This is a genomic window from Variovorax durovernensis, from assembly GCF_977011995.1.
The window spans coordinates 3,343,995-3,399,924 of sequence record NZ_CDRNCW010000001.1 but is presented as its reverse complement, the minus strand read 5'-3'; the positions used below and the strand labels follow the sequence as shown (position 1 = coordinate 3,399,924).

Below are 55,930 nucleotides of genomic sequence, written 5' to 3'. Positions count from 1 at the left end.
AGATAGAGGCCGACACCGGCTCCGACCGTACCGGCCACGTTGCCGCCCCGGACGTAGCGCTCGAACAGCCGGTTGATATCGCGCTCCGGGATGCCCAACCCTTGGTCTTCCACCATCACCGACACGCTTTCGGCATCGCCTTGCACATGCACGCTGACCAGTGCCCCCGGCGGCGAGTATTTGATGGCATTGCCGATCAGGTTGCTGAACGCCTGGAAAAGCAGCTTGGCATCGCCATAAAAGGTGTCGGACGCGCTGGTTTCCACGTGCTCTTCGATGCGGGCACCCGGCGTGCTGTCCCGGTGCATCTCGCAGACCTCGTGCAGCAGCATCGAGAGCGGAAAATCCGTGCACCGTACCGCCGCAAGCGTCGTGTTATCGAGCCATTGCGACGAGTCGAGCAGGTGATCCATCAGATGCGTCATCCGCTGCACCGCCGCGCGGATCTTGCCGCAGCGCTCATCAAGCACTTCTGGTGGCAGCGCCTCGCGCATGCGCATCAGCCGCTGCGCGTGGCCATCGATCACACCCAGCGGCGTGCGGAATTCGTGCGAGGCCATGGAGACGAAGTTGCGTTGCAACTCGGCCAAGCGGCGCTCCTTGTCCAGCATGTCCTGCAATACCGCAGCCTGCTCGATCAGCGCATCCTTGCTGCGGCCGAGTTCGATGGTGTTGTCGCGAAAGCGCGCCACCGCCTGGGCGATATCGCCGATCTCATCACGCCGCTCCAGACTTGGGATATCGACGTGCGTATCGTTGTTGGCAATGTGGTGCATGCGATCGACCAGAACGGCAATCGGGCGAGAGACCGCGTAGGCAAGGTAGGCCACCGCGGTCACGACCAGACAGGCTGCCACCACAATGGCACCAATGATGAGCTGCCGCGCGTCACGGTAGGCCTGCGCCTCGCGCTTGGTTTCTGCAGCCGCACCAGCCACGTTGCGCTCAGTCAGGATGTTCAGCGTGTCGTTGGCGCGATCATAGGCGTGCCACGACTCGCCGTGATAGAGCTGCGTCGCCCCGCGAACGTCTCCTGCCTTGGCCGTCGCGATCACACGCTTGGTCAGGTCGCGGTAGGTATTCCATTGGTCGACGAATTGCCGGTAGAGCGCACGTTCGGCCCCGTCGTGCTCGATCTTTTCGAATCGGGATTGCGATCGCTGGATCATCTCGTCGAGCTTGACGATCTGCTCATCCGCGTCAAACCAACCCGCGCGCGAAGTCGAGATCAGGTACTCCGCTTCCCCATACCGATAATCGGAAATGTAGTTGTTGAGGTCGCCGAGAATGCGGCTGTTTTGCAGCCATCGGTCGCTGATCTGCGACGACACGCTGTGAAAGCTGGCAAGCTGATCGATGCTGAAAGCACCCAAGCCAACGACCAGCAGCAGAAACGTCACGAAGACTAGCGTGAGCCGAACCCGGACGGGTCGCAGCGCTGATAGCGGGCGGAATCCGGGCATGCGTGCGTTGGCCGGCGCTGGAACTGGGCTATGCATGGGGCTTACTGGACGCTTTTTCGGGTGGAGCGGACTGCTTGGCAATGCATTGAACTGCAGCGCAAGCGTTCGACAGATAATGCCATGTGATGGCACGGCCAAGGCATCGATTCCCGCCATGGCATTGGCCGCGGGTCACCTCATCTTCATGCAGAACCACCATGAGCGAATCTGATCGAAAAATCCTCTGTATCGAGGACGACCGCGAAACTGCTGAATTGATTGCCGAGGAATTGATCGAGCGCGGGTTCTCGGTCAGCCAGGCGCACGATGGCGAGCAAGGTCTGGCCGCCATTCTCCATGAGGTGCCGGACCTCGTGCTATGCGACGTCGGCATGCCCGGCATGACGGGTTTCGAGTTGCTGGAGAGAGTCGGCGCGCTGGCGCCGTGCTTTTCCGAGATCCCCTTCGTTTTTCTCACGGCGTTTGCGCAGCGCGAATATGAACTCAAGGGCCGCCGCCTGGGTGCCGACGACTACGTGACCAAGCCGGTCGACTTTGACATCCTGTGCAGCATCATCGAGACACGGCTGGCCAGGAGCGCGCGCACACGCAAGCCACAGCCGCCGGTCAACCTGAGTGAGCGCGAGGTGGAAGCGCTGGCTTGGTCGGCACGCGGCAAAACCTCCGGCGAGATTGCCGCCATCCTTGGGCTGTCCAAGCGCACCGTGGACTTCCATATCGACAACGCACGGCAGAAACTGGGCGTGGCCACGCGCATCGAAGCGGTAGTTAAGGCGTCTTCCACCGGCATCATCAAGCTCGATTGAGTCAATGGCATCGTCCCCTCGCAGGCGGGGACGATGCTGACATCAAACCGGGGCGGCCTCTTCAGGCGACGGCGCATCGGGCGGGGGCTCCTTGCCGAGGAACACCATCCGCAGCGCCGGCACGATCACCAGCAGCATCAGTGGTCCGATCAGCATGCCGCCCACCACCACGGTCGCCAGCGGACGCTGCACCTGGCTGCCAATGCCGGTGGAGATGGCCGCCGGAAACAGGCCGATACAGGCGGAGAGCGCGGTCATCAGCATCGGCCGCATCCGTTGCTGCGCGGCGTGGAACATCGCCTCGGTCGGCTGCATGCCCTTCTCGCGGCGCAGATCGTTGTAGTACGTGATCATCAGGATGCCGTCCATGACGGACACCCCGAACAGCGACACAAAGCCGATCGCCGCCGAGATGCTGAAATCCAGCCCCGTCAAGAACAGCGCCAGCACCCCACCGGTAATGGCGAACGGAATGCCAGCCAGCGCCATCAGGCTGTCGCGTGCCGAGTTGAACAGGCCGTACAGCAACACCAGGATCAGCAGCATGCTGACGGGCACGGCAAACTCCAGGCGCTTCTTGGCCTGCTCCAGGTCTTCGAACTCGCCCGCCCACACGATGCGATAGCCCTCGGGCAGCTTGACGTGCTTGGCGATGCGTTCCTGTGCCTCTTCCACCGTGCCGCCCAGATCGCGCCCGCGCACGCTGAACTTGATCGGGATATAGCGCTCGTTGCGTTCGTGATAGATGTAGGACGCCCCCGTATCGAGCGAGATGTCGGCCAGCTCGCGCAAGGGGATATACCCCGTGGTGCTGTTCGACGCGGTGTAGGGCACCCGGATGTTGCGGACCGCTTCGATGTCGTTGCGGTATTCCGGTGCGAAACGCACCAGCATCTGGAACTGGCGGTCGCCTTCCACCACCTGGGTCGCCACCGAGCCGCCCAGCGCCGCTTGCACGATGTTGTTCACGTCGCCGGTGTTGAGCCCGTAGCGCGCGGCCGCCTCGCGGTTGATGCGGATGTTCAGGTTGGGCTGGCCGAGCACGCGGAACACGCCAAGGTCGGCGATGCCCTTGACCTGGTTCATTTCTGCGTAGACCTGGTCGGCAAGCGTCTCCAGCGTCTTCAGGTCGCGCCCGATGATCTTGACCGAGTTCGCGCCCTTCACGCCGGACAGGCCTTCCTCGACGTTGTCCTGGATGTATTGCGAGAAGTTCATGGCCACGCCCGGCAGCTCGTCCGAGAACTCCTTCTGCAGCTGCGCCACGATCTTTTCCTTGGTCATGCCCCCTGGCCATTCGCTGGAGGGCTTGAACGGGACGTAGAACTCCGCGTTGTAGAAGCCTGCGGCGTCGCTGCCGTCGTCGGGACGGCCATGCATGGACACGACCGTCCTGATTTCCGGGTGGCGCAGCAGAATCTGCCGGATTTTCGTCACCGACGGCGCGCCTGCCTCAAGCGAGACCGTCTGCGGCAGCGTGGCGCGCAGCCACAGGTTGCCTTCTTCGAGCGCAGGCAGGAACTCGGTACCCAGGCGCGGGATCAGCAGGCCCGTGATCAGCAGCGCCAAGGCGCCGATGGTCACCGAGATCTTCTTGTTGGACAGCGACCACTTCAGCGCCGGCGCATAGATGCGATGCAGCCCGCGCACCAGCAGCGTTTCCTTTTCTTCGATGTGCTTGGGCAGCAGGTACGACGACAGGACCGGCGTGACGGTGAAGGTGGAGATCAGCGCGCCCATCAAGGCATAGGCGTAGGTGCGCGCCATCGGCCCGAAGATCTGGCCTTCCACGCCCTGCATCGTAAAGAGGGGCACGAAGGCGGCCAGCGTGATTGCGGCCGAGAAGAACACCGCCTTGTCCACCTGCAGCGCGCTGACAAAGATCATGCGGATGCGTTCTGGAACGCGCATGCCAAGCACCTTGGCATCGCGGCTGGCCAGAATGCGTGCCTGCTCAGCCGCAGGCATCTGGAAATTTCGGAAGATGTTCTCCACCAGAATCACCGACGCATCGACGATGATCCCGAAGTCGACCGCGCCCACCGAGAGCAGGTTGGCCGATTCCCCCATCAGCACCAGGATGATGATGCTGAAGAACAGGGCGAACGGAATGTTGACGCCGACGATGATCGCACTACGCAGATCGCCCAGAAAGACCCACTGGATGAAGAACACCAGCAGAAAACCGAAGACCAGCGCATGCAGCACGGTGTGCGTGGTGGTGGTCACCAGTTCGGAGCGGTCATAGAACAGTTCGACCTTGACACCCGGTGGCAGCGTGCCGTCCGCGTTGAGCTTCTGGATCTCGGCCTTGACGCGGGCCACCACGTCGCTCGTCTTCTGCGTGCGGTTCATCACGACGGTGCCCAGGGCCACGTCGTCCTCGTTGTCGCGCCCCGCAATGCCAAGCCGAGGCACGAAGCCGAGCTTCACCGTCGCAACGTCCTTGACCTGCACCGGCACGCCGTTGTTTTGCGTCAGAACGACCTTTTCGATGTCCTTGAGGTTGCTGACCAGACCGACGCCCCGGATGTTGATCGACTGCTGTCCGAAGTTGAGCGTGCGACCGCCGACGTTGATATTGGCGTTGCCCAGCGCCGTCATCATCTGCGGCAGGGTCACGTTGTACGTCTCGAGCTTGCGCGGGTCCACCGAGACTTCATAGCTCTTGGTGGGGCCACCCCAGGCCACCACCTGTGCCACCCCCGGCACCGTCAGCAGCCGCCGTTGCAGCACCCAGTCCTGGATGGCACGCAGGTTCGTCAGGCCGAAATGCGGCGGGCCCTTGACCTGATAGCGCAAAACTTCGCCCACCAGGCTGGAGGCCTGGATCTGGGCCTGCACGTTGTTCGGCAGGTTGACGTTCTGCTGCAGGCTCAACGCGGCTTGCGAATAGGCGAAGTAATAGTCGATGCCGTAATTGAAGGTGACCCGCACGAAGGACAGGCCGTAGAACGAGGTGGAGCGGATACTCGCCACGCCCGGCGTGGCCGCCAGGCCCACTTCCATCGGCACGGTGTAGTAACGCTCCATCTCCTCGGCAGACATCCCGGCTTGCTGCGCGGTGATTTCCAGGATGACAGGCGCGGGGTTCGGATACGCCTCGATATTGAGCTTGGAATAGGCGTACAGACCCGCTGCGATGAATACCAGCAGGAACAGCAGAATGAGTGGTCGGCGCGTGAGCGACAACCTGAGAATGGCCCTCAGCACGGTCTACCTCTTAGTGAGCGCTTGATTGATCAGGTCAGGAAGAAGAGCCGGTGGTCACTGGCCGGTGGTTGCCGCGACACTGCTCAGGAAGAGTGCCCCGTCGCTGGCCACCATTTCACCGGGCTTGAGTCCGTCGACGATCTGGACCAGCCCGTCCTGTTCCTGTCCGAGCTTGACTGTGCGCGGCGCAAATTGCTTGCGATCGGTGGTCACCCATACCGTCATGGTGCCGTCGCCTTCGCGCGCGATCCCGTTGGGCGGGATGGCAGGAGAGCGGGTCGGTTCACCCGTGCGGATCGTGAACGAGGTGAACATGCCCGGACGGAGTTCATGCTTCGGGTCCTGGATTTCCGAACGTACCAACACGCGGTGCGTATTCGCATCCACCGTCGAGCCAACCGTTGTCACAACACCGGCGAACGAGCGGTTCGGGAACGCATTCACCTTGATCTGGACCTTCTGGCCCACATGCAGCAGCGGGCTGTCCGTTTCAGGCACGAACGCCTGCATCCACATGCTGGAGAGGTCGGACACCGTAAACGGTGCCGTGCCGCTGCCGGGCTGCAGCAACAGGCCTGGCTGCGCACTGCGTGCGGTGATACGGCCCGCAATCGGGCTGGTGACCGTCAGAATGGGTTCGATCCGGCGTTGTTCGACAATGCGATCCATGTCCGCGGCGCTCTTGCCAAAGATGGCAACTGCATCGCGGGCAGCCTTGTAGGCCGCTTCGGCGGCTTGTTGGTCGGACGTCGCCTGATCCAGATCCTTTTGCGCAAGGCCCTGAATCTCGAAGAGCTGGTGTGCACGCTCCAGGGCCCGCGTTGTCAGCTTGCGTGTGCCGGCGGTCGAGATGAGCGTGGATTCGGCCTGCACCAGGTCGGGGCTGTCAATGTCGAACAGCGGCTTGCCCTTGGGCACGTCGTCGCCGATCTTGGCGAATACGTTGCGGATCTTGCCTTGATAGGACGTGAAGACCTGCACCGAGCGGTCTTCATTGAAGTCAATGTTGCCGATCGCCTCGCGCTGGTTGGCAAACTCGTGCGCCTCGACCGCAGCCACCTTGACATGCTCACTCTGCGATGAGTTCAGCGTGACGCCTTGCCTTGGCTTGCGCGGTGCCGCATCCGTGGCGGCCTTGGCGCCCGCCTTACTGGATTCAGCCTGTTCGTACGTAGACGCGGATTGTGTCCGCCCCGAGAACGCGAACATCAGGCCGGCGACGGCAACAGCGGCGGCGGCGCCCCCCACGGCGGCGGATTTTGCATCGAAACGCACGACAACCCCCAAGATTACAAAAATTGCCCGCATGATGGGTGCGTGAAGCAGTCCGGTCTACTGTGATCAATCACAGTACGCGGTTGATCTGCTGCCGAATAGAATCGCGGCCATTCCACCGCTGACAAGAATCGGGCGAACCATGTCGCGAACCACGTCGCCTCCGGGCCACAAACTCAATGCAGTTCTGAAAGCTATTCCCTCGCGCACTCGTGTCGCAGCGATTGCTGCTTGCATGCTGGTATCGGCCTGCGCGGTCGGCCCCGATTTCAAGACGCCGGAAGCACCCAAGGTGACCGGCTATACGCCGCAGCCGCTGCCGGAGCAGACGTCATCCGCTGCCACACAGGGCGGTGAGGCGCAGCGCTTTGTCTCGGGCATGAAGGTGTCCGACGAATGGTGGAAAGCATTCCAGTCGGACAAGCTGAACAAAGTGATTACCGATGCCTTTGCTGCCAGCCCCACGCTGGCCGCCGCACAGGCGGCGCTGCGGGTGGCGCACCAGCAAGTGCGAGCGCAGCAGGGTGCATTCTTCCCGCTGGTGCAGGGCTCGTATCAGGGTGCCCACAAGCGCGATGCGGTGGGCACCATCGCGCCGTCGCTCACATCGAATGCCGAGATCTACAGTCTGCACACGGCGCAAGTCACGGTCAGCTACGCACCTGATGTGTTCGGATTGAACCGGCGTCAGGTCGAATCGCTCCGGGCGACGGAAGACGCGCAGTACTTCCAGATGGAAGCTGCATATCTGACGCTGGCCACCAACATCGTGGCGGCGGCGGTGCAGGAAGCGTCGCTGCGCGCGCAGATCGATGCGCAGCAGCGCATCGTTGACATCAACACGCAACTGGTCGACAACCTGCGCAAGCAGTTCACGCTGGGGGCTGTCACCGGACTAGACGTTGCCGCTGCGCAGACGGCACTGGCACAGGCCGAACAGGCGCTGCCCAACCTGCAGAAGCAGTTGGCAGTGCAGCGCGATCTGCTGGCCGCGCTGGCGGGCAAGCTGCCGAGCGAGGGCATTCCCGAGACCTTCACGTTTGCCGATTTCAAGCTGCCGCAAGAGCTGCCTGTGTCGTTGCCGTCCGATCTGGTGCGGCAACGCCCCGACGTGCGAGCTGCAGAGGAACAACTGCACGCCGCCACGGCGCAGGTAGGTGTGGCGATTGCAAACATGCTGCCGCAACTCACCCTTTCCGCCACGCGGGGCGGCACAGCTTCCCAGTTCAGCCAGATGTTCCAGCAGGGCAACGTCTTCTGGAGCCTGGTGGGCGGGGTGGCGCAAACTTTCTTCGACGGCGGCACGTTGCTGGCCAAGAAGCGCGCCGCCGACGCGGGCATCGACCAGGCCGAGGCGCAGTATCGCGGTACCGTCGTGACCGCCTTCCAGAACGTGGCCGACACCCTACATGCGCTGGATGCCGATGCCGACGTGCTGAAGGCCGCGCTCAAGTCCGAGCAGGCTGCCAGCACGACGCTCGATATCACCACCAAGCAACGCGCAATCGGTCAGGTCAACATCCTCGCCGTGCTCAATGCGGAACAGGCTTATCAGACCGCGACACAGGCCACGATTGGCGCGCGTGCCAACCGCTTTACCGACACGGCGGCGCTGTTCCAGGCGGTGGGCGGCGGATGGTGGAATCGCAAGGGCGGCGACATCGCTGAGCGCTGAAAATTCGAGAGCCATTTTGGATTCACGGTGATTCGGACCAGTCGTGCTCCGCTGGCAACGGACAAACGCTGCGCAGATACGACCACCCACCCTAGGTGGGTTGGCGCCCCGGAACGGAACACTCGCGCCCTCTCTTTCGCGCTCCAGCCTACTTCGCTATTTTTTCTAACTTTCTTCGCTATGCCGACAGAAGCCCAGCCGCTGGGCCGACTTCACAAAGCGCACCCGTGTCACGTCCGCCGCGCCATAGCGGCGAATGCTGCCATAGGGCTTGTCCGGCTCGGGCAACAAGCCCTTGCGCTGATAGAACCGGATGGTCTCCACGTTGACGCCGGCTGCCTTGGCAAAAACGCCAATGGTCAGGTTCTCCAAATTATTTTCCATACCGCTTGACTCCGTACATGAGTACGGAAGTAAGGTTACGCTATCCAATTCAAATTCGAAAGGACAAGCCGAGGAAGGTAGCGGACGACTCATTGGGGTACAGGCAGTGGCCCCGGAAGCGGGCGAGCTGATCCAGACGGCGGTGCTCGCGATCCGTAACCGCATGACCGTACAGGAACTGGCTGACCAGTTGTTCCCCTACCTGACGATGGTCGAGGGGCTGAAGCTCGCGGAGCAGACCTTCACCAAGGATGTCAAACAATTGTCCTGCTGCGCAGGATGAAAGGAGATGGAACCATGAAGCTCGCCCCATATATTTTAGAACGTCTCACTTCGGTCAATCGTACCAATGGTACTGCGGATCTCTTGGTCCCGCTACTGCGGGAACTCGCCAAGGGGCGTCCGGTTTCACGAACGACACTTGCCGGGATTCTCGACTGGCCCGCTGAGCGAGTGGCCGCCGTACTCGAACAGGCCACCAGTACCGAATATGACAAAGATGGGAACATCATCGGCTACGGCCTCACCTTGCGCGAGACTTCGTATGTCTTTGAAATTGACGACCGCCGTCTGTATGCCTGGTGCGCGCTGGACACCTTGATATTTCCGGCGCTGATCGGCCGTACAGCTCGCGTCTCATCGCATTGCGCTGCAACCGGAGCACCCGTTTCACTCACGGTTTCACCCAGCGAGATACAGGCTGTCGAACCTGCCGGCATGGCGGTGTCCTTGGTATTGCCGCAGGAAGCAGCCGACGTTCGTCAGTCCTTCTGTTGCCATGTACATTTCTTTGCATCTGTCCCGACGGCGGAAGACTGGGCCTCCAAGCATCAAGGATTGGAAGGATTGGCGATCGTCAGTGTCCACGAGGCTTTCGGCTTGGGCCAGGAGTTTAATCGACATCTGTTGCAGACCATGTCATCTAGGACACCGTGATCGGATATCGACCCAATGTTCTACGGCACCGGCATCGGATTCGCAGCGCGCGGATTGAACTCGGCGAAACGGTATATGCATTGCCGTGAACCGACCAAAAGGAGGTGTTCGATGAACGCCTACACGGTGTCCCGGCTGGCCCTTGATGCCGGGGTGAGCGTGCATATCGTGCGCGACTACCTGCTGCGCGGATTGCTGCGGCCAGTCGCCTGCACCACGGGTGGCTACGGCCTGTTCGATGACGCCGCCTTGCAGCGACTGTGCTTCGTGCGGGCCGCCTTCGAGGCGGGCATCGGCCTCGGCGCATTGGCGCGGCTGTGCCGGGCGCTGGATGCGGCGAACTGCGATGAAACTGCCGCGCAGCTTGCTGTGCTGCGTCAGTTCGTCGAACGCCGGCGCGAAGCGTTGGCCAATCTGGAAGTGCAGTTGGCCGCCATGCCGACCGCGCCGGCACAGCATGCGGAGAGTTTGCCATGAACAGCCCCGAGCGCATGCCGGCCGAGACGCACAAACCGTTCACCGGCTACCTGTGGGGCACGCTGGCCGTGCTGACTTGCCCCTGCCACCTGTCCATCCTCGCTGCCGTGCTGGCCGGCACAACCGCCGGTGCATTCCTTGTCGAGTATTGGGTCATCACGGCGCTCGGTTTGACCGGCCTGTTTCTTCTGTCACTGGCGCGGGCGTTGCGGGCATTCAGGGAAAGATCATGAGCGCTTCCCGGCCGGATGGATGGACTACGGCGGAGGGCCCAAGCGTTCGAGCGCGGGCAAGGCTTTCTGTTCGCAAAGCCGATGCCGGCGGCGGCATTCGCCGTCTTCGTCAGTCAATGGAGGGGTGCCACCATGAATGCAAATGATCCGACCGCCACCAGTTGCTGCGTGTGCTGCAAGGAAATTCCGCTCGATGCCGCCTTCACACCGGAAGGCGCGGAGTACGTCGAGCACTTCTGCGGGCTGGAGTGTTATCAACGTTTCCAGGCGCGGGCCAGCACTGCGACCGAAACGAGCGGCGAACCGAACGCTTGCGGTTCGCCGCCGTCAAATTGAGACAAACCACGCTTTCGCTACGTCGCCTCATGTCGGCATCAAATTCGGCTGAGTAGCTTCTCGCCATCTGGACGTAGCTCGCCCTTGGGTGAAATATGCCGATACAGGGTCTGCCGCGTGATGCCAAGTTCCTGGCACAGGTCGCCGACCTTGGTCTCTGACTGCCCCATTGCCGCCATCGCCAGCCGCAGCTTGGCGGCGGTCATCTTGAACGGCCGGCCGCCTTTCCGGCCGCGTGCCCGTGCTGAGGCCAGGCCCGCCACGGTGCGCTCGGCGATCAACTCGCGCTCGAACTCGGCCAGCGCGGCGAAGATACCGAAGACCAGCTTGCCGGCGGCGGTCGTGGTGTCAATGGCCGCGCCGTGCCCGGTCAGCACCTTGAGGCCGATGCCGCGTCCGGTCAGGTCATGGACGGTATTGATCAGATGGCGCAGGTCGCGCCCGAGCCGATCCAGTTTCCAAACGACCAACGTGTCGCCTGGCCGTAGTGCCTTCAGACAGCTCGCCAGACCGGGACGATCCTCGCGTTTTCCGGACGCTTGGTCTTCATAGAGATGCGCCGGATCAACACCGGCCGCGACCAGCGCATCGCGCTGCAAGTCCGTCGCCTGGGAGCCATCCGCCTTCGATACTCGCATGTAGCCAATCAGCATCTTGTACCTGTCACATATACGTTCGATTATGTGACAGTTTGCATCGGGAAGCTCTGCACGTCAAAATTTGTCACTTAACCCGTCATTCTGTCTAAGGCATGCAAAGGGTAGGCTAGGCTCATAATGTGACAGAAATTCCGGGGGGATGCCTTCCTTCGCGAAGGTGGCGCGCAACTGTTCCAAGGAAGCGGGGTCGCGCCGACCATAGGAAGCCAACGCGAACAGCGAGCGTGCCGTCTCGGGGTTGTGTCGTGCTTCAATGATGGCCTCATCAATGGCCTGGATTGCACGCTGCCAGTGATCGACGGGTTCGGGCTTCGGCGCTTTCGCCGGCAGGCCACTGGTGAACCCGGTTTGGGGCTCGGACCAGAATAGCTTTGCGTGCTCGCCTGGCGGGCTTATATCCCTCACCTCAATCAAGCTGATTGCCGTTGCCGCCGCCTCCAGCATCTGCAACCGTACTGCCGGGTTCAGGGTTTCATACGGTCGCCACAGACTTTGCCCAGCACGCAGCGGATGCCCGCAGCATTCCCAGATTTGGCGGAGATACCCCGCGTAGGTGCCGCACGTCGAAAGCGGGGTGTTCAGCTCATCGAGCAGCGTGCGTAGCAGCCTAAACCACAATCCGGCGTGGATGCGTCGGCGCGGCAACTCCACGTGGCCGGTCGTCAGTGCCTGCCAGGTACGCTGGTCCATCGCCGCAATCGCGTCGCTGGCAGTGCGCGGTTCGGCGTCGGCGTTCTCCCAGCCGAGAAACCGCCCTGGCACGCCCCAATAGGATTCCAGCCAGCAGCCATGCAGTGGGCAGCTCAGCATCAGGGGCAGCTTCCACGCGAGCAGTACGGCTTGGTTCTCCGGATCGTTCAGGCAGAGCGGACAGGCGCGGTGTATCGGTTGGGTGGGCAGCCAGGCACGCCAGCTCGTGATGGATCGCGTCTTACGGCGGAGTCTCGGCAGCAGTACCGAGAGCTGGAACGCATAGGTTTCCAATGCGGCTGGAATCTGATCATCAAGGCTGTCCAGTAGCCAAGGCACCCAGCCGGCGAAACTCATGCAGCGCAGCCGATCCAGCTCGATACCGCTCCGCTGGGAGAGCATCGCCAGCAGCGCCAGTGGTGGCGCGGTGTCCAGGTCATCAACCTGGCCGTGACCAAGATCGTGCTCCAGCAGCTCGGACACTTCCATGTGATAGCAAAGGGCCACGCGGTTGAGCCACGAAGACAGGGCTTCGGCTTCCCTGGGTGCCGGATGCAGTGGCCAGCGTGGCGCTGGCTTCACATCAGTTCCCGCTCGAATTGCCGACGCCGCTCGCTTGGGCCGGTGTAATCGGCCATGCTGAGCGTGCGGTGGTTGATCGCTTCCTCGCCGCTCTCCACGGCGACGAGGGCCGCCGCCATCAGCAAGTGCGCCAGTTCGCCGATGGTGCCCTCGCTGCGTGTGAGCAGGTAGCGGGCCATGTCCAGCGTGGCAATCGACGAGGGTCGCCGCAATGGAAGCGAAGCGGCGAAGCTGGCCAGCAGTGAGCAGCAATCGTCGTTGGCCTCCCACACCGGCAGCATCATGGGCTCGAAGCGGTTTTCCAATTGGTCATCCGAGCGGATGGCCAGGTAGGCGTCGCGCGTGCCGACCCCGACCAATGGGATGCGCAGCTCATTGCCGAGGAAGCGCAGCAGGTTGAGAAATTCCCGCCGGTTGACGCTGTTGCCGGCCAAGACGTTGTGCAGCTCGTCGATCACCAGCATGCGCACGCCGACCTTGCGCAGCAGTGCCAGCGCCAGTTGCTCCATTTCCGGCAGCCGTGGGCGCGGGCGCAATGGTGCCCCCATCGCGGCAAGTAGCGCGACGTAGAAGCGGATCACCGACGGTTCGGACGGCATCTGCACGACCAGCACCGGCATGTGTTCCTGGTCCGCGTCGGAGCTGGCCGGATGCGTGCGCCGGAATTTCTCGATGATCATCGACTTGCCGTTGTTGGTCGGGCCAACCAGCAGCAGGTTGGGCATGCGTTGCTTGTTTGGCCACGCATACAGGGTTTCCAGCCGGTTCAGCGCCTCGACCGCGCGCGGGTAGCCGATCCAGCGGTCGGCGCGAAGGCGCTGGATGCGCTCGTCCGCCGGCAGCCGAGCCAGCCCCTGTGCCGCTGGCAGCAGGTGTGACAAGTCGATGATGGGATATTCGTCCACGGCTACCACTCCTCGATCTGGTCGAACGGTTTGGCCGGAGGCAGGTTGTCTGCCTGCGGATCAGCAACGTCCGTTTTCGGCGGAATCGGCTTGTCCGGCGGAGGCGATGCCTTGAGGTGCTGGCGTCGATCCGCGTCGCGCCGCGCCTTGCGCGTGGCCTTCTGTGCGGTGGTCACGATCTCGCGCATCTGCCCGATCATGCGGAACAGCGCCGACTCATCCACCTGTTCGCGTCCCTGCTGCCGCAATTTCGTCAGCGCCTGCCGTTGTTCCCAGAGGGTGACAGCCGGGTGCGACAAGGTACGGTAGGGGATTTCCAGGTAATGCTGCCCCTCCGGTTCCAGCACCCAGATACGGCTGATGTCACGCGGGTCGCGCCGGATCAGGAAAGCGGGCAAGCGGTCGCGTCGTGCGATCCACGGTTTGAGCGCATCGGCGTAGTAGTGAATGTGGTCGATGACAAAGCCGGTGCGAGTCAGAGTACGGCGAATGATGGGCAGGAAATCGACCAAAAAAGCCAAGGCGCGGGTGACGACAGCCGGTACACCGACACGCGCCACGGCTTCTGACCAGCGCGCCGCCGGCGGCTGAAGCAGGCCGTTGTGCACAGAGCCGTGATAGGTGCCCACCGCCAACGTGAGCCAGCGCTCCAGCTCACGCAATGTCAGGGCGGCCTTGTTTTCGGAATCGTAGTCCCCGCGCTGGTCAGGGTTGGAGAAGGTCGTCCCTGGCAATTCATCGTGGATCATCTGCATCGCCGTACCGATGATCCGTTCCACGATGCCGCCGTAGTGCGGCTGCCCTGGCGGACGATAGTCCAACCGGATGCCGTGCTGCTCGCAGCCACGGCGCAGCGCCTCGCTCTTGAACTCGGCCGCGTTGTCCAAGTAGAGCAGCCTGGGCTTGCCGCTCATCGGCCAATCCATTTCTATATTCAGACCCTCCAGCCAGGGACGCTTGTCGCAGGCGACATGCACAAGGCACAGGCCGACCGAAACAGATGACGGCGCTTCCAGCGTGACGACCATGCCGAGCACGCAGCGGGTAAACACGTCGATGGCGATGGTCAGATACGGACGGCCAATCGGTTGCCGGTCGCGCTCGTCCACCACGATCAGGTCGATGACCGTGTGATCAATCTGCACTTGTTCCAGTGGCGCGGTCACGGCGGGAGGCTCACCACCGACACCTTGCAGGCTGCGGGACGCATCCTGACCTTCCCGGCGGCGAGTGGCCTTGAGCGGGTCGAGGCCGGCGATCCGCAGGGCCAAAGTGTTGCGCGCCGGCACCCGTAGCTTTTGCGCTTTGCAAGCCTGCGCGACCTCGCGGTGGAACGCCGCCAGGCTACGCTTCTGCTTGGTCAGGAAGCGCTTTTGCAGCAACTCGCGGATGATGCGCTCAACTGATTCCGGCAAGCGTCCCTTGCCTTTTCCGCCGCCGGACTGGCCGGGAACCAGGTCCGTCACAAACCCAGCACCTTGCCGGGCACGCCGGATCAGGACATACACCTGCCGCCTGGATAGGCCCAGCGCTTGAGCAGCGGCATCGGCGGCTTCATGCCCAACCACTTCAAGCGCTGCCAGCGGCCCGATGATTTCGGTCCGGTGCCGGGCCTGTGCCCATGCCGCATCGGGCAGGGTGGCCACGCCCTGCTCGGCAATTGGTAATGTGTCTGACGCCATGCTCACACCTCGCTTTGGTGCACACGAGTATTGAGCATAGTCGAGATTGGTGCAGATGACTTCTGATATTGCGTGGTCAGGAGCCGACTGCACACCTGGCGTTACGCCCCGTCAATTGGTGCAGTCGTCTTCTGAAAATGACAATCGAGGCGGAAATTGCACTGCGGCTCGGCCAGGACGTCACGCCCGCGCAGGCGGCGGCGCTCGACCACGGCAACGCCGCGTCGGTCGTCGACGCCATGGCCGTGTCGGTCGAGATCGTCGATGCCCGCTGGCAAGACCTGCCCTCCACGCCCGCCCTGCTGCGCCTGGCCGATTCGCAGGTGCACGGCGCACTGGTGATCGGCGAATGGAAACCGTATGCCGCGCTCGACTGGGCTTCGCAGCGCTGTGAAACCAAGGTCGGCGATGCGGACACGGTGGTGCGCACAGGCACGCACCCGCTGGCCGACCCTACGTGGCTGCTGCCCATCTGGCTGCGCCATCTCACGCGCCACGGCCACACCGTGCCGGCCGGCACCGTGGTCACCACCGGCTCGTGGGTCGGTGTGCTGCCCTGCCGGCGCGGCGATCAGGTAACGGCCGAATTCCCCGGCATTGGCGCGGTCCGCTTGAGCGTGTAGCGCCCGCCGCCCACGCCGGAACACGCGACCAGAAAGTCCAGCACCGCGCGCACCCGGGCCGGCAGCGTGCCGGCCTTGCCGATGTACACCGCATGGATCGGTTCCACCTCGCAGGGATTGAACTCCTCCAGCAGCGGCACCAGCCGGCCCGCGTCGATGTCATGCTGTATGTGATACAGCGACAGCCTGGCAACGCCCGCCCCCGCGATCGCCAACTGACGCAAGGTCTCGCCGTCGCCCGCGCGCACCGGGCCGGCCACCGGCAGCCACTGCGTTCGCCCGTCCACGCGCAGCGGCCAATCGGGCGAATTGCGGCGGTAGCTCCAGCCCAGCCGGTTGTGCGCCTCCAGTTCCTGCGGCGTGCGCGGCGTGCCGTACTTCGCAAGATAAGACGGCGCGGCCACGATCGACTGGCTGGTCTCGCCAAGCCGACGCGCCACGAGGTCTGAAGACGGCAGTTGGCCCCAGCGGATAGCGATGTCGGCGCGCTCGTCCATCAGGTCGACGATGCGGTCGGTCAGCGCGATGTCGAGCGTGATCTGCGGATGCATCTCCAGCAAGCGCGGCACCAGCGGCACCAACCTGTGCTGCCCGAAGGACACGCTCGCATTGATGCTCACCCGCCCGCGTGGGGCCGCACCGGCCGCGGCGCAACGCTCGGCCTCGTCCATGTCGGCCAGCACGCGCAGGCTGCGCTCGTAGAACTCCGTGCCTTCTGGCGTGAGCTGCAGCTTGCGGGTGGACCGGTGCACCAGCTGGATGCCCAGGCGCAGTTCCATGCGAGAAATCAGCTTGCTCACGGCGGAGGGTGTCATGCCCAGCAGGCGCGCCGCTGCCGAGAAACCGCCCGACTCCACCACCTGGACGAAGGCCTCCATTTCGCCGGAGCGGTTGACGTCGATGCGCGGCATGGCGGCCTCCTGGTTTTGTGACTTCAAATCACAAATGCTTGTACTCGAGGCATTCTAGTCATCGAGCCCGTTTGTCTCCAAAGTACAGGGCATCATGCCAATCGCTCTACTTGCCCTCACCGCCGGTGCCTTCGGAATAGGCACCACCGAGTTCGTCATCATGGGCCTGCTGCTGCAGGTCTCGACGGACCTGAATGTTTCCATCACGGCCGCCGGCCTGCTGATATCGGGCTATGCGCTCGGGGTCGCGGTCGGTGCTCCCGTGCTCACCATCGCAACGCGCAAGCTGCCCCGCAAGACGGTGCTGCTCGCGCTGATGGCGATCTTCACGCTCGGCAACCTGGCCTGCGCCGTCGCGCCCAACTACGAAACGCTGATGGCGGCGCGCGTGATCACCTCGCTGGCGCACGGCACCTTCTTCGGCGTCGGCTCGGTGGTGGCCACCGGACTGGTGGCGCCCGAGCGCCGGGCCTCGGCCATCGCGATCATGTTCACCGGCCTGACCGCCGCCACGCTGCTGGGCGTGCCGGCCGGCGCTTGGCTGGGCCTCCACCTGGGCTGGCGCGCCGCGTTCTGGGCGGTCGCCGTGCTGGGTGTGCTGGCCTTCGCGGTGCTCGCCGTGTTCGTGCCGCGCAGCCGCAACGACGCACCGCTCGCCCCGCTGCGCGAGGAACTCGCGGTGCTGGTGCGCCCGCAAGTGCTGCTGGGCCTTGCAATGACGGTGCTGGGCTTTGCCGGCGTGCTGGCCGTCTTCACGTACATCCAGCCGCTGCTGACGCAGGTCACGGGGCTGTCGGAATCGGCGGTGTCGCCGGTGCTGCTGGTGTTCGGCGGCGGGCTGGCCGTCGGCAACATCCTGGGCGGCAAGCTGGCCGACCGCGCGACGATGCCGGCTGTGCTGGGCACGCTGGCGGTGCTGGCGGTGGTGCTGGGCGTCATGCAGTGGGTCATCGGCACGCCGTGGATGGCGGTGGCCTTCGTCGGCCTGCTGGGCGTGGCCTCGTTCGCCACGGTGGCGCCTATGCAGCTGCGGGTGCTCGAAAAGGCCTCGGGCGCCGGCCAGAACCTGGCCTCGAGCCTCAACATCGCGGCCTTCAACCTGGGCAACGCGCTCGGCGCGTGGGTTGGCGGCGTGGTGATCGCGCACGGCCCCGGGCTGCGCGCATTGGGCTGGGTGGCTGCGTTGCTCACGCTGGCGGGCCTGGCCATCGCGCTGTGGAGCCGCGCGCTGGACCGGCGCGAACCGCGCAACACGCTGCAGGATTGCGCTTCGCAAACAGCCTGATCCCTCTCTTCGAAGGAATCCGCAGGAATAGCGGGAAAGGCAGAATCCGGGGAAGCCAACGCCCCGTATCTCCTGCGCAATGCCCCTTTCTCTCCAAGTCCGCCACGCCGTTGCGACCGACGCACACGCGCTGGCGGCCTTGGCCATCCAGGTCTGGCTCGACACCTATGCCACCGACGGCGTGAATGACCTGCTGGGGCGCCATGTGCTCGACGCGTTCACGCCGTCGGGCTTTGCGACCTTGGCGCAGGACACGGCAGCCGCGCTGCTCGTTGCGCAGAATGATGCGCACCTCGTGGGATACGCGCTGCTGCGCTTCGATGCCGCGCAACCGCTCGCTCCGGCCTCCAACGTGGAGCTGTGCACGCTCTATGTGCAGGAGCGGTTCACCCGGGCCGGCGTCGGCACGGCGTTGCTCGAGCAGGTGCGCGCCACCGTCAAGAAGCGCACCGGCAACGATGCGCTGTGGCTGTCGGTCAATATCCGGAACCGGCGCGCTTGCGGCTTCTATGAAAAGCACGGCTTCGGCCTGAAAGGGACAACGTGGTTCGTGCTTGGTGAAGACCGCCACGAGAACCACGTCCTCGCGCTGCCCTGAGCGCGTTCACCGCCACTTCAGTGCGCCTCGGCTGCAGTGTCCGGCAGGTTCTTGACGGTCATGAAGAACTCGAACCGGTTGCGCCCCGCCGCCTTCGCGTTGTAGAGCGCCGCATCGGCGCGCGCCAGCAACTCTTCGGCCGTCACCAATGAATCGGCGGCGCGGTGGAACGCGATGCCGATGCTGGTCGTGACTTCGATCTGCTGGCCGTCCACCTCGAAGGGCGGCTTGCTGATGCGATCGGTGATCTTGGCCGCGACGGTGGCCACCGCCTCCTGGCCGCCGAGGTTCTCGAGCACCAGCACGAACTCGTCGCCCGCGAGCCGGGCCACCATGTCGGTGCCGCGCACGCTGCCCTGCAGCCGCCGCGCATATTCGACCAGCACGGCGTCGCCCACCGCATGGCCGAGCGTGTCGTTGATGCCCTTGAAGTGGTCGATGTCGAGGAACATCAGCGCGAGCGAATTACCGGTGAAGCGCCCGCGCAGCACCGCGTCGGGCAGGTATTCGTTGAAGGCCAGCCGGTTGGGCAGGTTGGTCAGCGTGTCGAGCCGCGCCAGCTCGATGAGCTTGTGCTCCACCACCTTCAGCGCGGTGATGTCCAGCGCCAACGAGAAGATGCCGTGCGTCAGGCCGTCGGACCGCACGTCGGGCACGTAGATCACCTGGGTGATGCGCTCGAAGCCCTTGCGCTGGGTGCGCGCCTCGAACTCCACCTTCTCGCCCGCCAGCGCGCGGGCGATCATCGGCTGGCGCGAGAGATATACCTCGCGGCCGGCAACGTCCTGCATGTGGCGCCCGAGCACTTGCGTCGGGTCGAGGCCGAGCCACTCGCGGCTGGTGGCGTTGGCGAAGGTGATTTTTTCCTCGCGGTCGATGTAGGTGATCAGCGCCGGCATGCTGTCGGTGATGGCGCGCAGCCGCAGTTCGCTCTCGGCCTGGCGCAGCTCGGCTTCCTTGAGCGCCGTGATGTTGAAGCTCATGAGGTAGAAGCCCACCACCTCGCCGCGCAGGTTCTTGTCGGGAATGAGGTTGACCTGGAAGAAGCCTTCCTTGCCGCGCATGGGCGCACGCACCGAGAAGCGCACCTTCTTGCCCGAGAACATCACCGGCAGGTAGGGCTTGTGCTGCGCGTACATGGCCTCGCCGATGGCCGCGCGCAGAGTGGTCCCCACCAGCGAGCCGTCGCCCACGCCCGCCATCTGCCGCGCCCGGATGTTGCCGAACAGGCAATTCTGGTTGCGGTCGAAGTAGCCGACCAGCGCGGGAATGCTGTCGGTCACGTCGCGCAGCCGCTTTTCCTGCTCGGTCAGCGCCTTGTGGATGGTCACTTCCTCCGTGATGTCGAAGGTCATGGAGAACACGCCGCGCACCACGCCGTCGGCGTCGATGTCGGGAATGTAGTGCGCCTTGAAAGTGCGATTGCCGATGCCCAGCGCGGCGTCCCCGGGCTTCTCGATGATCACGGCCTCGCCGGCCAGCGCGCGCGCGATGTGCGGCTCCACCAGTGCGAAGTCGCGCTGGCCGCGCACTTCGGGCATCGAGCGGCCGACCAGCGGCGCGTTGTTGTGCAGCGCGCGCACGTGCGCATTGACGAAGGTGTAGCGCAGCGACGCATCGATGTGCGAGACCATCGCGGGAATGTTGTCCGCAATGGTGCGAACCTGCGCCTCGCTGTGCGCCAGGCTCTGCTCGATCGCGCGGCGCTGCTTCATCAGTTCGTCGAAGGTGCGGGCGAGATCGCCGATTTCGTCGTGCGCGTACTGCATCGGCGCCTCGATCTCGTGGGGAGACTGCTGCGCCACCTGCATGTGGCGGTGCAGCTCGGCGAGCGGCCGCAGTTGCCGGCGCACCACGCCCAGCGCCAGCGCGCCCGCGGTCAGCGCCAGCAGCACGGCACCGATCCACGCGGCACGCTCGATGGCGTCGACACGGGCGAAGGCCTCGGCGCTCGGGTACATCGAGCCGACGATCCAGTTCGTCTGCTCGGTGCGGTCGAAGGCGTAGAGGCTGGGCACGCCGTGCTCGTCGACGCCTTCGCTCGTGCCCTCGAAGCCCGAGATTGCGCGCAGCACCTGCGGGCCGGCCCCGCCGTCGGCCTGCACGTGGTTCAGGATGCGCGAAGTACGCGGATGATCGATCACGATGCCGTCGGTGGTCGTGATGAACAGGTACCCCGTCTTGCCGATCTTGACCTCGGCGAGCGCGCCCAGGACGTTGCGGTCCTTGAGGTTGATGGCTCCGGAAATGACGTAGCGCACCTGCCCTGCACTGTCGAGCACCGGCTCGGTGATCGCCACCTGCGCCAGGCCGTTCAGGCGGTTGCGGTAGGGCTGGGAAATGATGCCCGCCTTGGACGCCACCGTCTGCTGGAAGTAGGCGCGGTCCTTGATGTTCACGCTGCCGATGGGCACCGCGCCGTTCTGGCTGGCGACCAGGTTGCCTTCCATGTCGATGAACGCGACGTTGTCGAAGGCCTGCTTGAGCGCCGCGTGCTTCTCCAGAAAAGCCTGCAGCGGCTCGGCGTCCTTGAAGTCCTGGGCCACCACGCTGTCGCCCAAAGTCTGCAGCAGGATGCGGCGGCTGCTCAGTTTCTGGTCGATCGCGTCCGCGACCGCGGACACCCGGGCAAGCTGCTCGCCGGCGATGGAGGCTCGCAGGCTGGACTTGACGAAATGCAGCGCGCAGGTCGCGATTGTGAAGGTGGCGGTGAGAACCACCGCCGCCACCCCGAGACTGAGGCGTGTGTGCAAGCCGAAGCGCAGTTTCGAAGGGCCCGAGGGATTCATTATTGGTCTTGTTCAAGCTGCCGAGGCGTGTGCAGCGGGAGTCTCCGGCGAGAGTATCGGGGCGTTCAGCATGCGACGATAGAGCTTGCAAGCCACACCTGTTCGCCTTGCACGGTTCCGGGGCCAAAGGCTTTCGGCACAGGGAACGTACGACGGTCGGCGCGGGAATCTTGCGCCGGGGTGCGGACGCAAGCGCTTCGAATACTTTTTTCCTCCAGTCAATTTTACGCACCGGACAGTCGATTTGCTGCACGACTGTTTGGGCACTTGGCTAAATGGCTGCGGGCGCCCGGCGCACGAACCGCGGCATCACGTCAAGCCGCGGCGTGCGAGCGCAGCAGCGCGTCGACCAGCGTGTCCACACGCTCCTGCGCTTGTCGCATCGACTGCGCCAGCTGCTCGCCGCCGAACTCGTCCGACTCCACCGCCGCTTCGAGCACATCGGTAATGCCGATGTATTCGAAGGCCGAACGCACGCTGCTCTCCGTGTGGTTGTGGTGCGCAACGCGGCCGCCCGCGTCGTAGCCGTGGTCTCCGCGCGCGCCCAGCAGCACCGCGCACTTGCCCGCCTCGGCCAGCATTGGCCAATAAGGCACCGCGCCACGCGAACGGTCGAAGCCGAAGGTGCGGCCCACGCGCACGATGTTGTCGATCCATGCCTTGAACTGCGACGGCACGCTGAAGTTGTACATCGGCAGGCCCACCACGATGAGGTCGGCGGCAACGAGCTGGTCGACCAGCCGATCGCTCTCGGCGAGCACGCCGGCCATCCATGGTTCGCGCGCGGCCGGTGGCGTGAAGGCGGCGTGGATCCACCGGCTGTCGACATGCGCCGGCGGCTGCAGGCCGACGTCGAGATAGTCGATGTTGTCATCGGGCCGCGACCGGCGCCAACGTTCGACGAAGCGTGCGGAAAGACGCCGCGTGTGCGAGCCGTGGGGGTCGATGCCGGAGTGGCCGGGACGCGCGCTGGCGTCGATGTGAAGAAGATTCAGTGGCATGGATGGATGAACGGATGTATCTTGTGGAGCGCTGTCGGAATGACTGCACGGGCCTCCAATCTAGGTTTGGAGCGCTTCCACTACAAACGATCGTTTCTCTTCGAATGAACGAGATTGGCTCATCCATCCGCGCCGCCCGCCAGCTGCCGCCACTGCTCTCGCTGCGTGCCTTCGAGGCCGCGGCAGCGCACCTGAGCTTCCAGCGCGCGGCCCTCGAACTCTCGGTCACCCCCTCGGCCATCAGCCATCAGGTGCGCGCACTCGAAGACACGCTGGGGCAGCCGTTGTTCCGCCGCCTCACACGGCAGCTCGCGCTGACGCCCGCCGGCCAGAGGCTTTTCGACGACCTTCGCATGGGTTTCGACGTGCTCGAGGCCGGCATCGACAAGCTGCGCCGTCCCACCAAATCACCACAGGTCACGCTGACCACCAACACCGCTTTTGCAGCCCGCTGGTTGTTGCCACGCATGGCCGCGTTCCGCGAGGCCTGCCCCGGCATCGAATTGCGGCTGCACGCGAGCGATACGCTGGTCGACCTCGCACGCGGCGACGCCGACATCGCGGTGCGCTCCGGCAGTGGCAACTGGCCCGGACTCACGGTGCGCGAACTGATGCCGGAGCGCTATGCGCCGATGTGCAGCCCGATGCTGGGACTCAAGCGCATGGCCGATCTGCCGAAGCACCAGTTGATTCATTGCAGCTGGCAGCCGCAGGCGCTTGCACCGGCGCTGTGGCCGCGCTGGTTCAAGGAAGCAGGCATCGCGCAGCGGCATGTACGCACGGCGAAGGCCCCGTCGGGCCTGTCGTTCTCCGACGAGACGCATGCAATGCTCGCAGCGCTCGGCGGACACGGTGTCGCGCTGCTGAGCCTGACGCTCTCGGCGGAAGAACTGCGCAATGGCGCGCTGGTGCAGCCGTTCGGGCCGGCGCTCGACACGGGAAGCTACTTTCTTGCGACCGCGAACGGACGGGAGCGAGAGCCGGCGGTTCGTGCGGTGTGGGAGTGGATCGGGTCGCAGGCTCCAGGCCCGGCAGAAGGCTTGGCCTGAAGACCTGACCGGCGCTGCGCAACGTCAGCGCTCGGTCTTGCTCAGGAGCGTTGGAACGACATACCCGTCGCGGTACACGCCTTCGATGATTCCCTCTACCCGATCGGTCGAATGCGCTGCCACGAACTTCCCCTCCGCTTGCCGGTAGACGACGATGGTGCAGGACGAGCGCTTGCTGAGAATGCGGGCAACGCCGGTGGCCTGGCGAAGGGTCGGGTACGTCTCCATGGAGATCCTTGGCTGTCTTATTCCCTGGATCGTAGTCTTTAGGTACTCAAGACTTGCTCGGGGCTTCTCCTGAGCAGCGTGGACGCCGGATCTGAAATGGGCCGAATTTGTGACTTATTTGCATTTTCATGCAATACCTTCGTCGGGTGTTGGCGAACGCCGCCCCGTTCATGAAGCGGTACCGTAGGCCAATGAAACAGCCAGCTCCGGCATTTTCACAAGCAACGCTTCGATCGCGCGACGCAGCGCGGCCTCCCGGGGAACAACGGCATCCCCGATCACGCCCGCGTCGAGCGTGAAACGCAGCAGGGTTCCGTCTCGCTCCTGCGTCGGTTCGAGCATCACCGGCTCGCACAGATTGCCGCGAACAAAACGCAACGACGCGGACTTTCCGCCTTGCGCGATCTTCGCCGTCAGCTCGCTGCAGGCAGCATTGAGAACGGCAAGGCCGATACGGCAGAACTCGGAGCCCACCTCGATGTGCTTCTTGTGCGAATGGCACGCAGCATGAATCGTGAGGAACATTTCAGCGATGGTCCCACCAGGGTGCCCGGGTGCGGGCTCCAGGGGCATGCCACTGTCGTACCACACCTTCACGCAAGAGCCGTCCACTTGCAGATGAATGGCCGTACAACAGCCGTCCATGGCATCGTCGATGGCATGGCACAGCGCCTGCATCACGAGCGTGGCTGCAAGATCGCCATCACCGAGATCGAAATACATCCCGGGCCGACGGCGTACCACCTCGGCTCCCGTCAGAATCGTGATTTCTCCGAGAGGATGCTCGATGCTCATGTGCGTGGACTCTCTTGCCTGTGGCCCGGTATCCTGCAAGCCTCAGGCCAGCCCGTTCAGATGTTCGTAGAGGATGAAGAACCCGATCCCGATCAGCAGCACGCCGCCGACGATCTCCGCGCGCTTGCCGACGACGGCGCCCAGCACGCGTCCCACCATCACGCCAAGCGTCACCATCGTCAGCGTGGCAAGGCCGATGGCGAGCGCGGTCCAGGCTATGTTGACGTTGATGAAGGCTAGCCCGACGCCCACGGCCATCGCGTCGATGCTGGTCGCGAAACCGGTGATGGCCAGGGTCCAGAAGGAGTTGCGGTTGGGCTTGTCGTCCACCGCGTCGGGCGTGCCGCAGCCCTCCCAGATCATTCGCAGCCCCAGCACGCTGAGCAGCGTGACCGCGATCCAGTGGTCCCACCGCTCGACGTAACTGGCGGCGGCCAGGCCGGCAGCCCAGCCGATGACAGGCGTTATCGCCTCGATGACGCCGAAGATGACGCCCGTGCGCAAGGCTTCGCGCCAGGAGGGTTTGCGCAGTGCTGCGCCCTTGCCGACAGCAGCGGCGAAAGCATCCGTCGACATGGCGAATGCAAGAAGGATCGTGGAGGCGATGTTCATGTTGGAAGTAGCAAGCAAGGCCGGTTCAAGACGCCGCGGCGCACGAACCCGCCGGCCAAAGCCGCGTCCGTACACCGCTGGTCTCGCCAACCTTTCGGCTGCTCACGCCACGGTCGCGAGGTGCGAACCGAGTATGTTGACGTGAGCGCTTCCGAAGTCCGGAAGCCGGCTACTCCCCAAGGGAGCGGCGATTCTAATTGCCTGCTTGCACGGGCTCTGTGACAGCGCCTGTTCTGGCTGTAGGGCTTTGCTACATTCGATCGCCGTCAGGTCGTCGCCCCGGCCTACTTTCAACCTGCTGAAATCTCCATGGTTCTCGTTGCCGGCTTGACCCCAAGGACGCGCAAGCCTGGACCGGCAGAGCCGACGCCCTCGCGTCGGGCGCCTACAACCTGCGCTTCAAGGACATGATCGCCGCGCTGGACAACGCGCGGGAGGCTTCTCCGCCCGAGAAGCAAGCCCTGCTGCTCAAGGCGCATGTGGAAAAAGTCAAGGCGGTACTGTTCCCGCTCCATGCGGCCGCACGCGACCAACTCGTGGCGAATCGGTTGTTGCGCCCGCGGCAGCCCTGGTCAGGGTGTTCGAGCAACTGGTAAAGCGGTAGCGTCGAGGATCGGGCCGATGCGTTGCGAAGCGAAGGGCAGCGACAGCGCCTTCAGAACCTGCCGCACTTAAGCGTCGCATAAGTTTCGGTTCGGACAATCATCCGCAGCAGCCCATTCCTCTCCTCCCTCCTCCAGGGCTGCTCTTGACCCGCCACGGCGGGTTTTTCTTTGTGCTTCCTCATGCCCCGCTTCCGTCCAGCGGCTGCAGACTTCTCACCCACTCGAACACCGCCGCCACTGCGGGCTCCGATCGCCGCGCCTCGGGGCACACCAGATGGAATGGCAACCCGGGCAGCTCCGGGCCGAAAGGCTTCACCAGGTTGCCCGCACGCAGTTCGTCCGCAATCAGCGCCAGGCTCATCAGCGCCACGCCCTGGCCCTGCAGCGCGGCCGACACGGTGTGTGTCTCGTCCGAGAACACCGGTCCCGCCGACACATCGAGTCCGGGCACCTGCGCCTGCTCCTGCCATGCGGTCCAAGTGCCCGGCTGGCTCCTGCTGCCGGGCAACGCGAAGTGCAGCAGCATGTGCCGTGTCAGGTCGCCCCGCTTTTTCAGCTTGAGCACGGGGCTGCACGCTGGCGCAAACACGTTGTCGAACAGCTTCTCGGCCACCATGCCCGGCCACTGCCCGCGTCCGTAGCGGATGGCGATGTCGGCGGTGACGCCGTCGAGCGCCACCGCTTCGTGCGATGCGTGGATGCGCAAGTCCAGCTTCGGATGCAGCGCCCGCAAGGCACCGACCCTCGGCAGCAGCCAGCGAGCCGCAACGGCCGGCGTGGCCGAGAGTGTGATGGCCTGCCGCTGCGGCGGTGCCCGAAGCCGTGCCACGGCATTTGCCATTGCATTGAACGATTCGCTCAGCACCGCCTGCAACTCGCGCCCCTGCGGCGTGAGCACCAGTTGCCTCGGCTGGCGAATGAAGAGCGCGACGCCGAGCGAGTCTTCCAGTTGCCGCACCTGATGGCTGATGGCTGTAGGCGTGACCGACAACTCGCTGGCCGCGAGCTTGGCGCTGCAATGCCGCGCTGCCGCCTCGAAGGCACGCAGCGACGCCAGTGGCGGGAGTTGGCGCAGATTGCTCATGAATGAATTAATTTTTCAGCAATGCAAAGAAATCATCGTTTGTTGCGCTCCGGATGCTTGGATAAATTGAGAACCGTGTCAAGCAGACAGCTGAAACAGCTTCATCCCACCAAGCAACGAAGAGGATCCGACCATGACCACCCTGCTCCACATCGACGCCAGCGCCCGCCCCGGTTTTTCTGGCACGCATGCCCACGGATCGCACTCGCGCAGGCTCAGCCGGCATTTCGTATCAGCCTGGCGTGCCGCACGGCCGGACGACGAGGTGATCTACCGCGACATCGGCGCCACGCCGCCGGGCCACGTTACCGGCGAATGGATCGCCTCGGGCTACACCCCGGCCGCCGAGCGCGAGCCCTGGATGCATGCAGTGCTCGCGGAAAGCGACACGCTGATCGCCGAAGTCCGCCGCGCCGACCTGCTCGTGATCGGCGTGCCGATGTACAACTTCGGAATGCCGGCGCCGCTGAAGTCGTGGATCGACAACATCGTGCGCATCGGCGCGACCTTCGACTTCGACCGAACCCGCGACAACCCTTACGTGCCGCTGCTGGCAGAGCGCCGTCGCCGCACGGTGCTGCTCACTTCATGCGGCAGCAGCGGCTACGGGCCCGGCGAGTTCCAGGCGGGAATGGACTTGCTGACACCCGGCATCACCGCCCCGCTGGCACTGCTGGGGCTCACCGAAATGCACAGCGTGGGTATCGAGCACGCCGAAGACCACGGCGACCTGCTCGACCGGTCGATCGCCGCCGCGCTAGCCCGCGTCGAGACGCTGGTGGGTGAGCTGCAGGCCGCGGCCTGAAGAATCAGGCCGAGCGCAGTTGCTCGCGCAGCTTCTGCCCGATTTCCGGCCGTTCGAGGAACGGGTCGGCCGGGTTCGTGACCGACACGATGTTCTCCATGCGGCTGCGCACGTTGCCCAGCGCCTTCGGATGGCTGAACACGTAGAACTGGTTGTCGCTGATGGCCTCGAACACCTTGGCCGCCACTTCGGCCGCCGTGATCTTGCCGCTGCTCACCGCCTTGTTGCTCATGGCCTGGCCGATGAGCTGGCTCTTGGTGAGTTCGCTGTCCTTCGGCGCGTTGGGGCGGTTGCGTTCGCTGCTCGTGATGCCGGTGGGCACGAAGTAAGGGCACAGCAGGCTCGCGCCGATCTGGTCGGTGACGAGGTTCAGGTCCTGGTACATCGTCTCCGTCAGGCTCACGACGGCTGCCTTGGCGGCGTTGTAGATGCCCATGTTTGGCGGGGTGAGCAGGCCGGCCATGCTGGCGGTGTTGGTGATGTGGCCGCGATAGGACGGGTCCTTGGCGGCGGCTTCGAGCATCATCGGCGTGAACAGGCGCACGCCGTGGATCACGCCCCACAGGTCGACGCCCAGCACCCATTCCCAGTCGGCCACGGTGTTCTCCCACACCAGGCCGCCGGCGCCCACGCCCGCGTTGTTGAACACGAAGTGAGGCGCGCCGAAGCGTTCCTTCACGGCGGCGGCCAGCGCTTCCATCTGCGCCGCGTCGGACACGTCGACCTTGCGCGCCAGCACCTGCACGCCGGCGGCTTCCATCTCGGCCTTCGCCTTGTCGAGGGCGTCCTGCTGCACGTCGACCAGCACGAGGTTCATGCCGCGCGCCGCGCCGATGCGCGCGCATTCGAGTCCGAAGCCCGAGCCCGCGCCGGTGAGAACGGCGGTCTTGCCCTTGAAGTCCTGAATCATTTGCCGGTGTCCTTCTTTTGTTGAATGTCTCTGACGTTGAAGGCGCTATTGAAATACGGAAAGCGCGCGGGCGCAGTCACGAAGGTGCCCGCCGCACGGGCTCAGGCGTCCGCCTTCTTCAGCACATAGCCGATGCGCGGAAAGTGCACATGCACCGTTCCAACGCGCTCGCCGGTACGCTCCAGCGTGTAGTGCGTGCGCGTGGCCGCGACCAGCGTGCCTGGCGTCTCTTCGAGGCCGAAGCTCTCGGCGCGGATGGTGACGGCGCTGCCCAGCGGAATGCCGTGGTCGTCCTGGAAGGTGCTGTCGGTCAGCAGCGTGTGCGGCGTGGCAGCCTTGGCCGCTGCGATGGCCTCGTCGCTCGTGAACTTCTCCGGCGCACCGTGGCCGATGGCCGCCATGCGGTCCATCCAGTCGACCACCGCGGGCGTGAGGTCGAGGATGGTTCGCACCGACTCGATGCGGCGCGTGTACCAGAGGGGGTGGTAGGCAGAGAAGTCCGCAATGCTCGGCACCTCGCCCAGCAGGAACGGCTTGTCGTCAAGCATGTCCGACAGCCGGCGCAGGTACGACTTGTAGGCGCTGGTGGCGTCGGCCGGGCGCAGGCGGGTCATGTTGCCGGCGCTCATCTTGCCGCGGTCTTCGCCGAAGGCCTTGGCGGCCTCGGGCGGCGCCTTGGCGAACACTTCGGCCGCGCCCCTGGGCTGCAGGTTCCAGGCCATCGCGGCCCAGAACAGCGTGGTGTCGGCCCACTGCGCGAGGATGCGCGACAGGCCCTTCTCCGGTTCGGGGTAGAGCGTGGGCTCGGGCTGCAGGTGCTCCAGCACGTCGGCAATGAGCGCGCTGTCGCAGTACATGTCCGCGCCGATCTGCAGGAACGGCGTCTTGCGGTAGCCGCCGGTGAGCGTTTCCACATCGGGCTTGGGCATGATCGGCGGAATGAAGACCGACTTCCACGGCAGCTTCTTCGCGCCGAGGATCAGCCGCACCTTTTCCGAGAACGGCGAGGTGGTGTAGTGATGGAGGATCAGGTCGGCCATGGGTTTTTTCCTGTGGGTTGCTTGGTCGTTGCAGTAAGCCCGGCGCGCGCTCAACAGGGCTGCGCGCGCTGGATGATCGAATCGAAATCCGTTCCGGCGCCGAGCGTGCCGAAAGCGTTGCCCCAGTCTCCGCCGAGGCGCGATGCGCAGAAGGCACCGACCACTGCCGCCGGTGCGGTCTGCGCGAGCAGCGATGCTTGCACGGCCAGCGCCACGTCCTGTGCCAGGCGACGCGCCTCGACTTCGGAGGCCATCGCCTCGATGCGTGCGGGCAGCGCATCGGCAAGACGGTCGAGCGCCGCGTGCTGGCCGCGCGCAGGCGCCAGTTCCTTCGTCAGCGCGGCAATCGCGTCGCCCTTGCGCAGGCCGCGCAGCAGGTCGAGCGCCATGATGTTGCCGGCGCCCTCCCAGATGGAGTTGAGCGGCATCTCGCGGTAGATGCGGGCCATGATGCCTTCGCCGCCCTCTTCCACATAGCCGTTGCCGCCGAGGCATTCCATGGCCTCCTGCGCGAAGTGGCTGCCGCGCTTGCAGATCCAGAACTTGGCGACCGGCGTGAGCAGGCGGGCCATCAGGCGCTCGTGCTCGTCGTCCTGGCGATCGAAGGCTTTCGCGAGGCGGATGGCCAGCGCCGTGGCGGCTTCGCTTTCGAGCGCGAGATCGGCCAGCACGTTCTTCATCAGCGGCTGGTCGATCAGGGGCTTGCCGAAGGCGTTGCGCTGCGTCGCATGGTTGAGCGCGATGCCCAGCGACTGGCGCATCAGCCCGCTGGTGCCCAGCGCGCAGTCGAGCCGGGTCATCGTGCCCATCTCGAGGATCTGCGGAATGCCGCGCCCCTCCTCACCCACCAGCCAGGCGCTGGCGCCCTGCAACTCGACCTCTGAACTCGCGTTGGCCTTGTTGCCGAGCTTGTCCTTCAGGCGCTGGATCTGGATGGCATTGCGCGTGCCGTCGGGCAGCACGCGCGGCAGGAAGAAGCAGCTGAGCCCGGCCGGTGCCTGCGCCAGCACCAGGAAGGCATCACACATCGGCGCCGAGAAGAACCACTTGTGGCCAGTGATGGCGTAGCGCTCGCCCCAGGCATCGCTGCCGTCGTGCACGGCCCGGGTGGTATTGGCCCGCACGTCGGAGCCGCCCTGCTTCTCGGTCATGCCCATGCCCATGGTCACGCCGGGCTTGTCGCTGAAGGGCTTGAGTGCAGGGTCGTACCAGAGGCTGCCGAGCTTCGGGCCCCAGTCAGCGTACACGCCGGCATTGCCGCGCAGCGCGGGCGTGACCGCGTAGGTCATGGAGATGGGGCAGAGAATCGACGGCTCCAGCTCGGTGAAGAGCATGAAGCCAGCCGCGCGCAGAACATGCGGCGACGCGGAGGTGCCGGTCCACGGCGTACCGTGCAGCCCCGCGCCCACGGCGGCGGTCATCAGCACGTGATAGCTCGGATGGAATTCCACCTCGTCGATGCGCCGGCCGAACCGGTCGTGCGTGTGCAGCGCGGGCGTGTGGATGTTGGCCAGCCGCGCATGCGCCTGCATGCCGGCCGAGCCGAGGGCTGAGCCCAGTTCATGCAGCTGTGTCGTCTGCAGCGCGGGGGCGTTGAACTTCAGCGCATCGCGCAGGGGCCGGTTGGTGTCGAAGAGGTTGTAGTCCACCAGCGGCGTGGGCTGGTTGAAGACCTCGTGCGTCGAGTTCATTCGAATACCTCCGTGCTTCGCACTGCGGTGCGCGCTTGCTTGGGGCGGCCCGGCGCGGCGCGCATGACCGGGCTCCTTGCCATGCGTTCAGCTCATCAGACCAGCTTGACGAGTTGCTTGCCGAAGTTCTTGCCCTTGAGCAGGCCCAGGAAAGCTTCGGGCGCCGATTCGATGCCTTGCGCAATCGACTCGCGCGGCTTGAGCTTGCCGGTACCCACCAGCGTGCCCAGCTCCGTGAGCGCCTCGGGCCACACTTCCATGTGTTCGCTGACGATGAAGCCTTCGATCTTCATGCGGTTGATGAGGATCAGCGCCGGGTTCGCGAGCGGCAGCGGCTGGCCGTCGTAGCCCGCGATCATTCCGCACAGCGCCACGCGGGCAAAGGCGTTGGCGCGCAGCAGCACCGCGTCGAAGATGTAGCCGCCGACGTTCTCGAAGTAGCCGTCGATGCCGTTCGGGCAGGCTTCCTTGAGCGCAGCGCTCATCGACTTGACGTCGGGGTGCTGGCGGTAGTCGATGCAGGCGTCGAAGCCCAGCTCGTCGGTCACGTACTTGCACTTGTCGGGGCCGCCTGCAATGCCGACCACGCGGCAGCCGCGTGCCTTGGCCAGCGCGCCGAAGGCACTGCCCACCGCGCCGCTGGCGGCGGTGATGACCACGGTTTCACCGGCCTTGGGCGCGATGATCTTCACCAGCCCGTACCAGGCCGTGACGCCAGGCATGCCGACCGCGCCCAGGTAATGCGACAGCGGCACGTGCGTGGTGTCGACCTTCTTCAGCGCGCCGGGCTGCGAAGCGTCGACCACGCTGTACTCCTGCCAGCCGCCGAAGCCGACCACCTTGTCGCCCACGGCGTACTTCGGGTGCTTGCTCTCGACCACTTCGCCGACCGTGCCGCCCTGCATCGTCTGGCCCAGCGGCTGGGGCTGCGCATAGCTCTTGGAGTCGTTCATGCGCCCGCGCATGTACGGGTCGAGGCTCATGTAGTGGTGGCGCACCAGCACCTGGTTGTCCTTGAGCGCCGGGGTTTCTGCGGTCACGAGCTTGAAGTTGCTCGCCACGGCCTCGCCGTCGGGGCGGTTGTCGAGGTGGATCTGCTTGTTGGTGGGCATGTGTATCTCCGGTGTTTGGGTGTCTGTCAGTCGGTCGATGGCGGGCGCATGGCGTTGGCGCTCGCGGGGCCGGTCGGCAGGCGGCGCTTCACGTACTTGAAGGTGCCGGTGGCGTGGGCGCATACCCGCTCCTGCTCGTCGTAGATCTTGGCTTCCGTGAAAGCCAGCGTCGCCGTCCGGTGAATGAGGGTGCCGCGCGCGCGCAGCGGCCCGACCGAGGGCTGCATGAAGCTGGTCTTCATCTCGATGGTGACCACGCCGGTCTCGGGCGCCACGCTTCGGGCGGCCGCGGCCATGGTGATGTCGAGCAGCGTCATGCAGGCACCGCCGTGCGTCACGTCGAAGGTGTTCAGGTGCTCGGGCTTGGCGGTGTAGGCGATCTCGGACTCGCCGCCCTCGAACTTCTTCAGTTCGAAGCCGAGGTGGCGCGCAAAGGGAATCTGGCTCGTGTACGAGCGGATGTTGATGTCGTCGGATTGATGGGATTCAGTGGTCATTGCGTCTTTTCATGGGACACCGCGGAACCGGCTTTGCCGGGCCGCTGGTGTCGCCCCCGGCGCGGGGGTAGGCGAAGCGACACGAAGTGCGCGAAGCCTGGGGGTGAGCATTGTTACGCGGCGCCCAGCACCACGCTCACGCCGCCATCGACGGCCAGCCACTGGCCGGTGATGTGCTTGCCGGCATCGCTCGCGTACAGCAGCGTCAGGCCCTTCAGGTCTTCGTCGTCGCCCAGGCGGCCCAGCGGGGCCTGTGCGGCCATTTTTTCCTCGCCCAGCGACTTGATCAGGCCGGCGGCCATCTTCGTCATGAAGAAGCCCGGGCAGATCGCGTTCACGTTGATGTTGTACTTGCCCCATTCGGCGGCCAGCGTGCGCGTGAAGCCGATGACGGCGGTCTTCGAGGTGTTGTAAGCCAGCGTCTGCATCTCGGGCGGGTTGCCGTTCAGGCCGGCGATCGAGGCGATGTTGATGATGCGCCCGGCCTTCTTCGGGATCATGTAGCCGTTGGCGATCTGCTGCGACAGGATGAAGTAGCCGCGTACGTTCAGGTTCATCACCTTGTCCCAGGCCTCGACCGGGTGGCTCTCGGCCGGCGAACCCCAGCTGGCGCCGGCGTTGTTGATGAGGATGTCGACCGCGCCCATGCGCTGCAGCGCCTCGTCGGCCAGGCGGCGGGTGTCTTCCTCCTTCGAGCAGTCGGCGGCGATCCAGCGCGCGTCGATGCCGGCGGCCTGCAGCTCGGCGGCCGCCTGCTCAAGGTCATCGGCCTTGCGCGAACTAAGCATGATCTTCGCGCCCGCCTCGCCCAGCGCGTGGGCCATCTGCAGGCCCAGGCCGCGCGAGCCGCCGGTGATGAGTGCGGTCTTGCCGGTGAGGTCGAAGAGTTTCTGGACGGTGCGGGCGGTCATGGGGTTGTCTCCGGGGTTCGGTTTTTGGATCAGATCTCGTAGTCCATGCACTGGCGGGCTTCACGCACGGCGCCGATGAATGGCTTCAGGGCCACGTGCTGCGGATGGTCCGCATAGGCCGCGAGCGCGGCGGCGTCGGTGAATTCCGAATTCAGGATCAGGTCGTAGGTGGCTTCCAGGCCGGGCTGGGCGATGGCCACTTCGAAGCGGTGCGTGCCTGGCGACAGCTTGGCGCAGGCGTCGAGCAGTGCCTTGGCCTTGCGCAGGTTGGTCGCCTTGTCGGCGCCCTCGGCGTGCTCCTTGAACTTCCACATCACGATGTGCTTGAGCATGGCGGTGTCCCTGGAATTACTTGTTTTCGAGCCGCGAGCGCACGTAGATGAGCACGAAGCCCACCACCGCCACCAGCCCGCCGGGAATGGCGATCGACCAGCCCAGGGCCGCGTCGGTGCGGCCGGTGGAAATGCCCAGGATGACGAGGAACAGGCCGCCGTAGATCAGGATCCAGATCCACTTTTCCAGGCGGGCATGCGGCTTGGGCGGCTTCGGGGCGTTTGCGGGGGTGTTGGGGGTGGAATTCGGCGGATTGTTGATGGCCATCAGAAGGCGTCCTCGGGCAAAGCGGTACAGGTCGGGTCGCGGGTTTCGACCACGTTGAGCCATGCACCGATTTTCGGCAGCTCGTAGTGGAAGAAATAGTCCGTGGCGCCGATCTTGCCAGCTGTTACCGCCCTGGCCTTTTCACCGTCGTTCTCCAGGGCCCTGCCGGCCACGTCCAGCCAGATCCAGGCCAGAACCGTGTGCCCGAAGGCCTGCATGTAGGGCACCGCGTTGGCCAGTGCGTCCGCCGGGTCGCCGGTGGACCAGGCGGCCTCGGTCGCGCTGCCGATGCGCTGCAGCGCGGCGCCCAGCGCCTTGGCATGGGCCGCCAGCGCCGGCACCTTGGCGGCGCGGCCGATGGTGGCGGTCATGCGGCCGGCCAGCAGCTGCAGGCCGCGGCCCTTTTCCATCAGCACCTTGCGGCCCAGCAGGTCGGCCGCCTGGATGCCGTGCGTGCCCTCGTGGATCATGTTCAGGCGGTTGTCGCGCCAGTACTGTTCCACCGGGAAATCGCGCGTGTAACCGTAGCCGCCGTGCACCTGGATGGCCAGCGAATTGGCCTCCAGGCACCACTCGCTGGGCCAGCTCTTGGCGATGGGCGTGAGCACTTCCAGCAGCAGGCGCGCATCGTCGGCGGCCTGGGCGTCGCCGGTCTTCTGCTCGTCCACCAGCCGGGCACAGTAAAGCTCCAGCGCCAGCGCGCCTTCGCAATACGCCTTCTGCGCCAGCAGCATGCGACGCACGTCGGCGTGCTCGATGATGCGCACCTGCGGCGCGGCCGAGTCCTTGGCGACGGCGGCGCCGGCAGCCTCGGGCTTCTTGACCAGGCGGCCCTGCGGCCGGGTCTTCGCGTATTCGAGCGAGGCGTGGTAGCCGGCCATGCCGAGCATGGTGGCGGCAGTACCGACCCCGATGCGGGCCTCGTTCATCATGTGGAACATGCAGTGCAGGCCCTTGCCGGGCGCGCCGACCAGGTAGCCCACCGCGCCGGCCTTGCCGTCGACCGGGTACTTGCCCTCGCCGAAGTTCAGCAGCGTGTTGGTGGTGCCGCGCCAGCCCAGCTTGTGGTTCAGGCCCGCGAGCGCCACGTCGTTGCGCTGGCCCGTCAGCTCGCCCTTGGTGTTCACCATGCGCTTGGGCACGATGAACAACGAAATGCCGCGCGTGCCCGGCACCAGCTTGCCGTTCTCGTCGGGAATCTTGGCCAGCACGATGTGCACGATGTTCTCTGTCAGCTCGTGGTCGCCGGCCGAGATCCACATCTTGTTGCCCGTGAGGCGGTAGCGCGGGCCCAGCGGGTCGTTCTGGAAGTCGTCGCCGTCGGGCACGGCGCGCGTGGCCACGTCGCTCAGCGACGAGCCGGCCTGCGGCTCCGACAGGCACATGGTGCCGGCCCAGCGGCCGGAAAACTCGTTCTTGGCGAACACCTCTTTCTGCATCTCGGTGCCGTGCACCATCAGCAGGTTGGCGTTGCCGCTGGTGAGCATGTTCGAGCCGATGCTCACCGAGGCCATCGCGAAGAAGCTGTTGGCGGCGGCCTGCATCGTGTAGGGCAACTGCATGCCGCCGATGTCGTAGTCCTGCGCGGCGCTCATCATTCCCGACTCGACGAAGGCCTTGTGCGCGTCGTGCGTGGCCTGCGGCAGGATGACTTTCTCGCCGTCGAAATGCGGCTCCTGCGTATCGACCGTGCGGTTGAACGGCGCGTACTTCTCGCGCGCGATGCGCTCGCAGGTGTCGAGCACCGCGTCGAAGGTCTCGCGCGAATGGTCGGCAAAGCGTTCGCGCTGGTTGAGCGACTCGGCGTCGAGCCAGTCGTTGAGCAAGAAGTCGAGGGTGGAACGCAGGCTCATGGTCGGATGTTGATGTTGAGACTGCCGACTTCCACCGGCAGCGCTCGTCGGCCGGCGAAGCCCGGCCCATTCGTGGAACACCGCGGAACCGGCTTTGCCGGGCCGCTGGTGTTGCCCCCGGTAGGGGGTTGGCGAAGGCGACACGAAGTGCGCCGCAGCCTGGGGGAGAGTCAAAGAACTTCGAACACGCCCGCGGCGCCCATGCCGCCGCCGATGCACATCGTGACCACAACCTTCTTGGCGCCGCGGCGCTTGCCTTCGATGAGCGCGTGGCCGGTCAGGCGCTGGCCGCTCACGCCGTAGGGGTGGCCCACGGCGATGGCGCCGCCGTCCACGTTCAGGCGGTCGGCCGGAATGCCGAGCTTGTCGCGGCAGTAGATGACCTGCACGGCGAAGGCTTCGTTCAGCTCCCACAGGTCGATGTCGTTGACAGTGAGGCCCAGGCGCTTGAGCACCTTCGGAATCGCGAAGACGGGGCCGATGCCCATTTCGTCGGGCTCGCAACCGGCAACCGCAAAGCCGAGGAAACGGCCCAGGGGCTTCAGGCCCTTCTGCTCGGCGTACTTCTCGTCGACCACCACGCAGGCGCCGCCGCCGTCGGAGAACTGGCTGGCGTTGCCGGCCGAGATCAGGCCGCCGGGCATGGCCGAGCGGATGCCGCTGATGCCTTCCTTGGTGGTGCCGGGGCGGATGCCTTCGTCGTTCTCGACGGTGACTTCCTTGGTGCGCAGGCCCATCACGGGGTCTGCCACGCCGGCCAGCACGGTGATGGGGGCGATCTCGTCCTTGAAGCGGCCGGCTTCCAGCGCGGCAGTGGCCTTCTGCTGGCTGGCGGCGCCGTATTCGTCCATGGCGTCGCGGCCGATGTTGTAGCGCTTGGCGACCTGCTCGGCCGTCTGCAGCATGTTCCAGTAGATCTCGGGCTTGTGCTTCACGAGCCACGGGTCGGCCAGCATGTGCTTGTTGGCTTCGTTCTGCACGCACGAGATGCTCTCGACGCCGCCGGCCACATACACCTCGCCTTCGCCCGCGATGATGCGCTGGGCGGCGGTGGCGATGGTCTGCAGGCCCGACGAGCAGAAGCGGTTGATGGTCATGCCCGACGTGGTGATCGGCAGGCCGGCGCGCAGCGCGATCTGGCGCGCGATGTTGGAGCCGGTCGCGCCTTCGGGCGTGGCGCAACCCATGATGACGTCGTCCACCGAGGCGGGATCGATGCCGGCGCGCTGCACCGCATGCTGAACCGCATGGCCGCCCAGAGTGGCGCCGTGCGTCATGTTGAAGGCACCCTTCCAGCTCTTCGCGAGCGGCGTGCGGGCGGTGGAAACAATGACGGCGCTGGTCATGGTGAGGTCCTTTGAAGCAGATGGAAGGGAAAAGAGGTTGTCGTCATTGCGCCGGAGCAACGTTGGTGTTGCTCAGGAGCTGGTGATAGAAGCCGATCATCTCGCCGTAGTTCGAGATGGCCAGGCGTTCGTTGTTGCCGTGGATGCGCGCCAGGTCTTCGCCTTTCAGCCGGAACGGCGAGAAGCGGAAGACGGCGTCGCTCACGAGGCTGAAGTGGCGCGAATCGGTAGCGGCGGTCATGAGGCCGGGGGCCACCACCGCGTCGGGAAAGCTCTGGCGCACGGCCTGCTGGATCGCGCGGTAGCCGGTGCTGTCGGTCGGCGACACGGGCGAAGGCTCCGCGTTGCCCGGGTACTGCTTGATATTGATGTCGTCGTTGGCCAGCTGCTTGCGCAGGTGCGCCTCGACGCTGGCGAGCGTGTCGCCCGGCAGGATGCGGAAGTTGACGGCAGCCTCGGCGCGGCCGGGCAGCACGTTGTCTTTGTTGCCGGCGCGAACGATGGTCAGCGCGGTGGTCGTGCGCAGCATGGCGTTGCTGCTGGGGCTCTTCTCGAGCAGGCCACGCACCACGGGCTCGGTGAGCCACAGGTTCGAGAGCATCACGCGGTTCACGCCGCTCATCTCGGGTGCGAGGGTGCTGAACATCTGGCCGGCAATGCCCTTGATGCCGCCGGGCATCGGGTTGGCTTCGAGCCGCGCGAGTGCCGCGCTCATGCTGCCGATGGCGCTGTGCTGCGGCGGCATCGACGAATGGCCGGGAGCGGTGTCGAGCGACAGGAAGAAGGTGCCGTAGCCCTTCTCGGCCAGGCCGATGAGCGCAGCGGGCTTGCTCAGGCCCGGCAGCACGCCGTCGAGCACCAGCAGGCCCTCGTCGAGCACCCAGTCCAGCCGCACGTTGCGCGACTTGAGGAGTTCGGCTATGGGCAGCGCGCCGCGCAGGCCGCTCACCTCTTCGTCGTCGCCCATCACGAGGTAGACGGTCTGTTTCGGCTTGAAGCCGGCGCCGATGAGCAGCTCGATGGCTTCCATCTGCGCGAAAAGATTGCTCTTGTTGTCGAGCGTGCCGCGACCCCAGACGAAGCCGTCCTTGATCTCGCCGGCGAATGGGTCGACCGTCCAGGCCTTCTCGGTGCCCGGGGCGATGGGCACCATGTCCTGGTGCGCCATCAGCGCGATGGGCTTGGCTTGCGGATCGGTGCCGGCCCATGTGTAGAGCAGCGCCTTGTTGCCCACCACCTCTTTCTTGAGCGTGGCGTGAACCTTGGGGAACTGCTGCTCCAGGTAGGCATGCAGCTTGTCGAACTCGGCCGCGTTGGCGGCCGGATCGTCCATGCCCGACACCGTGCGGAAGGTGATCGCCGTGGACAGCCGCTTGGCGGCCGCCTGCAGGTCGATGTCCAGCTTGGGCGCGGGCGCCGCCGCCAGCTGCTGAGACGGCGTGGTCCAGGTCTTGACCGCCACGGCGGCCACCAGCAAGACGATTGCCAGCAGCAGCCCGAGGAAGATACGTTTCAACATTGGCGGTCGGTCCCTTTGCCTTCGCGGATCAGCTGAACTGCTTGCCTTCGGCCACCAGCTTCTGGATCAGTGGCGCGGGCTGCCAGAACTCGGCGTCGTCGCGCGGGTTCTTGGCAAAGCGCTTCATCGTCTCGGCCACGTTGTACAGGCCGACCTGCGATGCGTAATGCATCGGGCCGCCGCGCCAGATCGGGAAGCCGTAGCCGGTCAGGTACACCATGTCGATGTCGCCCGACTTCGAAGCAATGCCGTCTTCCAGGATGTGCGCGCCTTCGTTCACCAGTGCGTACACCAGGCGCTGCACGATTTCCTCATCGGAAATCTTGCGTGGCGTGATGCCCAGTTCCTTGCGGTGGTCCTCGATCATCTTGTTGACGAGTTCCGACGGAATGGCGTCGCGCTTGCCGGCCTGGTAGTCGTACCACCCTGCCCCGGTCTTCTGGCCGAAGCGGCCCAGCTCGCAGAGCTTGTCGGCCGTGCGGCTGTACTTCATGTCGGCGCGCTCGACGGCGCGGCGCTTGCGAATCGCCCAGCCGATGTCGTTGCCGGCCAGATCGCCCATGCGGAACGGACCCATGGCAAAGCCGAACTTCTCGATGGCCTTGTCGACCTGCTGCGGCGTGGCACCTTCGTCCAGCAGGAAGCCTGCCTGGCGCGAGTACTGCTCGATCATGCGGTTGCCGATGAAACCGTCGCACACGCCCGAGACCACGGCCGTCTTCTTGATCTTCTTTCCGATGGCCATGACCGTGGCCAGCACGTCCTTGGCGGTGGCCTTGCCGCGCACCACTTCGAGCAGCTTCATGACGTTGGCGGGGCTGAAGAAGTGCATGCCGACCACGTCCTGCGGACGGTCGGTGAAGGCGGCGATCTTGTCGACGTCGAGCGTCGAGGTGTTAGAGGCCAGGATCGCGCCCTTCTTGGCGACGCGGTCGAGTTCCTTGAAGACCTTCTCCTTCACGCCGAGTTCTTCGAACACGGCTTCGATGATCAGGTCGGCGTCCTTCAGGTCGTCGTAGCTCAGCGTGGTGCTCAGCAGCGCCATGCGCTGCTCGTACTTGTCCTGCTTGAGCTTGCCCTTCTTGACCTGGGCTTCGTAGTTCTTCTTGATGGTGGCAACGCCGCGGTCGAGCGCTTCCTGCTTCATCTCGAGGATCTTGACGGGGATGCCCGCGTTCAGGAAGTTCATCGAAATGCCGCCGCCCATGGTGCCGGCGCCGATGACGCCCACGGCCTTGATCTCGCGCTTGGGCGTGTCTTCGGGCACGTCGGGGATCTTGCTCGCGGCGCGCTCGGCCATGAAGAGGTGGCGCAGGGCCAGCGATTCGGGCGTGAACATCAGCGCGGTGAAGATGCGGCGCTCTTCGGCCATGCCGGCGTCGAACTTCATCTTGGTGGCGGCCTGCACGGCGTCCACGCACTGCAGCGGCGCGGGGTAGTTCTTCGACATGCCGCCGACCATGTTCTTGGCGAACTGGAAGTAGGCGTCGCCCTGGGGATGCTTGCACGGCAGGTTGCGCACCAGCGGCAGCGCCTCACCGGTCTTGCCGGCCACGCTCTTGGCAAAGGCCACGGCCTCGTCGAACACCGACTCGGGCGAAGCGGCCAGCTTGTCGAACAGCTTCTGGCCGGGCAGGCTCGCGAGCAGTTCGCTCTTCACGGCTTCGCCGCTGACGATCATGTTCAGCGCGGTCTCGACACCCACCACGCGCGGCAGGCGCTGCGTGCCGCCGGCACCGGGGATCAGGCCCAGCTTGACTTCAGGCAATGCAACGCTGGTGCCGGGAGCGGCCACGCGGTAGTGGCAACCCAGTGCCAGCTCGAGGCCGCCGCCCATGCACACCGAATGGATGGCCGCGACGATGGGCTTGGCCGAGGCTTCGAGTGCGAGGATCACGCTCAGCAGATTGGGCTCCTGCAGTGCCTTGGGCGTGCCGAATTCCTTGATGTCCGCGCCGCCCGAGAACGCCTTGCCGGCGCCGGTGATGACGATGGCCTTGACGGCGTCGTCGGCATTGGCCTTGGCCAGGCCATCGGTGATGCCGATGCGGGTCGAGAAACCGAGACCGTTGACCGGAGGGTTGGTCATGGTGATCACGGCGACATCGCCGAGCACTTTGTATTCAGCCGTCATGCTGCGTTCCTTGGTGTGTGAAGAAAAAGAAGAAAAAGCACGAGTGTTCTTTTTCGAAGGGATTCTAGGCGTTTCGCGAGGCCAAACAATGGCACGCAGTCGCTGTAGAGACAAGGCCCTCCCTGAGGAGGGCGGAGCTTTCGGGAAACACCGCGGAACCGGCTTCGCCGGGCCGCAGGTGTTGCCCCCTGCAAGGGGGAAGGCGTAGCGACACGAAGTGCGCGAACCCTGGGGGTTTGCCTAGACCTCCAACCACTCCTTGCGAGTGGTGGCGTCGGCGCGCAGGCTGTCCGGGGTGCCGTCGAACACGATGCTGCCGTGGCCCATGACGAGCGCACGATCCGAGATCTGCATGGCGATGGTGAGCTTCTGCTCGATCAGCAGCACCGAGATGCCCTTGTCCTTCAGCGTGCGCAGGTACTGCCCCACCAGTTCGACGATCTTGGGCGCGAGGCCTTCGGTCGGCTCGTCGATGATGATCAGGTCGGGGTCGCCCATCAGCGTGCGGCACAGCGTGAGCATCTGCTGCTCGCCGCCCGAGAGCACGCCGGCCTCTGTGTGCTGGCGCTCCTTCAGGCGCGGGAACATGGCGTACATGTCGTCGAACGACCAGCGGCTGCCCTTGCCGGCGCCCTTCTGCCCCAGCAGCAGGTTCTGGTGCACCGTGAGCTTGGGGAAGATGTCGCGGTTCTCGGGCACGTAGCCGATGCCGAAGTGCGCGATCTCGTAGGCCTTGCGGCGCAGGATGTCCTGCCCCTTCCAGTGCAGGCCGCCCTCGGCATGCACCAGGCCCATGATGGCCTTGGCGGTGGTCGAGCGGCCCGATCCGTTGCGGCCCAGCAGCGCGACGATTTCTCCGGGGTTCACGTCGAACGAAACGCCATGCAGCACATGGCTCTTGCCGTAGTAGGCGTGGATGTCTTTGAGCTTCAGCATGTCAGTGTCCCGCCCCTTGTGCATCCGCGACAGAGGAGCCGAGGTAGGCCTCCTGCACGCGCGCATTCGCGCGCACCGCAGCCGGCGTGTCGAAGGCGATCACTTCGCCGTACACCACCACCGCGATCTTGTCGGCCAGGCCGAAGACCACGCCCATGTCGTGCTCCACCGTCAGCAGCGTCTTGCCCACGGTGACGTGCTTGATGAGCGAGATGAAGTGCGAAGTCTCGGTCTTGCTCATGCCGGCCGTGGGCTCGTCCAGCAGGATCACGCTGGCACCGCCCGCGATGGTCACGCCGATTTCCAGCGCGCGCTGCTCCGCATAGGTGAGGTTCACCGCATGCACGTCGCGCTTCTTCTCCAGGCCGATCTGCTTGATGAGTTCTTCGGTGCGCTCGTTGGCATCGTCCAGGTTCGACAGGAAGCGCAGGAAGGTGTACTTGTAGCCAAGGCTCCAAAGCACGCCGCAGCGCAGGTTCTCGAACACGCTGAGCTTCGGGAAGATGTTGGTGATCTGGAAGCTGCGCGACAGGCCCATGCGGTTGATCTCGTACGGCTTCATGCCGTCGATGCGCTGGCCGTTGAGCAGCACCTCGCCGCTGGTGGGCGTGAGCCGTCCGCTGATCAGGTTGAACAGCGTGGACTTGCCCGCGCCGTTCGGCCCGATGATCGCGATGCGCTCGCCGGCATTCACGGCCAGATCCACCCCGCGGATGATGTCTGTCTTGCCGAAGCTCTTGCGCAGGGCCTTGAGTTCGAGTGAATAGGTCATGCCGTCTCCCGCCGCTTGATCTCGGCTTCGATTTCTTCCTGTGCCTGGCCCCAGGCCTTCGCGAAGCGCCTGCGGAACACCTCGAAGATGCCCAAGCCCACTGCCAGCAGCGCCACCGCGACGATCCAGCTCGTGGCCGACGAGGTGTCCAGCTGCAGGCCCGCGAACGGCACCATCGGCCCGAGCGCCGCGTTCAGCTGCATGTGATAGATCATCTCGACGATGGCCGCCGCGCCCGCGAGCATCACGCCCGCGCCGATGAACAGGCCCACGTACAGCAGGTAGAAGCGCTTGATCTTGCCGAACAGCGCCACGCGCACGTTCATCATGATCAGGCTGGCCACGCCGCCGGGCGCGAACATCACCATCAGCAGGAACACCAGGCCCACGTACAGCAGCCAGGCCTTGCTGAGTTCGGAAAGCAGCACCAGCGCGAACACCAGCAGCGCCGCGCCGATGATCGGCCCGAAGAAGAAGGTCGCACCGCCCAGGAAGGTGAACAGCAGGTAGCTGCCGGAGCGCAGCCCGTTGAGGCTGTCGGCCGCGTTCACGATCTCGAAGTTGATGGCCGCCAGGCCACCGCCGATACCCGCGAAGAAGCCCGCGATGATGAAGGCGAAGTAGCGCACGCGCTGCGTGTTGTAGCCGATGAACTCCACGCGCTCCGGGTTGTCGCGCACCGCGTTCAGCATGCGTCCGAGCGGCGTGCCGGTGAAGGCGAACATCAGCCCGGTGCAGATGAAGCAGTACACGGCGATCAGGTAATACACCTGGTTCTGCGGCCCGAAGTTGATGCCGAAGAACGAGGCGCCGTATACGCGGTTGGTGGTGATGCCGCCTTCGCCGCCAAAGAAGCTGGGGAACATCAGCGCCATTGCGGCCACCAGCTCGCCGAGGCCGAGCGTGATCATCGCGAAGGTAGTGCCCGACTTCTTGGTCGACACATAGCCGAACACCACCGCGAAGAACATGCCGCCGAGGCCCCCCACGAGCGGAATCAGCACCAGCGGGATCGGCAGCTTGCCGGCGCTGGCCAGGTTCATGGCATGGATGGCGATGAACGAGCCCAGGCCCACGTACACCGCATGCCCGAAGCTGAGCATGCCGCCCTGCCCCAGCAGGATGTTGTAGCTCAGGCAGATGATGATCAGGTAGCCGATCTGCGACAGCATGGTGAGCGCCAGGCTGCTTGTGAAGATCATCGGCGCCACGATCAGCAGCAGCGCGAAGAAAGACCAGATCAGGATGCGGCCGATGTTCAGCGGCTTGAACCGGTAGTAGCGCACCGGCGTGGAGGTCGAAGCGGTTGTCGTTGCAGTATTCATGGCGTCAGTCCTCCCGGGTTCCGAGAAGACCCTTGGGCCTGAAGATGAGGATCAGCACCAGGAACAGGTACGGAAGAATGGGTGCCACCTGCGAGATGGTGAGCTTGAGCAGCTCGTAGCCGAAGGTCTGGTCGGTCACGGCCACGCCGAGCGCCTGCAGGCCGGTCGCGAGCGACTGGTCCATGGCCACGGCAAAGGTCTGCACGATGCCGATGATGAGCGACGCCAGGAATGCGCCCGCCAATGAGCCCATGCCGCCGACCACCACCACCACGAAGATGATGGAGCCGACCGAACCCGCCATGGCCGGCTCGGTGACGTAGGTGTTGCCGCCGACCACGCCAGCCAGCCCCGCCAGCGCGGCGCCGCCGCCGAACACCAGCATGAACACGCGCGGCACGTTGTGGCCCAGCGCCTCGACCATGTCGGGGTGCTTCAGCGCCGCCTGGATGACCAGGCCGATGCGGGTGCGCGTGAGCAGCAGCCACACAGACACCAGCATCAGCACCGCCACCAGCATGATGAACGAGCGCGACTTGGGGAACTGCGTGCCGTAGAGCGTGAAGAGCGGCCCCTGCAGCGCCGTCGGCAGGCCATAGGGCACCGTCGAACGGCCCCACACCAGCTGCACGATTTCGAGAATGAGGTACGAAAGACCGAAGGTCACCAGCAGCTCGGGCACGTGGCCGAACTTGTGGACGCGGCGCAGGCAGTAGCGCTCGAAGGCTGCGCCCAGCGCGAACACCAGCAGCGGCGCGATGATGAGCGCCGGCCAGAAGCCGACGATGCCCGACAGCGTGTAGGCAAAGTAGGCGCCCAGCATGTAGAAGCTGGCGTGCGCGAAATTGAGCACACCCATCATGCTGAAGATCAGCGTGAGGCCAGAGCTCAGCATGAACAACAGCAAGCCGTAGCTCACGCCGTTGAGCAGCGAGATGACGAAGAATTCGACGTTCATCGGTCTTTCGTGTCAGTTAAAAAGAAAAAGGCCCGAGTGTTGAAGTCGGGCCTCGACCAACAAGCAGGCTGCCGGGCTCAGTCCCTCGCCGTGCGTCGCACGGCCGAGGCTGAAGAAGCAACAAGTGCCTCTTCGCGGAACACCGCGGAACCGGCTTTGCCGGGCCGCTGGTGTTGCCCCCGGAAGGGGGGTGGCGAAGCGACACGAAGTGCGCGCAGCCTGGGGGCGAACCTCATCCCGGACGCTTCATCTGGCAGGAGGTGGGCGTGCTGGCCACGTAGGCGTCGTAGTACTTCACCGGTGCCAGCGTGTAGCCGGTGTTCTCCGGGCTGTACGGGTACTTGGCGCTGGCCTTTTCCCAGCGGGCGATGTACAGGCCCTGCTGCAGCTGGTGGTCGGTCTTGCGCAGTTCGACGTCGCCGTTGAAGCTCTTGAACTTCATGCCTTCCATGGCGGCGGCCACCTTGACGGGGTCGGTCGACTTGGTCTTCACGAAGGCTTCGGTCAGTGCCTGGAACACGGTGTAGACGTCGGTGGTGTAGAGGTCGTCGTTGAACTTCTTCTTGAAGTCTTCCGCGTACTTCTGCATGTCGCCGCCCATGTTGTAGTGGGCATAGCCGACCTGGAACACCTTGCCGTCGGACGCCGCGCCCATGGCGGTCGGCGTGCCGGTGGTCACGGCGTAGTAGGTGTAGAACTTGACGTTCAGGCCCGAGTCGTTGGCGGACTTGATGAGCAGCGCGAGGTCGGAGCCCCAGTTGCCGGTGATGACGGTGTCGGCACCCGATGCCTTGATCTTCGCGATGTACGGCGCGAAGTCGCGCACCTGCGCGAGCGGGTGCAGGTCGTCGCCGACGATCTGGATGTCGGGACGCTTGTGCTTCAGGTCTTCCTTGGCGAACTTGGAGACCTGCTGGCCGTGCGCATAGTTCTGGCCGATGATGTAGACCTTCTTGATGTCCGGCTGATCCTTCATGTAGGTGGTCAGCGCTTCCATCTTCATCGACGTGTCGGCGTCGAAGCGGTACTGCCAGTAGCTGCACTTGCTGTTGGTCAGGTCGGGGTCGACGGCCGCATAGTTCAGGTACAGCGCTTCCTTGCCGGGGTTGCGCGCATTGTTCTTCTCGAGCGCATCGATGATGGCCAGCGCCGGGCCGGAGCCGTTGCCCTGCACGATGTAGCGCGCGCCCTGGTCGAGGGCCGAGCGCAGCGCGCTGGTGGTCTCCTGCGGGCTGAGCTTGTTGTCGATGCCGATGATCTCGAACTTCACGCCGGCGGCGTTCTTCTTGTTGAACTCTTCGGCGAAGAACTGGAAGGTCTTGAGCTGATTCGTCCCGACCGCGGCCATGAGGCCCGACAGCGGGTCGAGCCATGCGATCTTGACGGTTTCACCCTTCTGGGCGAGGGCACCGGTGGCGGTGGCCGCAATGACGGCTGCGGCAGCGATTTTCAGAGCGAACTTCAATCTATATCTCCTGGTCAAACCGAATCAGAACCGAATCAAAACGCTGTACGAGCGTACAAGCGATTGCAGCCCCTCCCCTCAGGGAATGCCCGTAAGAGGGAGGCCGCAGAGGGCCGTTTCTATCGCGCATGCGACAGCGCGGCGCCCGAATTGCTACCCGTGGGTAGACCGCTGCTACCAGCGGGTAGAAATGTTGGAGCGGACGTTCACGAAAACGCCTCAGGGGCGCTTCATCTGGCAGGTGGTGGGCGTGCTTGCCACGTACGACTCGTAGTACTTCACGGGCACGTTCGTGTAGCCGGTGTTCTCCGCGTCATAGGGGTACTTGGCGCTGGCCTTTTCCCAGCGCGATATGTACAGGCCCTGCTGCAGCTGGTGGTCTGACTTGCGCATCTCGACTTCGCCGTTGAAGCTCTTGATCTTCATGCCTTCCAGCGCTGCCGCCACCTTGACCGGGTCGGTCGACTTGGTCTTGGCGAAGGCTGCGTCGAGCAGCGCGAACACGTGGTAGATCGAGGCCTGCGTCAGGTCGTCGTTCATGCGCTTCTTGTAGCCGTTGAGCAGCTGCTGGATCTCTCCGCCCATGTTGTAGTGGGCGTAGGCCACGGTGTAGACCTTGCCGTCCGACGTGGCCCCCATGGCCGTGGGGGTACCGGCGCCCGGCGCGTAGTACGTCAGGAACTTGACGTTCAGGCCGGAATCGTTGGCCGCCTTGATGAGCAGCGAGAGGTCGGAGCCCCAATTGCCGGTGATGACGGTGTCGGCGCCCGAGGCCTTGATCTTGGCAATGTAGGGCGAGAAGTCGCGCACCTGCGCCAGCGGGTGCAGGTCTTCGCCCACGATCTGGATGTCGGGTCGCTTGACCTTCAGGTCTTCCTTGGCGAACTTGGCCACCTGCACGCCGTGGGCGTAGTTCTGGCCCAGCAGGTAGACCTTCTTGATGTCGGGCTGGTCCTTCATCCAGGCGGTCAGCGCCTCCATCTTCATGGAGGTGTCGGCGTCGACCCGGAAGTGCCAGTAGCTGCACTTGCTGTTGGTCAGGTCGGGGTCGACCGCCGCGTAGTTCATGTACAGCAACTCCTTGCCGGGGTTGCGCGAGTTGTTCTTCTCGATGGCATCGATGATGGCCAGCGCCGGGCCGGAGCCGTTGCCCTGCATGATGTAGCGGGCGCCCTGGTCCTGCGCGGAACGCAGCGCGGCGGTGGTCTCCTGCGGGCTGAGCTTGTTGTCGAGCGCGATGATCTCGAACTTCACGCCCGACTGGTTCTTCTTGTTGAACTCCTCGGCAAGGAATTGCGTAGTCTTGAGCTGGTTGGTGCCGACCGCGGCCATGAGGCCGGACAAGGGGTCGAGCCAGGCGATCTTGACGGTCTCGCCCTTTTGCGCGAATGCGGCGGTAAAGCTCACCAACATAGCGCAGGCAGCTACTGACTTGATAGCAAATTGCATGAGGAGTCTCCAGTTTTGATAGGCGGAATCGCAGCGTACAAGCGCCCTTTTTTTCACCGCACAGGGATTGCCCGCAAGGAAGGCCGCCGGGGCGGCTTTCCTATCGCGTGCGCGACAGTGCGGCAGGGCTTTGCCTGTGGTTTCAGAGTGTGGGCAGCTTGTAGTCCTTGAGCAGCTCGCGCAGCTTGGTCTTCAGAATCTTGCCGGTGGCGCCCAGCGGAATGGCCTCGACGAACACCACGTCGTCGGGGATCTGCCACTTGGCGGTCTTGCCCTCGTAGAACTTCAGCAGCTCCTCGCGCGTGACTTCGGCGCCCGGCTTCTTCGCGACGGCAATGACCGGCCGCTCGTCCCACTTGGGGTGGAACACGCCGATGCACGCGGCCATGGCCACGGCCGGATGCGCCACGGCGATGTTCTCGATGTCGATGGAGCTGATCCACTCGCCGCCGGACTTGATCACGTCCTTGCTGCGGTCGGTGATCTGCAGGTAGCCCTCGGCGTCGATGGTGGCGACGTCGCCGGTGGGAAACCAGCCGCGGTTGCGCGCATCGGGAATGAGCGGGTCGCCGCCCTCGCCCTTGAAGTATTCCTTGACGATCCACGGCCCCTTGACCAGCAGGTCGCCGTAGGCCTTGCCGTCCCAGGGCAGCTCGTTGCCGTCGCCGTCGACGATCTTCATGTCGACGCCGAAGATCGCGCGGCCCTGCTTCATGCGGATCTTGAGCTGCGCGTCGGGCGGCAGCGTCAGGTGCTTGTTCTTCAGCGTGCACAGCGTGCCCAGCGGGCTCATCTCGGTCATGCCCCAGGCGTGCAGCACCTCGACGTCGTACTTCTCCTGGAACGCCGTGATCATGGCCGGCGGGCAGGCCGAGCCGCCGATGACGGTGCGGTCCAGCTTGCTGAACTTCAGGCCGTTGGTCTGCATGTGGCCCAGCAGCATCTGCCACACGGTGGGCACGCCCGCCGCGAAGGTCACGCCTTCGGCTTCGATCAGGTCGTACACCGATTTGCCGTCGAGCGCCGGGCCGGGGAACACCAGCTTGCAGCCCACCAGCGCGGCCGAGTACGGAATGCCCCAGGCATTGACGTGGAACATCGGCACCACGGGCAGCACCGAGTCGCGCGCCGACAGGCGCATGACGTCGGGCAGCGCCGCGGCATACGCATGCAGCAGCGTGGAACGGTGGCTGTAGAGCGCGGCCTTCGGGTTGCCCGTGGTGCCGCTCGTGTAGCACATGCTCGATGCGGAGTTCTCGTCGAAGCTGGGCCATTCGTAGTCGGTGGGCTGCGTGCCCATCCAGCTCTCGTAGCTCACCAGGTTGGGCACGCCGCTGTCGGCCGGCAGCTTGTCGGCATCACACAGTGCAACCCATTTCCGGATCGTGGGACATTTGGCATGCACCGCCTGCACCAGCGGCAGGAAGCTCAGGTCGAAGCACAGGATCTGGTCTTCGGCGTGGTTGGCGATCCAGGCGATCTGGTCGGGGTGCAGGCGCGGGTTGATGGTGTGCAGCACGCGGCCGCTGCCGCTCACGCCGTAGTAAAGCTCCAGGTGGCGGTAGCCGTTCCAGGCCAGGGTCGCGACGCGGTCGCTGAACAGCAGTTGCTCGCCGTCCAGCGCATTGGCCACCTGCCTGGCGCGCGATGCGATGTCGCTCCAGGTGCAGCGGTGGATGTCGCCCTCGACACGGCGCGAGACGACCTCGCCGTCGCCATGGTGGCGCTCGGCGAACTCGATCAGCGACGAGATCAAAAGCGGTTGGTCTTGCATCAAACCCAGCATCTACGGACTCCTATGTGAAATGACTTCATGAAAACTTGCGGACAACGGATTCACGCAAGCTTCGGCCACTTCCACAATGACACAAACCCGCACTGCAAGATTGAACGGAGCGGCTCATTGCGCCGGCGTGATCCTGGTGTCCGTGGGCGTGGCGTCGAGCAGCAATTGCGAAGGCCACGGCGCCCAGGTCGCACCAAGTTCGGGCGTGTTCGGATCGCCCTTGCGCATGAAGGCGCCGATGCTGGCCATGACGGCATTCGACAGCGCGAGTCGCCCCTTCTCGTTGGCCTTGCCGCCGATGGAGCTCGACAGCACCGATGGGCCGAAGTTGCCGAACACGAATGGCAGGTCGAAGGCGTGCGAGGCGCCGTACACGTCATTCCACGGAGAAGCCTCCTGCGACCAGTCGAGGCGGTAGTGCCAGATGTTCGACTGGCGCGTCTTCATCGTGTCCAGGAGGTTGTCGCGGTTTGCCTCGAAGAGCCCCTTCGTGATGAGGGCGGTGGCCGCGTTGTAGCCGGTGCCGGGGTTGTCTACCGGAAGGTAGAACGGATCGATGATGTCGTTCACCGTGAGCGTGGGCGCGGCATCGGGGTCGAAGTTGAACATCAGCGAAAAGCGCTGGGCGTCGTTGACGATCCAGCCCGAGGTCGGGAAGCCGATGGTCCTCAGCAGCGACGCGAAGAGCTTGCCCTCGTCGCGCGTGTTGCCCGCGAGCATGGGCACCTTCACATACCGGTCGGCCGCGATGGCGCCGATGGGGTCGGTCGGGATCACGGTGCCGTCGGGAATCGGCGCGACCGAGCCCAGGCCCGCGGCGGCCACCTTGCCCAGCAGCGCACCGCCGTCCTGCGCCCGCAGGTACTCGGCGATCTGGGCCGGCGTGCGGGTGGCGATGTAGGCCTTGGCTGCGGTTTCGTCGGCAGCGGTGCCGTCGGCAACGAGCAGCTTCTCCAGTATGGCCGCGCCCTGCGCGAGCGAAGCCGAGGCCGGCGACAGCGAAGGCAGCGTGCCGGGCGGCAGGTTGGTCGCGAGCGAAATGCCGCCGCTCATCTCGAAGGCCTTGTGGAACAGGCCCTTGGCCATCGGCGAAGTCATGACCGACAGCAGGTTGGTGGCGCCTGCCGACTCGCCCGACAGCGTGACGTTGCCCGGATCGCCTCCGAAGTTGGCGACGTTGTTCGCAATGAAGCGCAGCGCCGCCATGTTGTCGAGCAGCGCGAAGTTGCCCGAGTCGTCTCCCTCCGTGCCGCCGGGCTTCAGCTGCGGCATGTTCAGGAAGCCCAGGATGCCGAGGCGGTAGCTGGCGGTGATGACCACCGCGTTGGCGGTCTTTGCCAGCTTGGCGCCGTCGTACAGCGGATCGGCCGTGTAGCCGGAGATATTGCTGCCGCCATGTATGAACAGCAGCACCGGCAGGTTCTTCTCGGTCGTCGCCGGGCGCCAGATGTTGACGAAGAGGCAGTCTTCGCTGCCGACCGGCTTTCCGAGGTTGGTGCCGATAGTGGCGTCGTATGTGTTGTTGAGGCCGGGGCTGAAGATGCGGCCGATCTGCAGGCAGGCATTGCCGAATTTGGCGGCCGGGCGGATGCCGCTCCAGGCTTCGGGTGCAACCGGCGCACGCCAGCGCAGCGCGCCCACCGGTGCCTTGGCGAACGGGACCCCCTTCCAGTAATAGGTGCCCGAGCGGGCGCTGTCGTCCACGCCTTCGATCTTGCCGGCCGTGGTCTGGCGCACCATCGGCCCGTCGGCGGGAGGCTGGGCCGCGGGCGCCGGCGCCGGTGGAGGCGCACTCGGCAAGAAGGCGAAGCCGGACGAACCGGACGATCCGCCGCCGCAGGCCGAGAGAGCCACAAGGGCCGCCGCGCCGACCACTGCCGCAGTGGCCCTGGCTATCGCCGTTTTTGCTGCCGCGCCCTGGTCTTGTGCCGTTGTCTCTGTTTTCATTTTTTGTCTCCACACCGGGTTAATCGGAATTCCTTGCCTGGCGCACGGCACCCATACTCCGGACCGCCGAGCACGCAAAAAATTCTAGAAACCGGCGTCGTTTTCATCGCTATCGCAAGGAAGCCAAAAGAATGACTTCAGGAGCCTCCCTGTCGCACCGCCAGCGCGGGCCGCAGCGCCGGTCCGGCGGCATGCCGCAGCCGGAGCTGCGCACCAGCTCGGCCGCGTGGCTCGAAGGCGTGCTGTCGATGTTCGAGGCCGAGGGGCTGGACGTGCCTTCGCTGCTGCGGGAGGCCGGCTTCGACCCGGACTCCCTGCACCGGCAGAACACGCGCATTCCGGTAGACGAGATCACGGTGCTGTGGCAGCTCGCCGTGGCGCGCGCCGCCCGGCCCACGCTGGGCCTGCATCGCGACCTGGCCGCCACGCACAGCAAGCTGGGCACGGTAGGCCATGCCATGTCTTGCAGCCCCACGCTGGGGGCTGCGCTTGCGCGGCTGGCGCGCTACATGGCGGTGATCTCCGATGCGACAGCTTTCTCGCTGCACCCCGAACCGCGCGGCTGCTGGCTGGCGATGGAGCACACCGGCGGCAGCCTGCCGATTCCGCGCCAGCGCGTCGAATACGCCCTGCTGACCGTGCTGATGCAATGCCAATGGCTCGCGCGGCGCGACCTGCAGCCGCTGGCCATGGAGTTCGTCTACCCCGCGCCGGCCGACGACCGGCCGCACCGCGAGGCCTTCGGTTGCGAGGTTCGCTTCAATGCGCCTGCCAATCGGCTGCTGCTGTCGGGTGCCGACCTGGCCCTGCAGCTGCCCACCCATCACGAGACACTGGGCGAGTTGCAGGAGCACCTCCTCGACGATCAGCTCGACCTGCTGGGCCAGACCACCACCAGCAGCCTCGTGTGCGCCGAGATCGCGCGCCGGCTGCAGCACGGCGAGCCGCGCCGGCAGGACGTGGCATCCGGCCTGGGGCTGGCAGAGCGCACCCTGCAGCGCAGGCTCCAGGAGGAGTCGGTGTCGTTCCAGGGATTGCTGGACCGCACACGCCGCGAGCTTGCGCAGCAGTACCTGGCGGAAGACCGCCACACGCTGACCGACGTGGCGGACATGCTGGGCTTCGTCGACACGAGCAACTTCTTTCGCGCCTGCAAGCGCTGGTTCGGCGTGCCGCCGGCGCAGTACCGGGCGCGCATCTGGGACAGCCCCGCGCCGCTGGCTGCCTGAGCACCCTGGGTCTCGTACAAGGGGGCCGCGATGGCCCGCTCGGCAAGGGGTTACGCGCCGTGCCGGACAATCCGCGCATGAGCTTGCTTGCTGAAGACACCCCGGTCGCCGACCTGGGCCTGCGCTGGAAATCCGGCTTCTCCAACCTGGGCCCCGCGTTTTTCACCGAATTGCGGCCGACGCCCCTGCCCGATCCTTACTGGGTGGGCCGCAGCGAAGCCGTTGCGCGCGAACTCGGATTGCCGCCCGGCTGGCATGAATCGAGCGATACGCTGGCCGCGCTGACCGGCAGCATGCCCATTGCGGGCACCCGGCCATTTGCCACCGTGTACAGCGGCCACCAGTTCGGCGTGTGGGCCGGCCAGCTGGGAGACGGGCGCGCCATCATGATCGGCGAGACCGACGGCGGGCTCGAGGTGCAGCTGAAGGGCGCGGGGCGCACGCCCTACTCCCGCGGCGGCGACGGCCGCGCGGTGCTGCGCTCCAGCATCCGCGAATTCCTCTGCAGCGAGGCGATGCACGGGCTGGGCATTCCGACCACGCGCGCCCTCTGCGTAACCGGCTCCGACGCCCGCGTGCGCCGCGAGGAACTCGAAAGCGCAGCGGTCGTGGCGCGCGTGGCGCCCAGCTTCGTGCGCTTCGGCCACTTCGAGCACTTTGCCGCCAACCAGCGCGAAGACGAACTGCGCGCGCTGGCCGACTACGTCATCGACCGCTACTACCCGGACTGCCGCAATACCGAGCGCTTCAACGGCAATGCGTACGCCGCATTCCTCGAAGCCGTGAGCGAGCGCACCGCCGCCCTGCTCGCGCAATGGCAGGCCGTGGGCTTCTGCCACGGGGTGATGAACACCGACAACATGAGCATCCTGGGGCTCACCATCGACTACGGGCCGTTCCAGTTCCTCGACGGCTTCGATCCGCGCCATATCTGCAATCACAGCGACACCAGCGGCCGCTACGCCTTCAACCAGCAGCCCAATGTCGCGTACTGGAACCTGTTCTGCCTCGCGCAGGCACTGCTTCCGCTCATCGGCGACCAGGAAATCGCCGTGGCCGCGCTGGAGTCTTACAAGAGCGTGTTCCCCAGCGAGTTCGAGGGCCGCATGCGCGCCAAGCTGGGCCTGGCGGACGCGGCCGAGGGCGACCGCCCGCTCGTCGAAGGCGTGCTCAAGCTGCTGGCCGCGGGCAAGGTCGACTACACGATCTTCTGGCGACGGCTGTCGAACTACATGGCCGACGGCAGGCTCGAGCCGGTGCGCGACCTGTTCCTGGACCGCGAGGGCTTCGACGCCTGGCTGCTATTGTTTTCGGAGCGCCACGCGGCGTCGGACCGGGCGCGAGCGGCGGGCCTGATGCTTCGGTCCAACCCCAAGTTCGTGCTGCGGAACCACCTGGGACAGCAAGCCATCGAAGCAAGTCAGCAAAAAGACAACTCCGGTGTGGCAACCTTGCTGGCTGTGCTCGAGACCCCATTTGAAGAACATCCCGGCGCCGACGCTTATGCCGGCTTCGCGCCCGACTGGGCCTCCACGATTGAAATCAGCTGCTCATCATGACCACTCCCGTACAGAAAACCGACGCCGAATGGAAAGCCCTGCTCGCTGAAAAAGGCGCCGAACCCGCCGCCTTCGAAGTGACGCGCCACGCCGCCACCGAACGCCCGTTCACCGGCAAATACGAAGCCCACTGGGACGACGGCACCTACCACTGCGTGTGCTGCGGCGCCAAGCTGTTCGAGTCGTCGACCAAGTTCGACGCCGGCTGCGGCTGGCCCAGCTTCTCGGAAGAAGCGGTGCCCGGCGCCATCAGGAACATCATCGACCGCTCGCACGGCATGGTCCGCACCGAGAACGTCTGCGCCAATTGCGGCGCCCACCTGGGCCATGTGTTCCCCGACGGCCCCACCGAGACCGGCCTGCGCTACTGCATGAACTCGGCTTCGCTCGACTTCCAGAAAAAGGCCGACTGAGCCGCTCCGAATGAAACTGATCCTCGACTTCTTCCCGATCCTGCTGTTCTTCGGCGCCTACAAGCTGGCCGACATCTATACGGCCACCGGCGTGCTGATGGCCGCCACCGTGGTGCAGATGGCCATCATCTACGCCATGGAGCGCAAGCTGCAGGCCATGCAGAAGGCAACGCTGGTGCTGATACTGCTGTTCGGCACGCTCACGCTGGCGCTGCACGACGACCGCTTCATCAAGTGGAAGCCGACCGTGCTGTACGGCGCAATGGCGTTCGCGCTCGCCGTGGCGCTCTGGGCACTGAAGAAAAACTTCCTGAAGATGCTGCTGGGCCAGCAGCTCGAACTGCCCGAGCGCATCTGGGGCCGGCTGAACGTGGCGTGGATCGGCTATTGCCTGTTCATGGCCATCATCAACGGCTACGTGGCGGCCTACTTCACGACCGAGGCCTGGGTCAACTTCAAGCTCTGGGGCTATGTGTTCCCCATCGTCTTCCTGGTGGCGCAGGGCCTGTACATCGCGCCGCACCTGAAGAACGACGACAAGCCGACCGCATGACGAGCACCACCACCGCACTGCTGCCCACGGCGGCCGACATCGAAGCCGCGCTGCGCGAGGCGCTGGCCCCCACGCAGCTCGAAGTGATCGACGAGAGCGCCGCCCACGCCGGCCATTCGGGCGCCAACGCGCAAGGCCGAGGCACCCATTTCCGGGTCCGCATCGCCTCCCCCCGGTTCGAGGGAAAGCCCCGCGTGGCGCGGCATCGGCTTGTGTATGATGCC

The 55,930-nt window shown here is 65.1% G+C and carries 50 protein-coding genes, 3 pseudogenes and 1 riboswitch (2 of these 54 only partly in view); of the genes and pseudogenes, 18 read left to right on the top strand and 35 right to left on the bottom strand.

Annotated elements, in window-relative coordinates; translation table 11 throughout:
- Window positions 1-1,499 carry the 5' portion of a sensor histidine kinase gene (locus ACWV14_RS16160; protein WP_454909637.1) on the bottom strand. 103 nt of this gene lie to the left of the window's left edge, so the window shows 1,499 of its 1,602 coding nt (coding positions 1-1,499); the start codon lies at window positions 1,497-1,499; its stop codon lies beyond the left edge, outside the window.
- A gap of 161 nt (window positions 1,500-1,660) precedes the next feature.
- On the opposite strand from ACWV14_RS16160, the gene ACWV14_RS16155 reads away from it, so the two are divergent.
- A complete protein-coding gene (locus tag ACWV14_RS16155; protein WP_454909462.1) occupies window positions 1,661-2,269 on the top strand; it encodes a response regulator transcription factor in 609 nt (202 codons plus the stop codon).
- 42 nt (window positions 2,270-2,311) lie between these two features.
- On the opposite strand, the gene ACWV14_RS16150 is transcribed toward ACWV14_RS16155, so the two are convergent.
- Window positions 2,312-5,482: an efflux RND transporter permease subunit gene (locus ACWV14_RS16150; protein ID WP_454909461.1), complete on the bottom strand. Its 3,171-nt coding sequence runs from the start codon at window positions 5,480-5,482 to the stop codon at window positions 2,312-2,314.
- A gap of 54 nt (window positions 5,483-5,536) precedes the next feature.
- Window positions 5,537-6,757, bottom strand: coding sequence for an efflux RND transporter periplasmic adaptor subunit (locus ACWV14_RS16145; protein ID WP_454909636.1), 1,221 nt, complete (start codon window positions 6,755-6,757; stop codon window positions 5,537-5,539).
- A gap of 235 nt (window positions 6,758-6,992) precedes the next feature.
- Here ACWV14_RS16145 and ACWV14_RS16140 point away from each other — a divergent pair, with 235 nt between their 5' ends.
- On the top strand, window positions 6,993-8,432 hold the full coding sequence (locus ACWV14_RS16140) for an efflux transporter outer membrane subunit (RefSeq protein ID WP_454909460.1): 1,440 nt from the start codon (window positions 6,993-6,995) through the stop codon (window positions 8,430-8,432).
- Window positions 8,433-8,621: 189 nt separating this feature from the next.
- On the opposite strand, the pseudogene ACWV14_RS16135 reads toward ACWV14_RS16140, so the two are convergent.
- Window positions 8,622-8,816, bottom strand: a pseudogene (locus tag ACWV14_RS16135) (MerR family transcriptional regulator); the annotation flags it as partial.
- 67 nt (window positions 8,817-8,883) lie between these two features.
- Between ACWV14_RS16135 and ACWV14_RS16130 the strand changes: the two are divergent.
- The 5 genes and pseudogenes from ACWV14_RS16130 to ACWV14_RS16110 form a co-directional block, all read left to right on the top strand.
- Window positions 8,884-9,099: pseudogene (locus ACWV14_RS16130) on the top strand (mercury(II) reductase); the annotation flags it as partial.
- A gap of 14 nt (window positions 9,100-9,113) precedes the next feature.
- Window positions 9,114-9,752 (top strand): organomercurial lyase MerB, encoded by a 639-nt coding sequence (gene merB / locus ACWV14_RS16125; RefSeq protein ID WP_000761850.1) that lies wholly within the window; start codon window positions 9,114-9,116, stop codon window positions 9,750-9,752.
- A gap of 111 nt (window positions 9,753-9,863) precedes the next feature.
- Window positions 9,864-10,229 carry a mercury resistance co-regulator MerD gene (gene merD / locus ACWV14_RS16120; protein ID WP_000995361.1) on the top strand — a complete coding sequence of 122 codons (366 nt, stop codon included), beginning with the start codon at window positions 9,864-9,866 and terminating at the stop codon, window positions 10,227-10,229.
- On the top strand, window positions 10,226-10,462 hold the full coding sequence (gene merE / locus ACWV14_RS16115) for a broad-spectrum mercury transporter MerE (protein WP_005413392.1): 237 nt from the start codon (window positions 10,226-10,228) through the stop codon (window positions 10,460-10,462). The genes merD and merE overlap by 4 nt, the downstream gene beginning before the upstream one ends.
- A 132-nt stretch (window positions 10,463-10,594) precedes the next feature.
- Window positions 10,595-10,798, top strand: coding sequence for a DUF3330 domain-containing protein (locus ACWV14_RS16110; protein ID WP_005413391.1), 204 nt, complete (start codon window positions 10,595-10,597; stop codon window positions 10,796-10,798).
- Window positions 10,799-10,836: 38 nt separating this feature from the next.
- Here the strand turns inward: ACWV14_RS16110 and ACWV14_RS16105 are convergent, their stop codons facing one another.
- Genes ACWV14_RS16105 through ACWV14_RS16090 form a run of 4 tightly spaced genes read right to left on the bottom strand, consistent with a single transcriptional unit; the run spans window position 10,837 to window position 15,316 of the window.
- Window positions 10,837-11,451: a recombinase family protein gene (locus ACWV14_RS16105; protein ID WP_010981357.1), complete on the bottom strand. Its 615-nt coding sequence runs from the start codon at window positions 11,449-11,451 to the stop codon at window positions 10,837-10,839.
- Between the two features lie 60 nt (window positions 11,452-11,511).
- Window positions 11,512-12,729: a TniQ family protein gene (locus ACWV14_RS16100; protein ID WP_009288528.1), complete on the bottom strand. Its 1,218-nt coding sequence runs from the start codon at window positions 12,727-12,729 to the stop codon at window positions 11,512-11,514.
- Window positions 12,726-13,634 carry a TniB family NTP-binding protein gene (locus ACWV14_RS16095; RefSeq protein WP_003830789.1) on the bottom strand — a complete coding sequence of 303 codons (909 nt, stop codon included), beginning with the start codon at window positions 13,632-13,634 and terminating at the stop codon, window positions 12,726-12,728. Before ACWV14_RS16095 ends, ACWV14_RS16100 begins: the two co-directional genes overlap by 4 nt.
- Before the next feature lie 2 nt (window positions 13,635-13,636).
- Entirely contained in the window at window positions 13,637-15,316 is a 1,680-nt protein-coding gene (locus ACWV14_RS16090; RefSeq protein WP_003830788.1) for a Mu transposase C-terminal domain-containing protein, read from the bottom strand.
- A gap of 143 nt (window positions 15,317-15,459) precedes the next feature.
- Between ACWV14_RS16090 and ACWV14_RS16085 the strand changes: the two are divergent.
- Window positions 15,460-15,939, top strand: a pseudogene (locus tag ACWV14_RS16085) (fumarylacetoacetate hydrolase family protein); the annotation flags it as partial.
- Here ACWV14_RS16085 and ACWV14_RS16080 read toward each other — a convergent pair.
- On the bottom strand, window positions 15,888-16,850 hold the full coding sequence (locus ACWV14_RS16080; RefSeq protein WP_454909459.1) for a LysR substrate-binding domain-containing protein: 963 nt from the start codon (window positions 16,848-16,850) through the stop codon (window positions 15,888-15,890). The pseudogene ACWV14_RS16085 and the gene ACWV14_RS16080 overlap by 52 nt on opposite strands.
- Window positions 16,851-16,944: 94 nt before the next feature.
- Here ACWV14_RS16080 and ACWV14_RS16075 point away from each other — a divergent pair, with 94 nt between their 5' ends.
- Together ACWV14_RS16075 and ACWV14_RS16070 are read left to right on the top strand one after the other, a co-directional pair.
- Entirely contained in the window at window positions 16,945-18,135 is a 1,191-nt protein-coding gene (locus ACWV14_RS16075) for an MFS transporter (RefSeq protein ID WP_454909458.1), read from the top strand.
- A gap of 79 nt (window positions 18,136-18,214) precedes the next feature.
- The gene (locus ACWV14_RS16070; protein WP_454909457.1) at window positions 18,215-18,733 is read left to right on the top strand and encodes an N-acetyltransferase family protein; all 519 of its coding nucleotides are present in this window, start codon (window positions 18,215-18,217) and stop codon (window positions 18,731-18,733) included.
- Between the two features lie 17 nt (window positions 18,734-18,750).
- Here the strand turns inward: ACWV14_RS16070 and ACWV14_RS16065 are convergent, their stop codons facing one another.
- Window positions 18,751-21,486 carry a diguanylate cyclase domain-containing protein gene (locus tag ACWV14_RS16065; protein WP_454909456.1) on the bottom strand — a complete coding sequence of 912 codons (2,736 nt, stop codon included), beginning with the start codon at window positions 21,484-21,486 and terminating at the stop codon, window positions 18,751-18,753.
- 350 nt (window positions 21,487-21,836) lie between these two features.
- Window positions 21,837-22,523 carry an FMN-dependent NADH-azoreductase gene (locus ACWV14_RS16060; protein ID WP_454909455.1) on the bottom strand — a complete coding sequence of 229 codons (687 nt, stop codon included), beginning with the start codon at window positions 22,521-22,523 and terminating at the stop codon, window positions 21,837-21,839.
- Window positions 22,524-22,627: 104 nt separating this feature from the next.
- Between ACWV14_RS16060 and ACWV14_RS16055 the strand changes: the two genes are divergently transcribed.
- On the top strand, window positions 22,628-23,572 hold the full coding sequence (locus ACWV14_RS16055) for a LysR substrate-binding domain-containing protein (RefSeq protein ID WP_454909454.1): 945 nt from the start codon (window positions 22,628-22,630) through the stop codon (window positions 23,570-23,572).
- A 24-nt stretch (window positions 23,573-23,596) separates the two neighbouring features.
- Here the strand turns inward: ACWV14_RS16055 and ACWV14_RS16050 are convergent, their stop codons facing one another.
- The 3 genes from ACWV14_RS16050 to mntP form a co-directional block, all read right to left on the bottom strand.
- The gene (locus tag ACWV14_RS16050) at window positions 23,597-23,800 is read right to left on the bottom strand and encodes a hypothetical protein (RefSeq protein WP_454909453.1); all 204 of its coding nucleotides are present in this window, start codon (window positions 23,798-23,800) and stop codon (window positions 23,597-23,599) included.
- A 168-nt stretch (window positions 23,801-23,968) separates the two neighbouring features.
- Window positions 23,969-24,595, bottom strand: coding sequence for a hypothetical protein (locus ACWV14_RS16045; RefSeq protein WP_454909452.1), 627 nt, complete (start codon window positions 24,593-24,595; stop codon window positions 23,969-23,971).
- A gap of 42 nt (window positions 24,596-24,637) precedes the next feature.
- Entirely contained in the window at window positions 24,638-25,207 is a 570-nt protein-coding gene (gene mntP, locus ACWV14_RS16040) for a manganese efflux pump MntP (RefSeq protein WP_422086622.1), read from the bottom strand.
- 12 nt (window positions 25,208-25,219) lie between these two features.
- A riboswitch (yybP-ykoY riboswitch) is annotated at window positions 25,220-25,392 on the bottom strand.
- A gap of 222 nt (window positions 25,393-25,614) precedes the next feature.
- Here mntP and ACWV14_RS16035 point away from each other — a divergent pair.
- Entirely contained in the window at window positions 25,615-25,803 is a 189-nt protein-coding gene (locus tag ACWV14_RS16035; RefSeq protein WP_454909451.1) for a hypothetical protein, read from the top strand.
- A 187-nt stretch (window positions 25,804-25,990) separates the two neighbouring features.
- On the opposite strand, the gene ACWV14_RS16030 is transcribed toward ACWV14_RS16035, so the two are convergent.
- Window positions 25,991-26,896 carry a LysR substrate-binding domain-containing protein gene (locus ACWV14_RS16030; RefSeq protein ID WP_454909450.1) on the bottom strand — a complete coding sequence of 302 codons (906 nt, stop codon included), beginning with the start codon at window positions 26,894-26,896 and terminating at the stop codon, window positions 25,991-25,993.
- 133 nt (window positions 26,897-27,029) lie between these two features.
- Here ACWV14_RS16030 and ACWV14_RS16025 point away from each other — a divergent pair, with 133 nt between their 5' ends.
- Window positions 27,030-27,701 carry an FMN-dependent NADH-azoreductase gene (locus ACWV14_RS16025; protein WP_454909449.1) on the top strand — a complete coding sequence of 224 codons (672 nt, stop codon included), beginning with the start codon at window positions 27,030-27,032 and terminating at the stop codon, window positions 27,699-27,701.
- Between the two features lie 4 nt (window positions 27,702-27,705).
- Here ACWV14_RS16025 and ACWV14_RS16020 read toward each other — a convergent pair whose 3' ends face one another.
- From ACWV14_RS16020 to ACWV14_RS15925, 20 genes are all read right to left on the bottom strand, one after another.
- A complete protein-coding gene (locus tag ACWV14_RS16020) occupies window positions 27,706-28,611 on the bottom strand; it encodes an SDR family oxidoreductase (protein WP_237674343.1) in 906 nt (301 codons plus the stop codon).
- 101 nt (window positions 28,612-28,712) lie between these two features.
- On the bottom strand, window positions 28,713-29,651 hold the full coding sequence (locus ACWV14_RS16015) for a glutathione S-transferase family protein (protein WP_454909448.1): 939 nt from the start codon (window positions 29,649-29,651) through the stop codon (window positions 28,713-28,715).
- Window positions 29,652-29,701: 50 nt separating this feature from the next.
- Window positions 29,702-31,342 (bottom strand): isovaleryl-CoA dehydrogenase, encoded by a 1,641-nt coding sequence (locus tag ACWV14_RS16010; RefSeq protein WP_454909447.1) that lies wholly within the window; start codon window positions 31,340-31,342, stop codon window positions 29,702-29,704.
- Window positions 31,343-31,437: 95 nt separating this feature from the next.
- Window positions 31,438-32,454 carry an NADP-dependent oxidoreductase gene (locus ACWV14_RS16005; RefSeq protein WP_454909446.1) on the bottom strand — a complete coding sequence of 339 codons (1,017 nt, stop codon included), beginning with the start codon at window positions 32,452-32,454 and terminating at the stop codon, window positions 31,438-31,440.
- Window positions 32,455-32,480: 26 nt separating this feature from the next.
- Window positions 32,481-32,951 carry a PaaI family thioesterase gene (locus ACWV14_RS16000; RefSeq protein ID WP_454909445.1) on the bottom strand — a complete coding sequence of 157 codons (471 nt, stop codon included), beginning with the start codon at window positions 32,949-32,951 and terminating at the stop codon, window positions 32,481-32,483.
- 113 nt (window positions 32,952-33,064) lie between these two features.
- On the bottom strand, window positions 33,065-33,862 hold the full coding sequence (locus ACWV14_RS15995; RefSeq protein ID WP_454909444.1) for an SDR family oxidoreductase: 798 nt from the start codon (window positions 33,860-33,862) through the stop codon (window positions 33,065-33,067).
- 29 nt (window positions 33,863-33,891) lie between these two features.
- Window positions 33,892-34,194 (bottom strand): Dabb family protein, encoded by a 303-nt coding sequence (locus ACWV14_RS15990; RefSeq protein ID WP_454909443.1) that lies wholly within the window; start codon window positions 34,192-34,194, stop codon window positions 33,892-33,894.
- 16 nt (window positions 34,195-34,210) lie between these two features.
- A complete protein-coding gene (locus tag ACWV14_RS15985; protein ID WP_454909442.1) occupies window positions 34,211-34,462 on the bottom strand; it encodes a hypothetical protein in 252 nt (83 codons plus the stop codon).
- Window positions 34,462-36,315, bottom strand: a complete 1,854-nt coding sequence (locus ACWV14_RS15980) for an acyl-CoA dehydrogenase (protein ID WP_454909441.1) — start codon at window positions 36,313-36,315, stop codon at window positions 34,462-34,464. The genes ACWV14_RS15985 and ACWV14_RS15980 overlap by 1 nt, the downstream gene beginning before the upstream one ends.
- A gap of 170 nt (window positions 36,316-36,485) precedes the next feature.
- A complete protein-coding gene (locus ACWV14_RS15975) occupies window positions 36,486-37,661 on the bottom strand; it encodes an acetyl-CoA C-acyltransferase (RefSeq protein WP_422086611.1) in 1,176 nt (391 codons plus the stop codon).
- 43 nt (window positions 37,662-37,704) lie between these two features.
- The gene (locus tag ACWV14_RS15970; protein WP_454909440.1) at window positions 37,705-39,180 is read right to left on the bottom strand and encodes a M20 family peptidase; all 1,476 of its coding nucleotides are present in this window, start codon (window positions 39,178-39,180) and stop codon (window positions 37,705-37,707) included.
- Between the two features lie 28 nt (window positions 39,181-39,208).
- The gene (locus ACWV14_RS15965) at window positions 39,209-41,314 is read right to left on the bottom strand and encodes a 3-hydroxyacyl-CoA dehydrogenase NAD-binding domain-containing protein (RefSeq protein ID WP_454909439.1); all 2,106 of its coding nucleotides are present in this window, start codon (window positions 41,312-41,314) and stop codon (window positions 39,209-39,211) included.
- A 240-nt stretch (window positions 41,315-41,554) separates the two neighbouring features.
- Complete coding sequence (locus ACWV14_RS15960) at window positions 41,555-42,250, bottom strand: ABC transporter ATP-binding protein (RefSeq protein ID WP_454909438.1); 696 nt, start codon at window positions 42,248-42,250, stop codon at window positions 41,555-41,557.
- A 1-nt stretch (window position 42,251) separates the two neighbouring features.
- A complete protein-coding gene (locus ACWV14_RS15955; RefSeq protein ID WP_454909437.1) occupies window positions 42,252-43,022 on the bottom strand; it encodes an ABC transporter ATP-binding protein in 771 nt (256 codons plus the stop codon).
- Window positions 43,019-44,347 carry a branched-chain amino acid ABC transporter permease gene (locus ACWV14_RS15950; RefSeq protein WP_454909436.1) on the bottom strand — a complete coding sequence of 443 codons (1,329 nt, stop codon included), beginning with the start codon at window positions 44,345-44,347 and terminating at the stop codon, window positions 43,019-43,021. The genes ACWV14_RS15955 and ACWV14_RS15950 overlap by 4 nt, the downstream gene beginning before the upstream one ends.
- Window positions 44,348-44,351: 4 nt before the next feature.
- Window positions 44,352-45,305: a branched-chain amino acid ABC transporter permease gene (locus ACWV14_RS15945; RefSeq protein WP_454909435.1), complete on the bottom strand. Its 954-nt coding sequence runs from the start codon at window positions 45,303-45,305 to the stop codon at window positions 44,352-44,354.
- Window positions 45,306-45,537: 232 nt separating this feature from the next.
- Entirely contained in the window at window positions 45,538-46,770 is a 1,233-nt protein-coding gene (locus tag ACWV14_RS15940; protein ID WP_454909434.1) for a branched-chain amino acid ABC transporter substrate-binding protein, read from the bottom strand.
- 219 nt (window positions 46,771-46,989) lie between these two features.
- Window positions 46,990-48,219: a branched-chain amino acid ABC transporter substrate-binding protein gene (locus tag ACWV14_RS15935; protein ID WP_422086603.1), complete on the bottom strand. Its 1,230-nt coding sequence runs from the start codon at window positions 48,217-48,219 to the stop codon at window positions 46,990-46,992.
- Window positions 48,220-48,361: 142 nt separating this feature from the next.
- Window positions 48,362-50,005 (bottom strand): 3-(methylthio)propionyl-CoA ligase, encoded by a 1,644-nt coding sequence (locus tag ACWV14_RS15930; protein WP_422086602.1) that lies wholly within the window; start codon window positions 50,003-50,005, stop codon window positions 48,362-48,364.
- Window positions 50,006-50,119: 114 nt separating this feature from the next.
- On the bottom strand, window positions 50,120-51,952 hold the full coding sequence (locus tag ACWV14_RS15925) for a carboxylesterase/lipase family protein (RefSeq protein WP_454909433.1): 1,833 nt from the start codon (window positions 51,950-51,952) through the stop codon (window positions 50,120-50,122).
- A 149-nt stretch (window positions 51,953-52,101) separates the two neighbouring features.
- On the opposite strand from ACWV14_RS15925, the gene ACWV14_RS15920 reads away from it, so the two are divergent.
- From ACWV14_RS15920 to ACWV14_RS15900, 5 genes are all read left to right on the top strand, one after another.
- Window positions 52,102-53,181, top strand: a complete 1,080-nt coding sequence (locus ACWV14_RS15920) for an AraC family transcriptional regulator (RefSeq protein ID WP_454909635.1) — start codon at window positions 52,102-52,104, stop codon at window positions 53,179-53,181.
- Window positions 53,182-53,258: 77 nt separating this feature from the next.
- On the top strand, window positions 53,259-54,740 hold the full coding sequence (locus ACWV14_RS15915) for a protein adenylyltransferase SelO (RefSeq protein ID WP_454909432.1): 1,482 nt from the start codon (window positions 53,259-53,261) through the stop codon (window positions 54,738-54,740).
- Window positions 54,737-55,153, top strand: a complete 417-nt coding sequence (msrB, locus tag ACWV14_RS15910) for a peptide-methionine (R)-S-oxide reductase MsrB (protein WP_081269438.1) — start codon at window positions 54,737-54,739, stop codon at window positions 55,151-55,153. Before ACWV14_RS15915 ends, msrB begins: the two co-directional genes overlap by 4 nt.
- 10 nt (window positions 55,154-55,163) lie before the next feature.
- Window positions 55,164-55,706 carry a septation protein A gene (locus ACWV14_RS15905; RefSeq protein ID WP_454909431.1) on the top strand — a complete coding sequence of 181 codons (543 nt, stop codon included), beginning with the start codon at window positions 55,164-55,166 and terminating at the stop codon, window positions 55,704-55,706.
- Window positions 55,703-55,930, top strand: the 5' portion of a protein-coding gene (locus tag ACWV14_RS15900; protein WP_454909430.1) for a BolA family protein. The gene runs 54 nt beyond the window's last position; 228 of the gene's 282 nt are visible here — the first part of the coding sequence; the start codon lies at window positions 55,703-55,705; its stop codon lies beyond the right edge, outside the window. The genes ACWV14_RS15905 and ACWV14_RS15900 overlap by 4 nt, the downstream gene beginning before the upstream one ends.

What these genes read in the sequence shown, in the direction of transcription:
- ACWV14_RS16155 (WP_454909462.1), top strand. Translation starts at nt 1,661, where the DNA reads ATGAGCGAATCTGATCGAAAAATCCTCTGTATCGAGGACGACCGCGAA.
- ACWV14_RS16140 (WP_454909460.1), top strand. Translation starts at nt 6,993, where the DNA reads ATGCTGGTATCGGCCTGCGCGGTCGGCCCCGATTTCAAGACGCCGGAA.
- merB (WP_000761850.1), top strand. Translation starts at nt 9,114, where the DNA reads ATGAAGCTCGCCCCATATATTTTAGAACGTCTCACTTCGGTCAATCGT.
- merD (WP_000995361.1), top strand. Translation starts at nt 9,864, where the DNA reads ATGAACGCCTACACGGTGTCCCGGCTGGCCCTTGATGCCGGGGTGAGC.
- merE (WP_005413392.1), top strand. Translation starts at nt 10,226, where the DNA reads ATGAACAGCCCCGAGCGCATGCCGGCCGAGACGCACAAACCGTTCACC.
- ACWV14_RS16110 (WP_005413391.1), top strand. Translation starts at nt 10,595, where the DNA reads ATGAATGCAAATGATCCGACCGCCACCAGTTGCTGCGTGTGCTGCAAG.
- ACWV14_RS16105 (WP_010981357.1), bottom strand. Translation starts at nt 11,451, where the DNA reads ATGCTGATTGGCTACATGCGAGTATCGAAGGCGGATGGCTCCCAGGCG.
- ACWV14_RS16090 (WP_003830788.1), bottom strand. Translation starts at nt 15,316, where the DNA reads ATGGCGTCAGACACATTACCAATTGCCGAGCAGGGCGTGGCCACCCTG.
- ACWV14_RS16080 (WP_454909459.1), bottom strand. Translation starts at nt 16,850, where the DNA reads ATGCCGCGCATCGACGTCAACCGCTCCGGCGAAATGGAGGCCTTCGTC.
- ACWV14_RS16075 (WP_454909458.1), top strand. Translation starts at nt 16,945, where the DNA reads ATGCCAATCGCTCTACTTGCCCTCACCGCCGGTGCCTTCGGAATAGGC.
- ACWV14_RS16070 (WP_454909457.1), top strand. Translation starts at nt 18,215, where the DNA reads ATGCCCCTTTCTCTCCAAGTCCGCCACGCCGTTGCGACCGACGCACAC.
- ACWV14_RS16060 (WP_454909455.1), bottom strand. Translation starts at nt 22,523, where the DNA reads ATGCCACTGAATCTTCTTCACATCGACGCCAGCGCGCGTCCCGGCCAC.
- ACWV14_RS16055 (WP_454909454.1), top strand. Translation starts at nt 22,628, where the DNA reads ATGAACGAGATTGGCTCATCCATCCGCGCCGCCCGCCAGCTGCCGCCA.
- ACWV14_RS16050 (WP_454909453.1), bottom strand. Translation starts at nt 23,800, where the DNA reads ATGGAGACGTACCCGACCCTTCGCCAGGCCACCGGCGTTGCCCGCATT.
- ACWV14_RS16045 (WP_454909452.1), bottom strand. Translation starts at nt 24,595, where the DNA reads ATGAGCATCGAGCATCCTCTCGGAGAAATCACGATTCTGACGGGAGCC.
- mntP (WP_422086622.1), bottom strand. Translation starts at nt 25,207, where the DNA reads ATGAACATCGCCTCCACGATCCTTCTTGCATTCGCCATGTCGACGGAT.
- ACWV14_RS16035 (WP_454909451.1), top strand. Translation starts at nt 25,615, where the DNA reads ATGATCGCCGCGCTGGACAACGCGCGGGAGGCTTCTCCGCCCGAGAAG.
- ACWV14_RS16030 (WP_454909450.1), bottom strand. Translation starts at nt 26,896, where the DNA reads ATGAGCAATCTGCGCCAACTCCCGCCACTGGCGTCGCTGCGTGCCTTC.
- ACWV14_RS16025 (WP_454909449.1), top strand. Translation starts at nt 27,030, where the DNA reads ATGACCACCCTGCTCCACATCGACGCCAGCGCCCGCCCCGGTTTTTCT.
- ACWV14_RS16020 (WP_237674343.1), bottom strand. Translation starts at nt 28,611, where the DNA reads ATGATTCAGGACTTCAAGGGCAAGACCGCCGTTCTCACCGGCGCGGGC.
- ACWV14_RS16015 (WP_454909448.1), bottom strand. Translation starts at nt 29,651, where the DNA reads ATGGCCGACCTGATCCTCCATCACTACACCACCTCGCCGTTCTCGGAA.
- ACWV14_RS16010 (WP_454909447.1), bottom strand. Translation starts at nt 31,342, where the DNA reads ATGAACTCGACGCACGAGGTCTTCAACCAGCCCACGCCGCTGGTGGAC.
- ACWV14_RS16005 (WP_454909446.1), bottom strand. Translation starts at nt 32,454, where the DNA reads ATGCCCACCAACAAGCAGATCCACCTCGACAACCGCCCCGACGGCGAG.
- ACWV14_RS16000 (WP_454909445.1), bottom strand. Translation starts at nt 32,951, where the DNA reads ATGACCACTGAATCCCATCAATCCGACGACATCAACATCCGCTCGTAC.
- ACWV14_RS15995 (WP_454909444.1), bottom strand. Translation starts at nt 33,862, where the DNA reads ATGACCGCCCGCACCGTCCAGAAACTCTTCGACCTCACCGGCAAGACC.
- ACWV14_RS15990 (WP_454909443.1), bottom strand. Translation starts at nt 34,194, where the DNA reads ATGCTCAAGCACATCGTGATGTGGAAGTTCAAGGAGCACGCCGAGGGC.
- ACWV14_RS15985 (WP_454909442.1), bottom strand. Translation starts at nt 34,462, where the DNA reads ATGGCCATCAACAATCCGCCGAATTCCACCCCCAACACCCCCGCAAAC.
- ACWV14_RS15980 (WP_454909441.1), bottom strand. Translation starts at nt 36,315, where the DNA reads ATGAGCCTGCGTTCCACCCTCGACTTCTTGCTCAACGACTGGCTCGAC.
- ACWV14_RS15975 (WP_422086611.1), bottom strand. Translation starts at nt 37,661, where the DNA reads ATGACCAGCGCCGTCATTGTTTCCACCGCCCGCACGCCGCTCGCGAAG.
- ACWV14_RS15970 (WP_454909440.1), bottom strand. Translation starts at nt 39,180, where the DNA reads ATGTTGAAACGTATCTTCCTCGGGCTGCTGCTGGCAATCGTCTTGCTG.
- ACWV14_RS15965 (WP_454909439.1), bottom strand. Translation starts at nt 41,314, where the DNA reads ATGACGGCTGAATACAAAGTGCTCGGCGATGTCGCCGTGATCACCATG.
- ACWV14_RS15960 (WP_454909438.1), bottom strand. Translation starts at nt 42,250, where the DNA reads ATGCTGAAGCTCAAAGACATCCACGCCTACTACGGCAAGAGCCATGTG.
- ACWV14_RS15955 (WP_454909437.1), bottom strand. Translation starts at nt 43,022, where the DNA reads ATGACCTATTCACTCGAACTCAAGGCCCTGCGCAAGAGCTTCGGCAAG.
- ACWV14_RS15950 (WP_454909436.1), bottom strand. Translation starts at nt 44,347, where the DNA reads ATGAATACTGCAACGACAACCGCTTCGACCTCCACGCCGGTGCGCTAC.
- ACWV14_RS15945 (WP_454909435.1), bottom strand. Translation starts at nt 45,305, where the DNA reads ATGAACGTCGAATTCTTCGTCATCTCGCTGCTCAACGGCGTGAGCTAC.
- ACWV14_RS15935 (WP_422086603.1), bottom strand. Translation starts at nt 48,219, where the DNA reads ATGCAATTTGCTATCAAGTCAGTAGCTGCCTGCGCTATGTTGGTGAGC.
- ACWV14_RS15930 (WP_422086602.1), bottom strand. Translation starts at nt 50,005, where the DNA reads ATGCTGGGTTTGATGCAAGACCAACCGCTTTTGATCTCGTCGCTGATC.
- ACWV14_RS15925 (WP_454909433.1), bottom strand. Translation starts at nt 51,952, where the DNA reads ATGAAAACAGAGACAACGGCACAAGACCAGGGCGCGGCAGCAAAAACG.
- ACWV14_RS15915 (WP_454909432.1), top strand. Translation starts at nt 53,259, where the DNA reads ATGAGCTTGCTTGCTGAAGACACCCCGGTCGCCGACCTGGGCCTGCGC.
- msrB (WP_081269438.1), top strand. Translation starts at nt 54,737, where the DNA reads ATGACCACTCCCGTACAGAAAACCGACGCCGAATGGAAAGCCCTGCTC.
- ACWV14_RS15905 (WP_454909431.1), top strand. Translation starts at nt 55,164, where the DNA reads ATGAAACTGATCCTCGACTTCTTCCCGATCCTGCTGTTCTTCGGCGCC.